At 57.3% G+C, this 57,671-nt stretch carries 47 protein-coding genes, 2 tRNA genes and 1 other RNA gene; 29 read left to right on the top strand and 21 right to left on the bottom strand.

All coding sequences use genetic code 11. The features are described from left to right. The first annotated feature begins 1,383 nt into the window (after window positions 1-1,383). The 5 genes from HPC62_RS11015 to HPC62_RS10995 all read left to right on the top strand — a co-directional run bounded on the left by HPC62_RS11015 (window position 1,384) and on the right by HPC62_RS10995 (window position 9,371). On the top strand, window positions 1,384-4,245 hold the full coding sequence (locus HPC62_RS11015) for an EAL domain-containing protein (protein WP_172355621.1): 2,862 nt from the start codon (window positions 1,384-1,386) through the stop codon (window positions 4,243-4,245). A gap of 197 nt (window positions 4,246-4,442) precedes the next feature. After that, on the top strand, window positions 4,443-5,507 hold the full coding sequence (locus HPC62_RS11010; RefSeq protein ID WP_172355619.1) for a polysaccharide biosynthesis/export family protein: 1,065 nt from the start codon (window positions 4,443-4,445) through the stop codon (window positions 5,505-5,507). Window positions 5,508-5,895: 388 nt separating this feature from the next. Next, on the top strand, window positions 5,896-6,741 hold the full coding sequence (locus HPC62_RS11005) for a DUF2232 domain-containing protein (RefSeq protein WP_225906633.1): 846 nt from the start codon (window positions 5,896-5,898) through the stop codon (window positions 6,739-6,741). Window positions 6,742-7,215: 474 nt separating this feature from the next. Beyond that, window positions 7,216-7,800 (top strand): helix-turn-helix transcriptional regulator, encoded by a 585-nt coding sequence (locus HPC62_RS11000; RefSeq protein WP_172355617.1) that lies wholly within the window; start codon window positions 7,216-7,218, stop codon window positions 7,798-7,800. 1,031 nt (window positions 7,801-8,831) lie between these two features. Further along, a complete protein-coding gene (locus HPC62_RS10995) occupies window positions 8,832-9,371 on the top strand; it encodes a helix-turn-helix transcriptional regulator (RefSeq protein ID WP_172355615.1) in 540 nt (179 codons plus the stop codon). Between the two features lie 101 nt (window positions 9,372-9,472). Here the strand turns inward: HPC62_RS10995 and HPC62_RS10990 are convergent. From HPC62_RS10990 to sufR, 3 genes are all read right to left on the bottom strand, one after another. Beyond that, window positions 9,473-9,545: transfer RNA gene (locus HPC62_RS10990), tRNA-Phe, on the bottom strand. A 144-nt stretch (window positions 9,546-9,689) separates the two neighbouring features. Next, entirely contained in the window at window positions 9,690-10,151 is a 462-nt protein-coding gene (locus HPC62_RS10985; protein ID WP_225906634.1) for a PPC domain-containing protein, read from the bottom strand. A 304-nt stretch (window positions 10,152-10,455) separates the two neighbouring features. Next, the gene (gene sufR, locus HPC62_RS10980; protein ID WP_172355613.1) at window positions 10,456-11,103 is read right to left on the bottom strand and encodes an iron-sulfur cluster biosynthesis transcriptional regulator SufR; all 648 of its coding nucleotides are present in this window, start codon (window positions 11,101-11,103) and stop codon (window positions 10,456-10,458) included. A gap of 139 nt (window positions 11,104-11,242) precedes the next feature. Between sufR and HPC62_RS10975 the strand changes: the two genes are divergently transcribed. The 7 genes from HPC62_RS10975 to HPC62_RS10945 all read left to right on the top strand — a co-directional run bounded on the left by HPC62_RS10975 (window position 11,243) and on the right by HPC62_RS10945 (window position 17,944). Further along, window positions 11,243-11,596 (top strand): ferredoxin-thioredoxin reductase catalytic domain-containing protein, encoded by a 354-nt coding sequence (locus HPC62_RS10975; RefSeq protein WP_172355611.1) that lies wholly within the window; start codon window positions 11,243-11,245, stop codon window positions 11,594-11,596. A gap of 180 nt (window positions 11,597-11,776) precedes the next feature. Continuing rightward, the gene (gene sufB, locus HPC62_RS10970) at window positions 11,777-13,213 is read left to right on the top strand and encodes a Fe-S cluster assembly protein SufB (protein ID WP_172355609.1); all 1,437 of its coding nucleotides are present in this window, start codon (window positions 11,777-11,779) and stop codon (window positions 13,211-13,213) included. A gap of 20 nt (window positions 13,214-13,233) precedes the next feature. Beyond that, on the top strand, window positions 13,234-13,878 hold the full coding sequence (locus HPC62_RS10965; protein WP_172355607.1) for a restriction endonuclease subunit R: 645 nt from the start codon (window positions 13,234-13,236) through the stop codon (window positions 13,876-13,878). A gap of 133 nt (window positions 13,879-14,011) precedes the next feature. Continuing rightward, window positions 14,012-14,791: a Fe-S cluster assembly ATPase SufC gene (gene sufC / locus HPC62_RS10960; protein WP_172355605.1), complete on the top strand. Its 780-nt coding sequence runs from the start codon at window positions 14,012-14,014 to the stop codon at window positions 14,789-14,791. Window positions 14,792-14,805: 14 nt separating this feature from the next. Further along, window positions 14,806-16,161 (top strand): Fe-S cluster assembly protein SufD, encoded by a 1,356-nt coding sequence (gene sufD, locus HPC62_RS10955; RefSeq protein WP_172355603.1) that lies wholly within the window; start codon window positions 14,806-14,808, stop codon window positions 16,159-16,161. 29 nt (window positions 16,162-16,190) lie between these two features. After that, window positions 16,191-17,453, top strand: a complete 1,263-nt coding sequence (locus HPC62_RS10950; RefSeq protein WP_172355601.1) for a SufS family cysteine desulfurase — start codon at window positions 16,191-16,193, stop codon at window positions 17,451-17,453. 53 nt (window positions 17,454-17,506) lie between these two features. Then, entirely contained in the window at window positions 17,507-17,944 is a 438-nt protein-coding gene (locus HPC62_RS10945; RefSeq protein ID WP_172355599.1) for a peroxiredoxin, read from the top strand. A 186-nt stretch (window positions 17,945-18,130) separates the two neighbouring features. Here HPC62_RS10945 and HPC62_RS10940 read toward each other — a convergent pair whose 3' ends face one another. Beyond that, window positions 18,131-18,961, bottom strand: a complete 831-nt coding sequence (locus HPC62_RS10940) for a metallophosphoesterase (RefSeq protein WP_172355597.1) — start codon at window positions 18,959-18,961, stop codon at window positions 18,131-18,133. A gap of 385 nt (window positions 18,962-19,346) precedes the next feature. Between HPC62_RS10940 and cofG the strand changes: the two genes are divergently transcribed. Then, complete coding sequence (gene cofG, locus HPC62_RS10935; protein WP_172358899.1) at window positions 19,347-20,342, top strand: 7,8-didemethyl-8-hydroxy-5-deazariboflavin synthase subunit CofG; 996 nt, start codon at window positions 19,347-19,349, stop codon at window positions 20,340-20,342. Here cofG and ribD read toward each other — a convergent pair. Then, complete coding sequence (ribD, locus tag HPC62_RS10930) at window positions 20,339-21,430, bottom strand: bifunctional diaminohydroxyphosphoribosylaminopyrimidine deaminase/5-amino-6-(5-phosphoribosylamino)uracil reductase RibD (RefSeq protein WP_172355595.1); 1,092 nt, start codon at window positions 21,428-21,430, stop codon at window positions 20,339-20,341. The genes cofG and ribD overlap by 4 nt on opposite strands. A gap of 203 nt (window positions 21,431-21,633) precedes the next feature. After that, window positions 21,634-21,846 carry an FAD-dependent oxidoreductase gene (locus HPC62_RS24160; protein WP_315874814.1) on the bottom strand — a complete coding sequence of 71 codons (213 nt, stop codon included), beginning with the start codon at window positions 21,844-21,846 and terminating at the stop codon, window positions 21,634-21,636. Between the two features lie 224 nt (window positions 21,847-22,070). On the opposite strand from HPC62_RS24160, the gene HPC62_RS10920 reads away from it, so the two are divergent. After that, on the top strand, window positions 22,071-22,376 hold the full coding sequence (locus HPC62_RS10920; RefSeq protein WP_172355593.1) for a hypothetical protein: 306 nt from the start codon (window positions 22,071-22,073) through the stop codon (window positions 22,374-22,376). 132 nt (window positions 22,377-22,508) lie between these two features. After that, window positions 22,509-22,922: a secondary thiamine-phosphate synthase enzyme YjbQ gene (locus tag HPC62_RS10915; protein WP_172355591.1), complete on the top strand. Its 414-nt coding sequence runs from the start codon at window positions 22,509-22,511 to the stop codon at window positions 22,920-22,922. A gap of 50 nt (window positions 22,923-22,972) precedes the next feature. Here HPC62_RS10915 and HPC62_RS10910 read toward each other — a convergent pair whose 3' ends face one another. Next, entirely contained in the window at window positions 22,973-24,265 is a 1,293-nt protein-coding gene (locus HPC62_RS10910; protein ID WP_172355589.1) for a hydroxymethylglutaryl-CoA reductase, read from the bottom strand. A 399-nt stretch (window positions 24,266-24,664) separates the two neighbouring features. Between HPC62_RS10910 and HPC62_RS10905 the strand changes: the two genes are divergently transcribed. Beyond that, window positions 24,665-25,627: a homogentisate phytyltransferase gene (locus tag HPC62_RS10905; protein WP_172355587.1), complete on the top strand. Its 963-nt coding sequence runs from the start codon at window positions 24,665-24,667 to the stop codon at window positions 25,625-25,627. 296 nt (window positions 25,628-25,923) lie between these two features. Here the strand turns inward: HPC62_RS10905 and HPC62_RS10900 are convergent, their stop codons facing one another. Beyond that, window positions 25,924-26,166: a hypothetical protein gene (locus HPC62_RS10900; protein WP_172353193.1), complete on the bottom strand. Its 243-nt coding sequence runs from the start codon at window positions 26,164-26,166 to the stop codon at window positions 25,924-25,926. Window positions 26,167-26,734: 568 nt separating this feature from the next. Here HPC62_RS10900 and ahcY point away from each other — a divergent pair. Both ahcY and HPC62_RS10890 read left to right on the top strand, forming a co-directional pair. Continuing rightward, on the top strand, window positions 26,735-28,009 hold the full coding sequence (gene ahcY, locus HPC62_RS10895) for an adenosylhomocysteinase (protein ID WP_172355585.1): 1,275 nt from the start codon (window positions 26,735-26,737) through the stop codon (window positions 28,007-28,009). Between the two features lie 85 nt (window positions 28,010-28,094). Then, window positions 28,095-28,727 carry an exopolysaccharide biosynthesis protein gene (locus HPC62_RS10890; RefSeq protein WP_172355583.1) on the top strand — a complete coding sequence of 211 codons (633 nt, stop codon included), beginning with the start codon at window positions 28,095-28,097 and terminating at the stop codon, window positions 28,725-28,727. A gap of 241 nt (window positions 28,728-28,968) precedes the next feature. On the opposite strand, the gene ssrA is transcribed toward HPC62_RS10890, so the two are convergent. Together ssrA and HPC62_RS10880 are read right to left on the bottom strand one after the other, a co-directional pair. Beyond that, window positions 28,969-29,360, bottom strand: a transfer-messenger RNA (tmRNA) gene (gene ssrA, locus HPC62_RS10885). 80 nt (window positions 29,361-29,440) lie between these two features. Then, complete coding sequence (locus tag HPC62_RS10880) at window positions 29,441-30,130, bottom strand: alpha/beta fold hydrolase (protein ID WP_172355581.1); 690 nt, start codon at window positions 30,128-30,130, stop codon at window positions 29,441-29,443. Window positions 30,131-30,392: 262 nt separating this feature from the next. Here HPC62_RS10880 and HPC62_RS10875 point away from each other — a divergent pair, with 262 nt between their 5' ends. Further along, entirely contained in the window at window positions 30,393-31,739 is a 1,347-nt protein-coding gene (locus HPC62_RS10875) for an aspartate aminotransferase family protein (RefSeq protein ID WP_172355579.1), read from the top strand. Between the two features lie 107 nt (window positions 31,740-31,846). Here HPC62_RS10875 and rimM read toward each other — a convergent pair whose 3' ends face one another. From rimM to HPC62_RS10860, 3 genes are all read right to left on the bottom strand, one after another. Next, entirely contained in the window at window positions 31,847-32,452 is a 606-nt protein-coding gene (gene rimM, locus HPC62_RS10870) for a ribosome maturation factor RimM (protein ID WP_172355577.1), read from the bottom strand. A gap of 4 nt (window positions 32,453-32,456) precedes the next feature. After that, entirely contained in the window at window positions 32,457-32,915 is a 459-nt protein-coding gene (locus HPC62_RS10865; protein WP_172355575.1) for a hypothetical protein, read from the bottom strand. A 271-nt stretch (window positions 32,916-33,186) separates the two neighbouring features. Then, window positions 33,187-33,789: a peroxiredoxin gene (locus HPC62_RS10860; RefSeq protein ID WP_172355573.1), complete on the bottom strand. Its 603-nt coding sequence runs from the start codon at window positions 33,787-33,789 to the stop codon at window positions 33,187-33,189. 268 nt (window positions 33,790-34,057) lie between these two features. Here HPC62_RS10860 and HPC62_RS10855 point away from each other — a divergent pair, with 268 nt between their 5' ends. Further along, window positions 34,058-36,157 (top strand): amylo-alpha-1,6-glucosidase, encoded by a 2,100-nt coding sequence (locus HPC62_RS10855; RefSeq protein WP_172355571.1) that lies wholly within the window; start codon window positions 34,058-34,060, stop codon window positions 36,155-36,157. An 86-nt stretch (window positions 36,158-36,243) separates the two neighbouring features. Here HPC62_RS10855 and HPC62_RS10850 read toward each other — a convergent pair whose 3' ends face one another. Together HPC62_RS10850 and HPC62_RS10845 are read right to left on the bottom strand one after the other, a co-directional pair. Next, window positions 36,244-37,113: a fructosamine kinase family protein gene (locus HPC62_RS10850; protein ID WP_172355569.1), complete on the bottom strand. Its 870-nt coding sequence runs from the start codon at window positions 37,111-37,113 to the stop codon at window positions 36,244-36,246. 24 nt (window positions 37,114-37,137) lie between these two features. Next, window positions 37,138-38,448: a M16 family metallopeptidase gene (locus tag HPC62_RS10845; protein WP_172355567.1), complete on the bottom strand. Its 1,311-nt coding sequence runs from the start codon at window positions 38,446-38,448 to the stop codon at window positions 37,138-37,140. A gap of 318 nt (window positions 38,449-38,766) precedes the next feature. Between HPC62_RS10845 and HPC62_RS10840 the strand changes: the two genes are divergently transcribed. Then, entirely contained in the window at window positions 38,767-39,498 is a 732-nt protein-coding gene (locus HPC62_RS10840) for a hypothetical protein (RefSeq protein ID WP_172355565.1), read from the top strand. Between the two features lie 19 nt (window positions 39,499-39,517). Here the strand turns inward: HPC62_RS10840 and HPC62_RS10835 are convergent, their stop codons facing one another. Beyond that, window positions 39,518-39,952 carry an SRPBCC domain-containing protein gene (locus HPC62_RS10835; RefSeq protein WP_172355563.1) on the bottom strand — a complete coding sequence of 145 codons (435 nt, stop codon included), beginning with the start codon at window positions 39,950-39,952 and terminating at the stop codon, window positions 39,518-39,520. Window positions 39,953-40,066: 114 nt separating this feature from the next. On the opposite strand from HPC62_RS10835, the gene HPC62_RS10830 reads away from it, so the two are divergent. Together HPC62_RS10830 and HPC62_RS10825 are read left to right on the top strand one after the other, a co-directional pair. Beyond that, entirely contained in the window at window positions 40,067-41,467 is a 1,401-nt protein-coding gene (locus tag HPC62_RS10830) for a glycosyltransferase family 4 protein (RefSeq protein ID WP_205369646.1), read from the top strand. 48 nt (window positions 41,468-41,515) lie between these two features. Next, the gene (locus tag HPC62_RS10825) at window positions 41,516-44,230 is read left to right on the top strand and encodes a hypothetical protein (RefSeq protein ID WP_172355561.1); all 2,715 of its coding nucleotides are present in this window, start codon (window positions 41,516-41,518) and stop codon (window positions 44,228-44,230) included. 71 nt (window positions 44,231-44,301) lie between these two features. Here HPC62_RS10825 and HPC62_RS10820 read toward each other — a convergent pair whose 3' ends face one another. Further along, the gene (locus HPC62_RS10820) at window positions 44,302-44,727 is read right to left on the bottom strand and encodes a hypothetical protein (protein ID WP_172355559.1); all 426 of its coding nucleotides are present in this window, start codon (window positions 44,725-44,727) and stop codon (window positions 44,302-44,304) included. Between the two features lie 320 nt (window positions 44,728-45,047). Then, complete coding sequence (locus tag HPC62_RS10815; protein ID WP_205369652.1) at window positions 45,048-46,271, bottom strand: 5-(carboxyamino)imidazole ribonucleotide synthase; 1,224 nt, start codon at window positions 46,269-46,271, stop codon at window positions 45,048-45,050. 623 nt (window positions 46,272-46,894) lie between these two features. Here HPC62_RS10815 and HPC62_RS10810 point away from each other — a divergent pair. The 5 genes from HPC62_RS10810 (at window position 46,895) to glgA (ending at window position 53,615) form a co-directional block, all read left to right on the top strand. Then, window positions 46,895-48,790 (top strand): N-acetylmuramoyl-L-alanine amidase, encoded by a 1,896-nt coding sequence (locus tag HPC62_RS10810; protein WP_225906636.1) that lies wholly within the window; start codon window positions 46,895-46,897, stop codon window positions 48,788-48,790. A 111-nt stretch (window positions 48,791-48,901) separates the two neighbouring features. Continuing rightward, window positions 48,902-49,783: a glutamate racemase gene (gene murI, locus HPC62_RS10805; protein WP_172355555.1), complete on the top strand. Its 882-nt coding sequence runs from the start codon at window positions 48,902-48,904 to the stop codon at window positions 49,781-49,783. A gap of 198 nt (window positions 49,784-49,981) precedes the next feature. Next, window positions 49,982-50,941: a hydroxymethylbilane synthase gene (gene hemC / locus HPC62_RS10800; protein ID WP_172355553.1), complete on the top strand. Its 960-nt coding sequence runs from the start codon at window positions 49,982-49,984 to the stop codon at window positions 50,939-50,941. A 336-nt stretch (window positions 50,942-51,277) separates the two neighbouring features. Continuing rightward, window positions 51,278-51,961: a CAP domain-containing protein gene (locus HPC62_RS23420; RefSeq protein ID WP_225906637.1), complete on the top strand. Its 684-nt coding sequence runs from the start codon at window positions 51,278-51,280 to the stop codon at window positions 51,959-51,961. A gap of 157 nt (window positions 51,962-52,118) precedes the next feature. After that, complete coding sequence (gene glgA, locus HPC62_RS10790; RefSeq protein WP_172355551.1) at window positions 52,119-53,615, top strand: glycogen synthase GlgA; 1,497 nt, start codon at window positions 52,119-52,121, stop codon at window positions 53,613-53,615. A 76-nt stretch (window positions 53,616-53,691) separates the two neighbouring features. Here the strand turns inward: glgA and HPC62_RS10785 are convergent, their stop codons facing one another. Both HPC62_RS10785 and HPC62_RS10780 read right to left on the bottom strand, forming a co-directional pair. Next, a complete protein-coding gene (locus HPC62_RS10785) occupies window positions 53,692-54,750 on the bottom strand; it encodes a M4 family metallopeptidase (RefSeq protein ID WP_172355549.1) in 1,059 nt (352 codons plus the stop codon). 185 nt (window positions 54,751-54,935) lie between these two features. Continuing rightward, window positions 54,936-56,267, bottom strand: coding sequence for a YcbK family protein (locus HPC62_RS10780; RefSeq protein WP_225906638.1), 1,332 nt, complete (start codon window positions 56,265-56,267; stop codon window positions 54,936-54,938). A gap of 404 nt (window positions 56,268-56,671) precedes the next feature. Between HPC62_RS10780 and HPC62_RS10775 the strand changes: the two genes are divergently transcribed. Next, window positions 56,672-56,743, top strand: a tRNA-Thr gene (locus HPC62_RS10775). Window positions 56,744-56,918: 175 nt separating this feature from the next. On the opposite strand, the gene aat is transcribed toward HPC62_RS10775, so the two are convergent. Then, a complete protein-coding gene (aat, locus tag HPC62_RS10770; RefSeq protein WP_172355547.1) occupies window positions 56,919-57,506 on the bottom strand; it encodes a leucyl/phenylalanyl-tRNA--protein transferase in 588 nt (195 codons plus the stop codon). Window positions 57,507-57,671: the final 165 nt, after the last annotated feature.

The raw sequence follows: 57,671 nt of genomic DNA, 5'->3' as shown, positions 1-57,671 counted from the left end.
TCTGGACAGGCTTTCTCAGCAATTCAGGAAACAGGGATCACCAGAGCCGGGTGAGCATTGATCGGGGTGCTGCTATTGAACGAGCAGGGGTTTGCCTACCCAAAGACCAGACGAGCAGTCAGACGGACAATCATCCAATATTGCTCCCTCTGGAATGGCTCCCTCTGGAATGGCTCCCTCTAGCATCACGGCCCCAAGGCGGCTTCTATCACCAGCGCGATCGCCCCTCATTAAGGCTGAAATTGTTCAGCGTAATGGCTTAAATCGAACGGCGAAATCATAATTGCGTGACCAAAGTGCGTGACCTAAAGTGCGTAATCAAAGTGCGTCATCAACAGTCCCGTTCAAGCGTTGCACTCCATCCTATTTCCCAATTCTGCCATTCCCGACAAGATACCGTGCTGCGTGCAGGCTTTAGAACCCTGCTGGCTTGCACCAGAAGGATGAGCACTAGGAGGGTAAAGACAGGGTGAAAGCCTTCAGGGAAAGTTCACGACCATGCAGTATGATGACCCACTTAGGTAAAGGCACAGGTAAAGGCACAGGGGTTGCTGGCGCGGGGCTAGCGTTAAAACGGCTGGATAGACGAGTCCTGACCAACGTAGGGACAAGTCTAAAACCAGCAGGTGACTGGAGTCTGCAAAGGATGTGGCCAGGGGTGCAGCTCAGGGCGATCGCCCAAAGTGTCACTGCTGGAGATGCGGCTCTCCCCTTTGCGGTTGATGCTATGGTTATCACGGGGATTGCCCTGTAATTCTGACTACATCTTCAGTCCAGCGCGATCTGCCGGATCGCTGAAGTGGGGTTCTGGTTTGTGAAACAATGTCTCCAAGAAACGATGCCTCAAGGTCTTTGCAGCGCCCCACCCTGCCCCCAACGAGGACATCTCGCCAAATTGCTCTGTCGTCTACCTGCATCACCCCTTTCACCCACTTTTCTTCGCCTGCAACCCTGCTGACTCAACTGGCTATTTTGCCCAATTCGTTGCTAGACAGGTGCCACCCAGCGCAATCTACTGCGTTGTTTCACCCGTTTCACAATGTCATCTCACGATGTCAGCAGCCTAACCCCTTTTCGAGTCGTGTTGGAACACGCTCGGCCCAGGCGAACGACTCTCCAGAAGCGAGGCAGTTTGCGCCAGGGCATCTCGCCTTAGCCGTCAGGCGGTAAAGCGTTAAAGGTAAAGCGTTAAAGTTGGCGTAACATTCTCTTGGCAACGTCCTCTTGGCAACGTCTCGAACTGAGAACTCAAACGTTCACCAAAGGAAAAGCTGTCTGAAACGACTTCTAAAACGACTTCCAAAAGCCGCCAGAAAAACCGCCCCAAAATGCTGCTACGAAATTTCCAAGAATGCCTATAGTCGCTGGATACACGCCCCTATCATGCTCCATTGGTTAAAGCCGCCCGCAAAACTGCCGTTCGCGATTCAGCGCTTGCCGCTGGTGAAGACGGTTTGGGATCGGATTTTGCCGGGAGTATTAGCGGGACTGCTGGTGCTGGGGCTGATTCATCTGGGCCTAGTGCAGTCTCTAGAACATTTGGGATACAACGCCCTCTTCTCGCTGCGTGGGCCCATTCCCTGGAGCAGGGATATCGTCGTGGTCGAAATTGATGAAGAAAGCCAGCGGAGCATTGGGCAAGCCGTTTGGACGCGCGATCGCTACGCAGACCTAATTAACCAGCTTAGCCCCGCCCAACCCAGCGTCATCGTCCTCAACCCGCTCTTGTCGGAAAATGACCCCCAGGACATGGCCCTAGTGGCGGCGATGGGAGAATCTGGAAAAGTTGTGTTGGGCCAGTCCTGGACTGATACCGACTCGGCGATCGTGCCCTCTTTGCCCCTACGAGCCGTTGCAGTTGATATCGGACACGTCTTTTCGCGGGAAGACCTGGATGGATTGGTGCGCCAGATTCGCCTGCGACGCTATGGGGTGCCAGCGCTGTCGCTCGTGGCGGCCAATCTCCACCTGCGCCCGCTGGGAGAGCGCATTGTTGTGGAAAATCCCAACCAGGAACTCTGGATCAACTGGCCCGCCGCTGCCCGCGAATTGACTCACTACTCCTACGCAGATGTGGTGCGGGGGCAGGTGCCGCTCCAGTTTTTCCGAGACAAGATTGTGCTGGTGGGCATTACTACCTCCCCCATGAACTCGCTGCAAACGCCGTTTGACCGGACTGTTCCGGTCAGCGATATGTACCTGCAAGCGGCTGCGATTAGCAACCTGCTTCAGCAGAATGACCTGCGACGGCTGGGCAACGGCTGGCAGGGATTGCTGCTGCTGCTCTTGGGCGGGCCGGTGCTGAGCTTTGGGCTGATGGGGTGGTCGTTTGAGCGGCGGCTGATGGCGTGGCTGGGGCTGTGTTTGGGCTGGCTGGGGCTGTCGGTGCTGTTGTTTCATTACCAGTATTGGATTCCGGTAGCGATGCCTGTGCTGCTGGTGACGCTGACGGGGGCGGCGGTGGCGCTGCGGGAACAGTCGCGAACCAACCTGCTGCTGCGCCAGAGTGAGGAACGCTATGCCCTGGCAGTGCAGGGGTCGAACGAGGGTCTGTGGGACTGGAACCTGATGACTAATCAGGTTTACTATTCCCCGCGCTGGAAGGAAATGCTGGGCTGGGAGGAGTCGGAGGTGGGCGATCGCCTTGAGGAATGGTACGAGCGGGTGCATCCCGATGACCTAGATTCGCTCAAGGCCGCCCTCCAAGAGCATCTCGACGGGCACACGGCCCATTTCGAGCATGAGCATCGCATGATTCATCGCGAGGGCAGCTATCGCTGGATGCTGACGCGGGGTGTGGCTATCAAGCATCGGGACGGCACAGCCTATCGGATGGCGGGCTCCCAAAGCGACATCACCCAGCGCAAAGAGGCCGAAGACCAGCTTTGGCACAACGCCTACTACGACGACTTGACTGGGCTGCCCAACCGGGCCTTTTTCTTGGATCGACTGCGGCAGGCGATCGCCTTTTCCCAGGAATATCCGCTCTGTTTTCATGCTGTCTTGCTGATTGACCTGGATCGGTTTCAGGTGGTCAACAACAGCCTGGGGAACAGCGTTGGCGACCAGCTTTTGATTGCCACGGCGCATCGCCTGAAGGGTTTTTTGCCCAGCGAAGCTGTGGTGTCTCGGCTGCCGGGGGATGAGTTTGCTATCCTGCTGCCCAACATTGAAGACGAGCGCGAAGCCACCCGCACTGCCGAGCAGCTTCAGCAAATCTTGGCCCGGCCATTCAACGTTGGCGACCAAGAGGTTTACATTACCATCAGTATCGGCATTGCCATTAGCTCTGCCCGCTATACCCAGGCGGAGCATATGCTGCAAGATGCCGACACAGCGCTGCATCGCGCCAAGGCCAGCGGCAAGGCTCGCCACCAAGTCTTTGACCCGGCCATGCACAACCGCATGTTGGCCCGGCTCAAGCTAGAAAATGATCTGCGGCGGGCGATTGCCCAGGAAGAGCGCTACGCCATGATCGGCGCAGACAACCCAGAACCGGAGCTATTTTTGCACTATCAGCCGCTGGTGCAACTCGACACTCGGCGCATTGTGGGCTTCGAGGCACTGATCCGCTGGTATCACCCCAGCACGGGATTTTTGTCGCCGGGAAAATTCATTCCAATGGCAGAGGAAACCGGGCAGATTATCCCCCTAGGCTGGTGGATTTTGCGCCAGGCCTGCCGCCAGATGAACCGCTGGCAGATGCAGTTTCCCGACCTGCCGCCGCTGACGATCAACGTCAACCTCTCCAGCCGCCAGTTTTCCCTGCCCGACCTGACCCAGCAAATCCAGGGCATCCTCTACGAAACGGGGCTAGATGCCTCCAGCCTGAAGCTGGAAATTACGGAAGGCACGATTATGGAAAACGGTCGAGCCGTCATCGATATGCTCTATCAACTGCGATCGCTCGGCATCCAGCTTGCTATCGACGACTTTGGCACGGGCTATTCCTCCCTCAGCTACCTCTACCGTTTTCCCATCAACACGCTGAAAATCGACCGCTCCTTTATCACCAAGATGCATACCGATAAGGACAGCGCTGCCATCGTCCGCACGATTATCAACCTGGCCCATAGCCTCGGGCTGGATGTTACCGCTGAGGGGGTGGAAGATCCCGAACAGGTGACCCGCCTGAAAGAGATGAACTGCGAATGCGGTCAAGGATTTTTGTTTAGCAAGGCGATCGATGCGGAAGCAGCGGAGGCATTGCTCAGCCAGACGGAGCTAATTCAGGACTTTACGTAATCTTGACTTGGAAACCCGTAAAATTCCGGTCAACCCTCACCGAAACTTTACTGAATGGTCTAGCCAGCATAAGGGCGCGATCGCAATACTAGAGATACCACTGAAAGTCTTGCTGGATTGCCGAACTGGATCTCCTGCACCCTGGCGGGCTGGGGGCGATCGCCAGCTTTTTCGTCCTTTTTATCCTCTATCAACCCATGCTGACCTGGAAAATTGTCAAGCGCATCGGCTACTCGGCTGTCACCTCGGCAGCGATCCTGATCGCCTCGCCCAGCCTTACGCCCGCCCAAACGGTGACCGGGCAGAATGTGTCGAATGTAACCGCCGTCAGCGCTGCCTCTCCGCTGCTGCAACCTGCCTACATTCTCGGCACGGGCGATGAACTGAGCATTGCCGTCTATGGGTATGACGAATACACCCTGACTACTTCGATCCTGCCAGACGGCACCATCACCCTGCCGCTGATTGGGCCAATTCAGGCAGCGGGTAAGACTACAGAGCAATTCAAGCAAGACCTAACCGAGCGGCTGCGGGCAATCTTGGTCAATCCAGCAACCACAGTGACCGTGCTAACTCCGCGCCCGATCGTGGTCAACGTTGCTGGCGAAGTGATGCGTCCTGGGCCGGTGCGAGGAACAGACCTGCAAGGCACGCCCACACTCAGCGCCGCGCTGATCTCGGCAGGTGGCATCACGCGCAATGCCGATATTCGCCAAGTCTATCTGCGTCGCGTTGGCCCCAACGGTGGCAATCAGTCCTACACGATTAACCTGTGGGATGCGATCAGCAGTGACAACGCCTCTGCTGACCTGTTGATTCAAGATGGCGACAGCATTTACATTCCCCCGCTGGGTCAGGGCGAAATTTTGGATCGTCGATTGTTAGCCCGCTCTAGCTTCTCGCCTGCGACGGTGCGGGTGCGCGTGGTGGGCGAAGTGACCAAGCCGGGTGAAGTGCAGGTGCCGCCCGGTAGTTCGGTGTCTAGCGCTGTGGCGATCGCCGGAGGCCCGACAGAAGATGCCCGTCTCAGCCGCGTCGCCTTTATCCGCATGAACGAGCAGGGGGTTATCGAGCGACGAGTGATTGATCTCCGTAATCTCAGCGATGCCAACGAGATTCAAGACGGGGATGTCGTCATCGTCCCCAAGCGACAGGACACGAGCTTTCTACAGATGGTGGGACGTGTGCTGAATCCTCTGGGATCAGTTATCGGTATTTTGGAAGGGCTGGATGGATTGCTACAAAACGACAACAACAACTAGATTGGCATCTTGACATCTGAGTTCTAGGGCTGGACAAGGGCACTGACATACCTGAGACAGCAAACTTACTGCCCTTATCCCCCAGCCCCTTCTCCCAAGTGGGGATAAGGGGAGCTAGATATGGGGTTGAAGTCCCTCTCCCGCTCTGGGAGAGGGCTTAAAAGCCTTCGGCACACCAGAAAAGGGTGAGGGCTGAAATTGCTGTGCGAAGTATATTAGTGCCTGGACAAGGCTCATCATGCTCATAACGTGCTTGTGAATCCCAAGCTTTTGAATACTACGCTTGTGAGTATCACGTATCAGCTTGAACCGATGTGAAGCAAGTGTGGCAAGAACGTCACAAACCTGGCAGGCAAGTATAGTAGAAAAGCTGCGGTTTGAAACTGGGATGAGCCATTTGCAAGATGACGTGCCAGCAGAAGATGATGCCCAGGGGTGGCAGGGAACAGGGCGATCGCCCTCCCGTTCACCCTTTGATCGCCCCTCTTCGTCCAGCGATGCCGAATGGGACGCAGCACTGCGGGCAATGGGCGAGGAACCTGCACGGGCGATCGCCGACGCTTCTGATCCCTCGCCCGTGCAGGTAAACGTAGCTCCGGCTCCGCTTAAGCTGGTGGAAACGGCATTTTTGTCTAGCACGGCGGGGCTGCTGTGGCTGGTGAGCTACTATCTCAGCCTTGTGCCCTGGATGCGGATTGTGTTTCCGCTGCCGATCGCCCTGGTGTATTTGCGCTGGGGAGCGCGGGCCGCCTGGATGTCGCTGCTGGTGACGGGGCTACTGCTATCGGTGCTAATGGGCCCATTTCTCAGCATCTTGTTCATCATTCCCTACGGACTGCTGGGCGTGCAGCTTGGCTTTTTGTGGCGGCGGGGCGCAGGTTGGCCGGTTTCCATTAGCATTGGCGCAGTGCTGGCGACGCTAGGCCTGTTTGCGCGAGTCGCTCTAACGTCTGCCTTCGTGGGCGAAGACCTGTGGGTTTATTTGACGCGGCGCATCGCCGATTTGCTGGAGTGGCTGGTGACGCGGCTGGTGGACTGGGGCGTGTTGGGGGTTGAGGCTCTGGGACAGATTAATCTGTCTGCGGTGCAGGCGCTGACGGTGGGGGCCTTTTTGCTGAGCGATCTGGTGTATGTGTTCACGATTCACCTGGCGGCCTGGCTCTTGCTGGGGCGGCTGGGCAACGCCATTCCGGAACCGCCGCGCTGGGTGCGGATTTTGCTAGAAGAAGAATAGCTGGAGCGCGCCCATTGCAGCGGCATTGCACCAGCTTGATACTAAGAATTGATATTGACAGAGCATCCGGAATAGCCTATCGTGAGAGTGTAATACCCTGTAGTACGATGCTGACTCTGTTTCACCTGGGCGATCGCCCGGATGACTTTGCGCCAACTGGGTCAGTAGGTTGTAGAGCCTATAGAGCGCGTATCGAGTAGCGCGTAGAGTGCAATTTGACGACCTGCGATGCGATCGCCTCTAGCCCCTGAATTCGTCGTTTTCGTTCAATTCGAGTCTCATCTGTTAGCAGTTGAGATCCATCCATTCAGCGCCACCTGTTAAACGCTACAGCACAGACAGTCGGTTCAAAATTGCTTGCATATTTGCAATCAAGGGCTTCCCAGAAAGTTGAGGTGTTGTGCTGTCTGGCGCTATTTCCAGCACCGTGATTTGAAAGTTTTCGGCAGATAGTCATAAATGATGCCCCCTAATATGACCCCCAATATGTTTCCCACCAAGCCTCCCACCAAGCCTCCCACCAAGCCTCCCATTACGCCCCCGATTTCGCTTTTTGAGAGCTTGTTAGACGGTGTTCTCATTGCAACGGAAACCGAGCTGATTGTTGCAAACGATGCCGCCCGACAGATTTGTACGGTGCTGTGGCATCGGGCCCAGTCTGAGCGGCGATCGCCCCTCCAAGTACCGACTGATATCTGGCAAGTGTGCCAGTTAGTCACGACTGGCCACGTTGACAAACTCACGGTTCAAGATGGCGAATATTTCGTGGAACCGCGCCAGCAAATTCGGATGCGATCGCACTGGATGACCCTAGCTGAGGGCGATCGCCCTTATCTGCTGGTGATTCTGGAAGACCAGGACAGCCTGCGCCGCCGAGCCGCCCGCGCCGAAGCCCGTCGCTTTCGTCTCACCCGACGCGAAACAGAAATTTGGGAACTGCACCGCGCTGGCCACAGCCGCCAGGAAATTGCCGACCTCTGCTACATCACGCTGGAAACCGTGAAAAAACACCTGAAAAGCGTCCGCGCCAAAATCGAACCCTGGGAAGCAGCAGGCTGATCTCAATTTTGGATTTTAGATTTTGGTTAGTGTCCTTAGTTTTTCGCCACCTCAATCTGGCAACTGCTGAAACCCTTACAGCATGGTTGTTCTTGATTGGTCATTGTGAGGGTGGCGAATAAATCGGGACACTAACGATTTTGGATTTTGGATTGCCAGTCATGCATCTGCGGGGCTTCTGGCAATTTCTTTCGTACAATTCGGCTCCCCTTCTCCCAAAAAGGGAGAAGGGGCTGGGGGATGAGGGCAAACTTGCACAACTGGGATGCGCCCCTTTCGTAGACCCTCAGAAACACTGATAGGAAAGAGTAAAAAGCCTCTGGCATATCTGGAGCTTTACGCCCTTTTGCAGACCAATCACCCACTGAAGCTTAACCCCAGCCTAACCCCAAAAATCACTGCGTAAAACCTGGAAGCAGAGCCGATAACTGCAATAGCTCTACCCAATCAACTCGGCATTTGGAATGATTTCGCGTCCGGATTGCGTCTTGCTCTATTGTCTGCCTGGATGCCGTTGCGATCGCCCTCAGGATTCTCTCAGGGGGCGCGATGGCGCACCGCTGAGCAAGGTGTTTTCGGCGGTGTGCCATCGCACCTGTACAATCCGCAGTGCTGTGCGCGACACCGCCGAACAGTTCCAGTTTGTTTCAGCAACCAATCTCTCGTGTGGCAACTTAGTTAAGCGCTCAGTTAAACGCTCAACCTATGATTTTCCATCATCCACACGCCCCATCCGGAGCAGCAGTTTGGATAGTGGCACAGTGCCACTTCTGAACACAAGATCGGTGGATTTCAATCGGGGTACAGCATTTTTGAAGCGGTGGGATGCATCAATCGCACTCCGAAGCCCAAACGTAGAGCGATTCAGATAGCGCTCACCTAGCGAGAAAATGCTGCGACCTCAACGAATGACTCTGACGTTTATGCTTTGCCCCAAAGCTCCGCCAGAGCAATCAGCCAGGAACCTATGAATCAGGGAAACTGACTTTTTCATTCGCCGAGGCAAATGCAGTGTATTTTGGAAAGCCCCCATGAACAGCAACTTTTTACTGCAAGCGATTTTCGAGAGCTTTATCGATGGTGTGCTGATTGTGAGCGATCGCGGCGAGGTCATCTACGCCAATCGCTCAGCCCATGAAATTTGCCGAATGTTATCGTCTGATGGGTTGAAAACTATGCGCTTGCCTAACCAGATCTGGCGCATTTGCCAAATGCTGGTGAATAACCGAGCGCTACACCAGGATACGACCGTGATTCTAGAAGACGAAATCCTCACCAGCAACAACAATCCTTTGCGAGTTCGGGTGGAGTGGATCTCGCTGGAATCAGTAGAGCGGCCGTGCCTGCGCGTGACGATCGAGGACCGGATGCAGTCTGCCCGCAAACGGGCGATCGCCGAACGAGAGCGCTATGGACTGACGGAACGTGAGGCAGAGGTCTGGCTGTTGCGCCATCTAAACTGGACCTATAAGGCGATCGCCGCCAATCTGCACATCACCGTAGACACCGTGAAAAAGCATGTCCGCAATATCTACGCCAAGCGCGAAGCCTTCGAGTGGGCGCAAGAATAGCAGCGGACAGAATCCACTTCAGTAATCAAACCTTCCTGATGCGCCGGGTGCCCCTCAAAAGGCACCCGTTTCTTGAAACTAAAAACTTGCAATCTAAAAAATGCCAGGAGGCGGACTTGAACCGCCGACACGAGGATTTTCAGTCCTCTGCTCTACCAACTGAGCTATCCCGGCAGATAAAGCTTTCTAGAGGCTTGGAGCAACCCAAACGCCTTTGGAAAACTTCAGCGCTTAATCAAGCTAACAGACTTTGAGAGATCTTGGCAACCCCTTTTGAGGGGCGATCGCCATTTTCTCTGTCTTTAACCTCCAGCATGGCTAGATGGGGCGTAGCCGAGTCACCTTTAGCGTAAACCGCCCACTGCCCTGGCCGCCGTAGGGACGCACCCGCAGAATGTAATTGCCGTCTTGAGTAATCCGCATAAACAGCAGCGAATTCGTGGTTCCATCGGGGCCGTCATCATTTTCGCCAATGGTGGTGCCATCGGGCGCAATCAGCGTAATGATGGTATCGAATTCGTCGGAGAGCAGATCCATCACCACTTGGTCGCCCTTTTGAAAAGTTACAACGTAATCGCGGGCAAAGCCCCCAAACCCAGTCGGAATATCCTTGTCCGAAAGGGTGTCCGTCACCTCGTTGCTAGAAGGCAGAGGGATGGGGTTATACATCGTCCTGCCTTGTTGGGTGGCGCTCTGGGCGTAGGCTGGTGTTCCCAGTCCGATCAGGAGAGAAGCCACAGACAGGAGCAAGGAGGCATTGAGCGAGCGAAAGTGCATCATGAGTAAGGTGAGTGGTTGAAAGAGGGGAGACGAGTAGGCAATGCAGACCTGGGCAAGACCGAAGGCGAGTGAGATTTTGCCTCGGAAGAGTTTCGTTCATTATGCCCCAACTCTTTACACAAAGCGTCAGGTTTAACAACCCTGCAACAGTCAGGAAAGCACGTCGTGAGGCATACAGGCAGAAGGGCGATCGCCCAGCCAGTTTGCTCTATCAAAACCATTGATGCATTATCACCGATGCATTATCACCACCGATGCATTATCACCGATGCATTGTGGAAAGATGCATTGCGGAAACCGAGCGCTACTGCGCCTGAATCAGGTAGCCGCAGCGATGTTCTCCATTGGCTAACCAGTGCGTTCGCTGAACGCGACAGTCTCCCAGCGCCATCTCAAACATTTCTAGCTCATGACCACACACGCTAGGAAACGACTCAGCAATGTGCGAAATAGCACAGTTATATTCCGTAATAATGAACTGCGGCTCTGCCCCGTCTTCAGGTTCAACAAAGTGCCACTCGGCCATGTAGCCTTCGGCTTTTCGCAGATCAACCAGCCGCATGACTCGCTCTTGCAGCGTGCCCGCACCGACCTGCTTGCGATATTCCAGGGCTTTTTGTTCCCACTGCTTGCGAAGAATGGACCCCATCTGGTCGGGGCCGACGGTTTCCGCCAGAGTCGTCAGCAAGGACACGGCAAACTCGTCGTAGCGCTCAGGCAGGCGATCGCGCCCCTCTCGACTCAGCCTATACAGATAGTTGGGGCGACCCATCCCTACCTGCATAGCCTCGTGTTCCACCAAACCCTCATCCGTCAAATCCTTTAGATGACGGCGTATCGCTTGGGGGCTAATTCCGAAATGCTCTGCCAAAGCCTGAGCGCTCACCTGCCCCTGCTTAGCGAGGTAATGCAGAATGTCTTGCTTGGTGGACGGTTGCTGAGTTGCGGTCATCGTCCCTCAAAAGCGTCAAAACGCCTTAGAATTAACTTTGACAACTGAAGTGTTGCTAAAGTACCCTTACAATAGAACTAAAGCAACTCTCAAGTTGTTTTAATTATAGGCATGAATCGTTCGCGCTGTCGCCCTACTCATGGAAAAACCAACTCAGGCTTCGGAAAAGAATCTGGAACTTATGCGGAGCTTCGCAGAAAGCTACGCAAAGCGCACTGGCACCTACTTTTGCGTTGATCCAGGCGTTACGGCAGTGGTCATCGAAGGCCTCGCCAAGCACAAAGACGACCTAGGCGCGCCCCTCTGCCCCTGCCGCCACTACGAAGATAAAGAAGCCGAAGCGGCCGCAGCCTATTGGAACTGCCCCTGCGTCCCCATGCGCGAACGCAAAGAATGTCACTGTATGCTCTTTCTCACCCCCGACAACGACTTTGCAGGCGACAAGCAGGAAATTAGCATCGACGAAATCCGCGGAGTTACCAGCCAGTATTAGAAGTCAAGTCTAGGGAACCGAACCAGCCATTGCAGAAGCATTTCATCACAGATGCATTTGGCTTATGCGGTTCCCTATTTCAACTGGTTCTTTCCTCCAAGCTGAATCTGAGTCAGTGCCCAATTCCTTCCCTTCGCGCCTAGTCCTCAACTCCAAACCCCCAATCCCTTAACCCTCAAAATGTCTACCTCTGTCAAATCTCTTGTAAATCAGCCCTACAAATACGGCTTTGTCACCGAGATTGAGTCCGACACTATTCCGCGTGGGCTAAGCGAAGACGTGGTGCGGCTCATCTCTGCTAAAAAGAACGAGCCAGAATTCATGCTGGAGTTTCGCATCAAGGCCTATCGCCAGTGGCTCAAAATGGAGGAACCCAACTGGGCTGCGGTGGGATATCCGCCGATCGACTATCAGAGCATCGTCTACTATTCCGCGCCCAAGCAGGCAAAAAAACTCAACAGCCTGGAAGAAGTCGATCCGACGCTGCTGGAAACCTTTGAAAAGCTGGGCATTCCACTTTCGGAGCAGAAGCGACTGTCCAACGTGGCGGTGGATGCCATCTTCGACAGCGTTTCAGTTGCCACGACCTTCCGCGAAAAGCTGGCGAAGGAGGGGGTCATCTTCTGCTCGATCTCGGAAGCGATGCGTGAGTATCCGGATCTGATTCAGAGGTATCTGGGCAGCGTTGTTCCGGTTGCAGACAATTACTTTGCTGCACTCAATTCAGCGGTGTTTTCCGACGGGTCGTTCGTCTACATTCCCAAGGGCGTTCACTGTCCGATGGAGCTTTCGACCTACTTCCGGATTAACAATGGTGAATCCGGACAGTTCGAGCGGACGCTGATTGTCGCAGAAGAAAGCAGCTACGTTAGCTATCTGGAAGGCTGTACCGCGCCGATGTTCGATACGAACCAACTCCATGCCGCTGTGGTGGAATTAGTCGCACTGGACAATGCCGAAATCAAGTATTCCACCGTGCAAAACTGGTACGCCGGAGACGAAAACGGCAAGGGCGGCATCTATAACTTTGTGACGAAGCGCGGCCTGTGTCAGGGCGTGAATTCCAAGATCTCGTGGACGCAAGTCGAAACGGGGTCTGCCATCACCTGGAAATATCCAAGCTGCGTGCTAGTGGGCGATAACTCCGTGGGCGAGTTCTACTCCGTTGCCCTGACCAACAACATGCAGCAAGCCGACACGGGGACCAAGATGGTGCATGTTGGCAAAAACACCCGCAGCACGATTATTTCCAAGGGCATTTCCGCAGGCAAGTCAAAGAACAGCTATCGCGGGCTGGTGAAGATTGGCCCCAAGGCAGACGGCGCACGCAACTATTCCCAGTGTGACTCGATGCTGATTGGCGACACTGCTGGCGCAAACACCTTCCCCTATATCCAAGTGCAAAATAACACGGCACGGGTGGAACACGAAGCGTCTACGTCCAAGATTGGCGAAGACCAATTATTTTACTTGCAGCAGCGCGGCATTTCCGTTGAGGATGCCATCTCCATGATGATCAGCGGCTTCTGCAAGGACGTGTTTAACCAACTGCCGATGGAATTTGCAGTGGAGGCCGATCGCCTCTTGGCGCTAAAGCTCGAAGGCAGCGTTGGGTAGTTTAGGAGCCTGATGGAGTCATGGTGCAAACTCTCCAAGCTAGAGCAACTGACCTGCAAACGCTGACTCACAACTTTGGGTTGTCGTTAGTTGAGGATGAGTCATTTTTCTGGGAATGGAGAGTTGATTTACCAGAAATCACAGAATCTGAGCGGCAATTTCTAGATCGGTTGCGTGCAGGATGTCTGAATCTGCTCGAAAGTCCTCCCTTTTTGGAGAGAGCGGTGCAGATGGCAGTGCTTGGGCCCATGCTCTTTTTGGCTGGCTTTTATCTACCCCCATTCCATATTCGGGCTGAGAAATCTGTAGAGATTTCGGCAGAAGATGACGGCTTAGTCGTGAAGGGACAAATTGATGTCTTACTGCTGAAGGAACAGTTTTGGACGCTGGTCATCGAGTCTAAAGAGTTTTCTTTTGCGCCCGAGGTAGGATTGGCGCAGCTTCTTACCTACATGCTGGCGAGTCTCAATTCCGATAGGTCGTGCTTTGGATTGATTGCGACAGGCGGTGCTTTTTTGTTTGTGAAGCTTGTCCGGCGTGGCGGTATAGATTCTCTTGAAGAAAAACAGACTCAGTATGCGTTGTCTGACCAGTTTGCGACCCGAAACCGAGTCAATGGAATTTATGATGCTTACAAAGTTCTGAAGCGAATTGGACAACTCTGAATCGATATCTGAATCAATAGTCCATAGTCGATATCAGTATTAGATCTGAGTTGATAACTTTGAGTCGATAGCTTTAAGTCAATAGCTTTGAGTCAATAACGGAGAGCGCAGCGTAAGAGAGGAAATCTAATCCATGATTGGTAGTAACGATGTGATTTTATCGGTGAAGGATCTCAGGGCTGAGGTGGACGGCACGGAGATTCTGAAGGGTGTGGATTTGGAAATTCGGGCGGGCGAAATTCACGCCATTATGGGGCTGAATGGCTCTGGAAAAAGCACCTTTTCTAAGGTGGTTGCTGGACATCCGGACTATGAAGTAACGGGTGGCGAGGTGATTTACCTGGGGCAGAATTTGCTGGAGATGGAACCTGAAGCGCGATCGCGCTCTGGTATTTTCCTCGCTTTCCAGTATCCGCTGGAGATTCCCGGTGTGAGCAATCTGGACTTTTTGCGCGTCGCCTACAACGCCAAGCGCAAGCACCAGGGGCTAGAAGAACTGGATGCCTTTGATTTCGACGAACTGGTGCGCGAAAAGCTGGACGTAGTAAAGATGGACGCATCTTTTCTCAGCCGCAGCGTGAACGAGGGCTTTTCGGGTGGCGAGAAGAAGCGCAACGAAATCCTGCAAATGGCCCTGCTGGAGCCGAAGCTGGCGATTTTAGACGAAACGGATTCGGGACTGGACATTGACGCGCTGAAGGTGGTGGCGGATGGCGTAAACCAGCTTGCGAACGCTGAGAACGCCATGCTGGTGATTACGCACTATCAACGCCTGCTGAACTACATCGTGCCCGACTATGTGCATGTGATGGCGAATGGTCGAATTATCCGCACCGGCACGAAGGAACTGGCGCTGGAGCTAGAGGAGCGCGGCTATGAGTGGGTGCTGGAAGACGCGACGGTGAAGGCATAGGGGGCGATCGCACGATGACAGTCCAAGTTTCCCCAGAGGTGAATACACCCATATCACAGGCTGCTGCTCTGCGGGCCGAGTTTCTTCAGCACTTGCGGCAGTTGGCGCAGGCGATTCCGTCTCGGATTGCATCCCTAGAGCCACTGCGGAATCGCGCTCTGGGTCAGCTTCAGGAGCAGGAGTTTCCGACTAACCGCGATGAGGAATGGCGGTTCAACGACTTGTCGGCGCTGCTTAGCCTGAAGCTGACGACGGCTGAGACGAACCCCGTTGTTCAGCTGGATGACCTAGAAGCGTTTTTCATGCCGGAAACCGCCAGCCGCCGCCTAGTCTTCGTCAACGGCGTGTATTCCGAGAGCCTGTCGGCGCTGGGAGACTTGCCATCGGGCGTGACGGTGGCCAACTTGGCAGGGCTGGATGCTGCTTGGACAGAACGACTCCAGCCTTACCTGGCGCAGCAGCCCAACGCCGAGGAGCTATTTACCACGCTGAACACTGCTGGCTTGAGCGATGTGGCGGTTGTGTTTGTGCCCAAGAACGTGGAAGCCGCAGAACCGATTCGGCTGTTGTTTGTCTCCACCGCAGCAGACCCGCCGACCTTCAGCCAGCCCCGCGTGCTGGTGATCGCCGAGGCGAATAGCTCGATCACGCTGCTGGAAGATTATCTGGCGATCGCCGACGGAGCCGACGATTCTTACTTCGTCAACCCTGTTACCGAAATCTGGCTGGGCGACAACGCCTCGGTGAACCACACCCGCCTCCAGCGCGACAGCCGAACCGCGGTTCACATTGGCAAAACCGCCGTCTCCCTGAAGCGCAGCGCCCGATACACCTGCAATGCCCTCAGCCTGGGGGCAGCCCTGTCGCGCCATCACCTAGAGGTGCATCCCACGGGCGACCAGGCCGAGGTGACGCTAAACGGACTGACCGTGGCCACGGGCGACCAGGAAAGCGACCTGCACAGCGCGATCGCCCTCCGCCAGCCCCACTGCACCACGCGCCAGTTGCAGAAAAACATCGTGGGCGATCGCGCTCATGTCATCTTCAACGGCAAAGTCTTCGTGCCGCAAGCCGCGCAGCTTACCGATGCTGGACAATTGAACCGCAACTTGCTGCTGTCGTCCAAAGCGCGGATTGACACCAAGCCCCAGCTTGAAATCGTCGCCGACAACGTAAAATGCACCCACGGCGCAACCGTTAGCCAGCTTGAGGCCGACGAAGTATTTTACCTGCAAAGCCGGGGTATTGATGCCGCCAGCGCCCAGCAGTTGCTGATATACGCCTTTGCCTACGAAATTTTAGAGAAGATTCCCATTGCCTCGCTGCGGGAGTCGCTTGCCTCCTCACCCCTCTTTTGCCCAAACTCCTAGTTCCAGACCCCTAATCCCAAACCCCTGCCATGACCCTCGCCCAAGAACGCACCCTTGCTACCAAAGTCCGCGCCGACTTCCCCATCCTGCAACAGGACATTCACGGGAAGCCGCTGGTTTACTTTGACAACGCCGCCACGTCGCAAAAGCCGCTGGCGGTGCTGAATGCGCTGGAGGACTATTACAAACGCTATAACTCCAACGTGCATCGCGGCGTGCATACCCTCAGCGGGCTGGCCACCGATGCCTACGAGGGGGCGCGAGATAAGGTGCAGCGGTTTGTGAACGCCGCCCAACGCGAAGAAATCATTTACACGCGCAATGCCAGCGAAGCCATCAACCTCGTTGCCTACGCTTGGGGCATGAACACGCTGCAACCGGGGGACGAAATCATCCTGACGGTGATGGAACACCACAGCAACCTGATTCCCTGGCAACTGGTGGCGCAAAAGACCGGGGCAGTGCTGAAGTTTGTGCGGCTGACGGAGACGGAGGAGTTTGACTTCGAGCATTACCAATCGCTGCTGTCGGACAAAACCAGGCTAGTGTCGGTGGTGCATGTGTCTAACACGCTGGGCTGCATCAACCCTGTGACGGACATCACCGCCGCTGCCCATCGGGTCGGCGCGAAGGTGCTGATCGATGCCTGCCAGAGCGTTCCCCACACGCCGATTGACGTGCAGGCGATGGATTGCGACTGGCTGGTGGCTTCGGGCCACAAGATGTGTGCGCCTACGGGCATTGGTTTCCTCTACGGCAAGAAGGAGGTGCTGCGGGCAATGCCGCCGTTTTTGGGGGGCGGCGAGATGATTGCCGATGTGTTCCTCGACCACGCCACCTATGCTGACATTCCCCACAAATTTGAGGCGGGAACGCCGGCCATTGCAGAGGCGATCGCCCTCGGTGCGGCCGTCGATTACCTAAGCGCCATCGGCATGGACAAAATTCACGCCTACGAAGCCGACCTCACCGCCTACCTGTTCCAGCGGCTGGCGGAACTGCCCGAAGTCCGCACCTACGGCCCCCAGCCCGATGTCCGTGGTGAAGGCCACGCTGCCCTGGCCGCCTTTACTACGGGCGCGGTGCATCCCCACGACCTGTCCACCATTCTTGACCAGGCAGGCATCGCCATCCGCGCCGGACACCACTGCACCCAGCCGCTGCACCGTGAGGTCAAAGCCCAATCCACTGCCCGCGCCAGCCTTTACTTTTACAACACCAAGGAAGAAATCGACACCTTCATTGCGTCGCTGAAGGAGGCGATCGAGTTTTTTGGCAGTGTGTTTGGATAAGCCACTTTACCTTTACAATCTGTAACGGAGTGTACGCTTAAAGGATTTTTGGTATGGCTCTTTCTGTTGGCGCTCACGCCCCCGGCTTCACGGTCAAAGATACGAACGGCAACACGGTGTCTCTGGCAGACTATGCAGGCAAGACCGTCGTGCTGTATTTCTACCCCAAGGACGACACCCCCGGCTGCACCAAGGAGGCGTGCAGCTTCCGTGACTCCTATAGCGCCTACCAGGGCAAAGATATCGTGGTGCTTGGCGTGAGCCGCGATGACGAAGCCTCGCACCAGGCCTTTACGCAAAAGTTCAACCTGCCCTTCCCGCTGCTGGCAGACGTGGACGGCATCTTGACCAGCGCCTACGATGTAGACGGCGGCGGCTATTCCAAGCGCGTGACCTATGTGATCGACGGTGAAGGTAAGATTGCCAAGGTGTACGATTCGGTAAAGACCGAAACCCACGCAACGGATATCCTCGCAGATTTGGGACTGTAATCCCGCTGACTTCTCGCTGACATCTCGCTGACATGTCAGTTTTCATGATTAAGGCGATCGCCCAGAGTGCTGCTTGGTGTAGGGTGAGGGATCTCGGAGCTTGCTCTCATCCGTTGCCTCTCGTGAGCAGCACTTTGCGCTTTGGTGGTCTTGTTTTGATTTCAGATTGCTTCGATTCAGCATTCCTCAAAACGGGCGGAGGGTGAGCAGCGTCACCTCTGGCGGGCAGAGAAAGCGACCGGGTAAGTAAGTGCCCAGACCTCGATTCACATAAAGCTGATTGCGTCCGACCGAATGCAATCCCTGGGCCCAGGCCCAATGGCGGACGACGCGGGCACAGGCGCTATTGCCAAAGGGCAGCCAGCGGCGAACAGCGCAGGGCAGCTTGGCGCAGAGGTCAAAATACAACTGCTGGGGCGATTGCACGCCAGGAATCACGATCTGCCCGCCGTGGGTGTGGCCCGAAAGCTGCAAGTCTACGCGATAGTTGGCCAACTCTGCTGCACTGTCGGGATTGTGCGACAGCACCAGGCGCGGCCTGTCGGACGGCAGCGATTCCAGCACCTTGGGTGAAAACGCCTTCGACCAAAAATCCGCCAGCCCCACCAGCGGCAGGGCATCCCCCAGCGGATAGGCAATCTGGTTTCGCAGCACCTCGATGCCGGCCGCAGTGAGCGTGCGAGTAATATAATCCGCCGCGCCGAGCCGATAGGAATCGTGATTTCCCAGCACCGCAAAGCGTCCTAGTCGGCTGTGCAGCACCTTGAGATGTTTGGATAGCGGCTCGATGGGGCTGGGGTCGTGGGTGACAAAATCGCCCGTCAGCGCCACTAGGTCTGGCTGGAGGCGGTTCACAAGGGCGATCGCCTCTTCTAGCAATTCATCCGACAGGCCCAGCCCGTCGTAGTGAAAGTCGGAAAGCTGGGCAATTCGTAGCCCGTCGCAGGAGGGCGGCAGGTCGGCGATGCGAACGGTGACGCTTTCGAGGGTGAGTGGGCCCGTGAGCAGGGGGTGCATTGTGGGAAAAGGGTTTATATCAGGGCAATGGGAGGATTAGGACAGGAGCAGATTCGGTTAATGCTGAAATTAATAATGCTGTTAACGCTGACACTTAAGAGGGTGTTTGAAAAGGTATCGCCTGTAATGTTAAGCACTCAGAGATCCCCCCTCGCCCCCCTTAAAAAGGGGGGAAGCCGCCTTAAAGTCCCCCTTTTTAAGAGGGATTTAGGGGGATCTTGTTTCAGGGGGATTTAGGGGGATCTTGCACGCTTTGTTACAAACAGTAGGACTTTTCAAACATCCTCTAACGCTGACACTTAACGCTGACACTGCCGCACGATGGGTCATGTCCACAGTATTGCAAACTTCATCTGGATCAACCTCCCTGCCAGCGTCCGTCCAAATGCGCCGCGTCACCTATAGCCCGTCCTACACGCTCGTTCCGACCTACGAATGCTTTAATCGCTGCACCTACTGCAACTTTCGCGCCGAGCCGGGAACCGATCGGTGGCTGTCGCTGGAACAGGCAGAATTCAGGCTGCGATCGCTCCCCAGTGGCTCCGTCATCGAAGCGCTGGTGCTGAGCGGCGAGGTGCATCCCAAAAGTCATCGCCGGACTGCCTGGTTTCGGCGAATTTATGACCTGTGCGACCTGGCGCTGCGGCTGGGCTTTTTGCCGCACACCAACGCTGGCCCGCTGAGCTATGAGGAACTGGCGCAGTTGAAGCGGGTGAACGCCTCGATGGGGCTAATGCTGGAGCAGGTCACGCCCGCCCTGATGCAGACCGTCCATCGCCATGCACCCAGCAAGCAGCCAGAAGTCCGCTTGCAACAGCTTGAGTGGGCGGGAGAACTGCGGATTCCCTTTACCACGGGGCTGCTGCTGGGGATTGGCGAAACGGCGGCCGACTGGGTAGACACGTTGACGGCGATCGCCCGCCTCCATCGCCGCTATGGGCATATTCAGGAGGTGATCTTGCAGCCCCACAGCCCCGGTTCCTCGCAGACCGAAATCGGCGAACCCTTTGCGCCGGAACGGTTGACAGAGACCGTGGCGATCGCCCGCCAGATCCTCCCTGCTGACATCGCCCTCCAAATTCCCCCCAATCTTGTGTCGCCCCAAACCCTGCTGGACTGCCTCGCCGCCGGAGCCACCGACCTCGGCGGCATCAGCCCCATTGATGAAGTGAATCCTGACTACGCCCATCCGCAAGCCGATGCATTAGCCGCACAGATTCGGCCCGGAGGCTGGCGACTCGTACCCCGCTTGCCCGTGTATCCGCAATACGACGACTGGCTGTATTCAGCGATTCGAGAACGGGTGCAGGGCTTCAGGGAGTGGATTTCAGAAACCGGGCAGCTTGAGCCGGAATCCGGAGAGCATGACGCTGACCGTTAACGCTGCAAATAGCCCTCGATCAGCAGGTCTGGCCCGATCGCCCGCCACTGGACGCGCTCCAGGGCGATCGCCTCGGTCATCAGGGTCAAACCCAGATCGCCGACGGGAGACGGAGCCGCTGCGCCACCAATGATTTTGGGTGCGATAAAGGCGAGGACTTTTTGGATAGACCCATCGGCGATCGCCCTTGCCGCCAGCGTGCCGCCGCATTCCCACAGCACAGCCATTGCGCCGCGCGTGTAGAGATTTGCCATGACCGCTGCGGGCGTTAACTCCGCTTGCTCTACCACCTCCACGCCAAGTTTTTGCAAGTGCTGCTGAACGTCGGGATTTGCGCCCGTTTCGGTGAAAACGACGGTGGGCGTTTCGTCGGTCTGCCAGAGCTTTGCGTCGGCGGGCAAATCGAGATGGCGGCTCATCACCACCCGCAGCGGATTGTGGCCCTGTCCGTGGCTGGTCAGCAGCGGGTTGTCGCGGCGCACCGTGTTGCCGCCTACGACCACGGCATCGCATCCGGCCCGCAGGTCGTGAACCAACTGGCGCGAGGCGGGCGATGTGACCCACGCGCTATGGCCCGTCGTCGTGGCGATTTTGCCATCCAGCGTCATGGCATATTTCAAAATGCCCAGGGGCTTTTGGTGCGTCATGCGGTAGACAAAGGGTTCGTTGAGCGCCTGACAAGCCGCTTCCTCTACGCCCACCGTGACGGCAATGCCCGCAGCCCGCAGCTTTTCTAGCCCGCGCCCCGCCACCTGCGGATTGGGATCGACCATGCCCACCACCACCCGCGCCACTCCCGCCGCAATCAGCGCATCGGCACAGGGCGGCGTGCGGCCAAAGTGGCTACACGGCTCCAGGTTGACGTAAACCGTTGCACCCGCAGCGCGATCGCCCGCTTCTCGCAGCGCGAATACTTCGGCGTGGGGCTGCCCCGCCTGCGGGTGAAAGCCTTCGCCCACGATTTGCCCGTCTTTGACCACCACCGCGCCCACCATCGGGTTTGGAGCCGTCTGGCCACGGGCCCGCTGGGCTAGCTCCAAACAGCGACGCATCATCGGGCAATCGCCCTCGTCCCGATTCAATGCCATGCTCCAATCAGCGCGTAAGGTCGATTCCCAAAATTCTCTAAAATCGGCTCTAGAAGAGAACCATGTCGCCCTCGATCATCGTCTAATGGGCGGCAGTGTTTACTAGTTCCTCCCGCAGGAAAACGGTGAACGATCGATCCCAGAAGGGGCCTAGGCAAGTTTAGGCGGCGATCGCCTGCTGCGTTTCTAGGCTAGCGCGGCGGCTACACAATTCGCCCAGCGCCAGCGAATCGTAAATCGTAGTAGCGCCGCAGAGTAGCGCCGCAGATCAGTGCTGATTTTACCCATAAATAAGGTCGAGTTGTTCTGCTTCGGTCAGGCTGCCCCACCCGCATTGCGCCCAGTTCCCTGTGCGTACTGTTGTTGAATCTGTAAGTGTAGATTCGCTGGCCGACGCGATCGCTCGCCTCTAGCACTGCCTTAACTCGATGCCCACATTCTGCAAGTTCGTAAGCCGCCAGCCCAGCGATGAATATCAGTCCCGTTCAGTCCTAATTTGTGTCATTACTTGTGTCACTCTTTATGGCACTTGTGTCACTCTTTATGGCACCGCAAAATTTGTGTCACTGCAAACACTGCTCAATCTTTCCACTTTGGGTCAAAATGGTTCGCGTTGCTTCTGACGAATTTTTGACGATTCATGAACGTCGTCCAGTCCACCTTCGCCAAGCCGCTGCCCTGCTCAGACCTGTCTGCTGAGTCGGAGGTGCTGTATCCCCAGCCGTTTTGCCCAGAGGCGATCGCCCCCCATCGCCGCACCCCGTTCGACTGGGTGGTGAACCTGATGGCGATCGCCCTTGTCGCCGCCGTCTTTCTCAGTGCCCTGCTGCAATTCGTCTTCCTGGCGCTGGGTGTGGTCTTGCTCACTGTTGCCTTCTACGCCCTGTGTCGGCTGATCTGGCGGCTCTACGTCTGGCAATCTCGCAAATTCCACGCCGATTCCTGATTCCTAACTCCGCCTCAACATAAATCCGCCTTAACATAAATCCGTCTCAGCATAAATCCGCCTTAACATAAATCCGTCTCAACATAAATCCGCCTCCACAGAACTCCGCCTCCACAGAACTCCGCCTCGACCATGCAGCACCAGCAAATTCTCCGCATCTCCACCCAAGGCAAAACGCTGCAAAAAGTCACGGCTCAGGTGGCGCAGGTCGTCGCCGAGTCGGGCATTCGCACCGGACTATGCAATCTGTTCCTGCGCCACACTTCTGCCAGCCTAATCATTCAGGAAAATGCTGATCCAGACGTGTTGCGGGATCTAGAAACCTTTCTGTCAAAACTGGTTCCCGAAGGCTATCAATACATTCACAGCGCCGAAGGGCCGGACGACATGCCCGCCCACATCCGCACCGTGCTAACCCATACCTCCGAACAAATCCCTGTAGGTAACGGTCGGCTCTTGTTGGGAACCTGGCAGAGCATCTACATCTGGGAACACCGCCGCCACAGTCATACGCGGGAGTTGGTAGTGCATGTCTGGGGAGAGTGAGGGTTGGGTGTTGGCGGAGGAGCGAAGAAAGTAAAAACCACCCCATCCCTTCATGCTCGCTCTCCCTCTCCGCTCCCCTTTCGTCGGGCCCGCCGCTCATGGGCGCGGGTAAACTCACCGGAGGTCAGCGCGCCGATGATCGAAAGTTCGCCCGCCAGCAGCAGTCCGGCGCAAACTTCGGCAAAGGCGCGGGCGTGACCACTACCAGCCAGTCCTAGCAGGGTTAGACACGCCTGCTGGCTAGGCAGTCCCGTGCCGCCGCCGACCGTGCCCACCACGAGATTCGGCAGGGTCACAGCGGCATAGAGGGAACCATCGGGTGTGACTTCAAACCGGGTGACACCCACAGCAGACTCGGCGACGCAGGCGACATCCTGGCCGCAGGCGAGATAGAGGGCGGCGAGGCCGTTGGCGTAGTGCCCCTGCACGCCGATAGTGCCCGTCAGCGTGCCTGCCAGGGCCGACATCCGCCAATAGTCCACCATTTGGGCGGGCGTGGCGTGCAGGCATTTTGCGACCAGATCGGCGGGCAGTGTGGCCTCAGCGGTGACTTTCTTGCCGCGCACCGACAGAAACGACTGGGCGCTGGCTTTCTTGTCGCCCGACAGGTTGGCTTCTACGAAGGCATACTGCGGCTGGATTGGCGCGTGCTGCTGAATGTAGTCACAAATGGCCTGGGTGGCGATGGTGACCATGTTTTGCCCGGAGGCATCGCCCGTGGTGAACTGGAAGTCGAGGTAGACGTGGTTGCCCTCGACGGTTACCCGCAGGTCGATCAGCTTGCCGTGGCGCGTGGTGGCTTCGGCGACTTGGCGGAAGGTGTCTTGCTGGGCGATCGCCCACATGACAAACTTGCCTGCATCGACCAAATTGGCAAAGGCAAAGCCCGGAGCGCGACCCAGACCCTCATTGAGCAGCAGTGTAGTGCAGCCGCCTGCCGCCGTTAGCAGGTGTGCCCCCCGGCTATAGGAGGCAACCAGCGCCGCTTCCGTCGTTGCCAGGGGCACGTAGTAATCGCCCTGGGCAAACAGGCCATTCACCCGCAGCGGCCCGGCAATACCGACAGGAACCTTGACCGTGCCGATGAAGTTCTCAATGTTGTTGCGGTAAGCCTGCATCTGCTCAGCTGTTTGCGGATCGAGCAGGGCAGCTTGCAGATTCTCTGCTGCGCCCAGGGCCTTCCAGCGGCGATCGACGGCAGCAGGCGTAATCCGCGACCCGCCAGGAAACTGGGGCGGCGGCTCCTGGGGCTTGGGCTGGAGGGCTTGCTCAAGCTGAGGAACGGTGCGCGACTGGAGCAGTTGCGCGAGGTGCTGGCCGGCGTGCTGGGCGTAGGTAGACATGGATGGCGGTGAGAGCGCGAGTTGAGAGTAGGAGGGCTGAGGGATTTAGGCTCGGCGGCTTCGAGCGGGTCAGTCCTGACTTGGCTCTGTCTTTGTGAACCCTAACCCCTTGATTCCCAGGTTATGCAGCAAATTTGCAAGTCGGGAAAAAGCGGGTCAGTTTTTCGGACTGGCCACGGGACTTTTGGGCAGGGAACGTGCGATCGCCCAACAGGTGAACTATCCTAAGTCCTGGCAGGATTTCCCGTATTTCCACTGATCCGCTGACCGAGGATCGGCACGGTGGAGGCGGGAGTTCAATGTTTTGCATGATTGCATGATCTGTTGCATCAGATGTTGCACCAGATGTTGCACCGGATCATGCACCAGCTATACCTATACACGCTTAGTGAATTTCTAATGGATGATCGTTCGCCTAAGTCAGCTTCTACTGCATCTACTGCGCTCTACGCTTTTTGGAAATTTTCTCGACCCCATACGATTATCGGGACAACGCTCAGCGTGGCAGGAATTTTTGCGATCGCCCGCTCTCAGGTTGCCCAACCGTTCAGTGCCTCGTGGGAAGCCGTGGCGATTCGCGAAGCGATCCCTATAGGAATTGCCCTCTTCGCCTGTCTCTGCGGTAATGTCTACATCGTCGGGCTAAACCAGCTTGAGGATGTGGATATTGACCGGGTCAACAAGCCACACCTGCCGCTGGCATCGGGCGAGTTTTCGCGGCAGCAGGGCTGGGCAATCGTGGCAATTTGTGGGCTGCTGGCGTTGATGCTGGCGGCAGGGGGTGGGCCCTGGCTGCTGGCGACGGTCGGACTCAGCCTGCTGATTGGCACAGCCTACTCATTGCCGCCCATCCGTCTGAAGCGGTTTCCTGTGTGGGCCTCGCTGTGTATCTTCACGGTGCGCGGCGCAATTGTAAACCTGGGGCTGTTTCTGCACTTTAGCAGCGTGCTGGGGCTGCCCAGCGGCATCCCGGCAGAAGTTTGGGCACTGACGCTGTTCATTCTGGGCTTCACGGGGGCGATCGCCCTCTGCAAAGACATTCCCGACCTAGAGGGCGATCGCCGCTACCACATCCGCACCTTTGCCCTCAGTCTGGGCAAGCGCCCCGTGTTTCGCATCGTGCTGGGACTGATCAGCGCTTGCTATGGGGGCATCATTGTGGCTGCACCTGCTCTGTCTCGCGCCTCTACGGGCTGGCTGATAGCGACGCACGGACTGGCGCTGGCGGCCCTCTGGTGGCAACAGCGACAGGTCAATCTAGACGACCGCAGGGCGATCGCCCAGTTCTATCAGTTCATCTGGAAGCTGTTTTTCCTGGAGTATCTGATCTTTCCCATAGCCCTCTGGCTCAGCAAGCCCTAGAGCGCGGCATTAATTCCGATACGTTAACTTCAGAAGCCTTGAGGAATCAGCCGTATCGCGCCCGTCCAAACAAATCAGGCTAGGGGCTGAACCTTCCAAGTAACCAGATGTTGAGTAGACATGCTAGGTAGACCATTGATGACAGCCCCTAGCCTCTGCGCCTGACGAGTGCTTTACAAGTGCTTCATTTAGGACTTATGCAGCTCGATGATTTCTCGCGGGCTGCGCCCGCGAGAAATCGCCCAAAACCCAGCAAACTTATTGCAAGAGCGTAAGTCCTGTCATTATTTGGGTCATTATTTGGGCTGTAGGGGATGGTGGCGATTCCAAATGGATGACTCGGTAACTGTCGGTACGGTGACCGTCGGTGCTTGGATGGTTCGAGTCGGCAGCGACGATGGCGGAATCGGGGTTGAAAAATAGGCGATCGCTGCCACAGGAACAACCAGCGTCAACACGGCGATGAAAGTGCCTGCAATCTCAGCAGCGCGGTAAAGCGGGGTTTCAGGAGAGGTGTCGTTTCGACTACCAGGTTCCATAAATTGATGATTTAGAACTCGACAAACAGCCTAAAACCCTCAGTAGACCTAGAGTTCAAGCTTTGAAGCTACAGAACTCGAGTCCAGGTTTGGGCTGGCGCTGGGAAACGGAGAAGCCCCCAGATTTCCTGCAACTCCAGGAAAACCAGAGCGCTGACCTGACGCTTACCCAGCTTAATGGGAAAGAGCGATTGAACACGCTGCCCTTAAGTATCATCATATCCGAAACTTTCATAAGAGAAAGTTATTGAAGCTACTTAAACCAATTAATGCTGCTAGTATTTGCAGTCATCCTCCAGACTAAGCTGCCCGAAGACGGCAGTAAAACGTAAACCAAAGCTAGCAGCCTGTCTGCACTTGCCCATCTATTTTCACCATGCTGCATAGCGTATCTACTTAATACAACGACGGAAATACGGATTCCCGATAGTAGTTTTTAAGGCTTCTCTACCCGCGCAAGCCTCTTCTGCTCCAACTTCCGCGCCAACTTTTTAGGTGTTCGGGGTCAAGAGCGTTAAGATCGTCCTGGCATAAATTTCTACATGCAAACCCTCAACCTCGAACCTCAATGACCACGACAACTCAGGTAAAACACGAAGTCAAAGATCTGTCCCTGGCAAGCCTGGGGAAACAGCGCATTGAGTGGGCCGGACGGGAAATGCCCGTGCTGCGCCAGATTCAAGACCGCTTTGTTGCTGAAAAGCCGCTGGCAGGAATTCGTCTCGTCGCCTGCTGCCACGTCACCACGGAAACAGCTCATCTGGCGATCGCCCTCAAAAATGCCGGAGCCGATGCCCTGCTCATTGCCAGCAACCCCCTGTCTACGCAGGACGACGTGGCCGCTAGCCTGGTAGCCGACTACGGCATCCCCGTCTTTGCCATCAAGGGCGAAGACAACGCCACCTACCATCGCCATGTGCAGACCGCGCTGGATCACCGCCCTAACCTGATCATCGACGATGGCAGCGATGTAGTGGCCACGCTGATTCAGGAGCGTCAGGATCAAATCGCTGACCTGATCGGCACCACGGAAGAAACCACAACGGGCATCGTCCGCCTGCAAGCGATGCTGCGGGATGGCGTGCTGACCTTCCCTGCGATGAACGTCAACGATGCCGACACCAAGCATTTCTTTGATAACCGCTACGGCACAGGCCAATCCACGCTGGATGGCATCATCCGCGCCACAAACATCCTGCTGGCAGGCAAAACGGTCGTTGTGGCAGGCTACGGCTGGTGCGGCAAGGGCACGGCGCTGCGGGCACGGGGCATGGGCGCAAACGTGATCGTCACCGAAATTGACCCCATTAAGGCGCTAGAGGCCGTGATGGATGGCTTCCGGGTGGTGCCAATGGCGATCGCCGCTCCCCAGGGTGATCTATTCATCACCGTCACGGGCAACAAGCACGTCATTCGTGGAGAACACTTCGACCGCATGAAGGACGGGGCGATCGTCTGCAACTCTGGTCACTTCGACATTGAGATTGATCTAGTCGCCCTGAAGGAACGCGCCGCCGAAGTGAAAACTGTCCGCCCCTTCACCGAAGAATACAAGCTTGCCAGCGGTAAATCGGTCGTCGTACTGGGCGAAGGTCGCCTGGTCAACCTGGCCGCTGCCGAAGGTCACCCCAGCGCCGTGATGGATATGAGCTTTGCCAACCAGGCCCTCGCCTGCGAATACCTGGTGAAAAACAAGGGCAAGCTTTCGCCCGGATTGCACTCGATTCCTCAGGAAATTGATGCAGAGATCGCCCGCCTGAAGCTGCAAGCAATGGGCATTGCCATCGACGCGCTCACCCCTGAGCAGATTGAGTACATTAACTCCTGGACCTCCGGCACTTAGGCCTTAAAGACCTAAGTTTAGTTCCTGTTTCGGGTGCATCCCATCCGAAACAGGAAACCCCTACCCCTCATCTCTTCCCCCAAACGTGGCTCGACTCTCAACCGAACTGCAACGCTATTTTTTTGACGAAAACCCGCCCGAAAAAGTCACACTTGCCGATATTTTGAACCTAGCGGGTGAGCGAATTTTTGGTTTTTTGTTTGTGCTGCTGGCGCTGCCGTCGGCGCTGCCAATTCCGGCTCCGGGCTATTCTGTCCCCTTCGGGATTCTGCTGTTTTTGCTGGCAGTACAGTTGATTGCGGGGCGAGAAACGCCCTGGTTTCCCGAAAAGTTTAAGCAGCACGCGCTCGATTTGAAGCAGGTGCAGGGCGTGCTAAATGCTGGGCTACCCTGGCTGCGGCGAATTGAAGCGCTGTCTCGTCCCCGACTCACGCCCGTTTGCACGAGCTTGTCGGGGCGCGTGGTGATTGGCGTGGCGATCGCCCTCATGGCCATTTCCATGATGATCCCCATCCCCCTGACCAACACGCTGCCCGCAATGGGCATTTTCGTCACCGGGTTCGGCCTGCTAGACGACGATGGCGCAATCAGCCTGGGTGGACTGGTGCTGTGCGTCATGGGGGCAACGCTGACCACGGCGGTACTCACCTTCGGCTATACCGCCGTCCGCGCCGCGATCGACCTGTTCAAGGAGACCGTGCTTAACCTTGGCGGGTAACCGGAGAGGTTGGTGGGTAAACGGAGAGGGCGATCGCTCTTAGTCCTTCTATTTCCACAACAAATACAACCTATTCCTAAAACGAATAAGTAGGTGGACATTAATAAATACAAAACCAAAGACCCTGCGCCGCCCGCTGCGCGGGCGGCGCAGGGTTCAGGATCTGTTTTTTAATCTGGTCTATCTACTTACAACAAAGCCCCAAAGTTTTTAAGCTTCGGGGCTTTGCGCCTTTTGCGAGAAGTGGAGCTGAGGAGAGTCGAACTCCTGTCCGTCCTGGGTATTGGTACCTCACTCATTCACAGGCTTAGCCCTGGTGACCCTCAGGGCGGGGACTGTCACTTATCCCGGACAGTGGGATGCTCTGGTAGGGTCTTAGCCGGAGATTGACCAGAGGCAATCATCCGGAGCATCCGTTGGGGGTTGGTCTGCAATCCTTAACGGAGTCAAATCGCAGACGCTCGAACCGTAAGGAGGTTGTTAGGCGGCAGCAACAGCTACGCGCTTACGAGCAAAAGGTACGATGTTGTTCGCATGTACGTTGGTTTGAGCCATTGATTAACGAGAGGTAGCCCGCTCTCGGCCTGCATCACAAGGTAGTGTTCGCCAAAACGTCGAAACCGTGACAGCCCCATGAGGGCATCTGTATGCCTCATCACATTATAGCAAGGGGATGAAGAAATGGTGCGACCCCATGCCAGGTTTGCTCATTCTCAACAATTTGTCGCCGCCTTCCTAATTACATTCAAAACATCTTGCGGATACGAAATCATCGGGAAATGGCTTGACTTTACGACAGTCGTTTCTGCACCCATTCGTTGAGATAATTCATGCTGCAAATTTGGGGGAACTGCTTTATCTTCCGCTGCTAAAACATACCAGCTTGCCTTTTGTTTCCATGCCGCAGAACTTGCTTTGGCTGCCATCAGAGAAACGGAGGGCGGAGTTTGGGCTGCATATAGTAATGCCTGATCTACTTCCGAAAGATCGTGCACCAAAACTTCTTCAACGCCTTTTCTGGAAATCCAAACGAAGCCATTCTGCTCTTGAAAATGGGGCGATGGAGCGCCGTACTTACTCATCAAATCCATCATGGATTCACCAGTATCAGGCACAAGTGCAGCAAGATATACCAAGCCTAAAACCCGTTCGTCATTGCCAATTTCGGTAATGACAAAACCACCCCATGAATGGCCCACCAAAAGACAGTTCCCCTCGATCCGATCCAAAGCACGTTTCGTAGCTGCAATGTCGTCTACTAGAGAAGTCAATGGGTTTTGAACGGCAACAACTTCATAGCCTTCTGCCAAAAGCGTCGGGATGATTTCACGGTAGCAAGAGCCGTCCGCCCAAAAACCATGCACCAAGACGATGGCTTTGATTTTGTTTTCAACTTTGCTCATTAATCTATTTGTCAGCATTTAAGAAATACAAATCTACCCATTTTTGGAGAATGGGATTTAGGGCAAGCTAGACAAAGGTTCAAGTTATTCTACTTTTCTGCAATCCTAATTTCTGAAACCCTATCTGTATTACGCCGTGTTAACGGATGGTCATAATTAGGGATAGGTGGTCGGGCTGGCGCTAGAATGGCTGAATCGTAAGTATTTCAGGCGTTTGACGGCTATTTAACTGAAGCCATTTGGCGAGGAGCGACCCAGCATTATGGTGCAAGAATTAACCTACCCCAATTCCCCTTGCGGCAGCGCTACAGACATGGAAGCGTTCTGGATGCCGTTTACTGCTAATCGACAGTTTAAGGCAAATCCTCGACTGTTTGTCGCCGCAAAGGATATGCACTACACGACCGCCGATGGGCGGCAGGTACTGGATGGCACGGCGGGACTGTGGTGCGTCAATGCCGGACATTGCCGCGTCAAAATTGCCGAAGCCGTCAGCCGCCAGGTCAACACGATGGACTATGCTCCAGCGTTTCAGATGGGGCATCCGGGCGCGTTTCAACTGGCGGATCGGCTGGCGAAGATGCTGCCGGGGGATCTCGACCATGTGTTTTTCGCCAACTCTGGGTCTGAGGCGGTGGAATCGGCGCTGAAAATTGCGATCGCCTATCATCGGGCTAAGGGCGACGGCACTCGCCAGCGGCTGATCGGGCGCGAGCGCGGCTATCACGGGGTCAACTTTGGCGGCATCTCCGTCGGCGGCATTCCCACGGTTCGCAAATTCTTCGGCGGGCTGCTGACGGGCGTAGACCACCTGCCCCACACCCACAGCCTGGAACACAATGCCTTCAGCAAAGGACAGCCCGCCTGGGGCGCACACCTGGCCGATGACCTAGAGCGGATTGTGGCGCTACACGATGCGTCAAACATTGCCGCTGTGATTGTGGAACCTGTGGCGGGTTCGACGGGCGTGCTGATTCCCCCCGTCGGCTACTTGCAGCGTCTGCGAGAAATTTGCGACAAGTATGGCATTCTGCTGATTTTTGACGAGGTGATTACGGGCTTTGGGCGGCTGGGTGCGCCCTTTGCGGCAGACTATTTTGGCGTGCTGCCAGACATGATCACCGTCGCCAAGGGCATTACCAACGGCACCGTGCCAATGGGAGCAGTTTTCGTCCGCAAGCATATCTACGATGCCTTTATGCACGGGCCCGAAAACGCCATCGAGCTATTCCACGGCTACACGTATTCTGGACATCCGGTGGCCTGCGCGGCGGCCCTAGCGACGCTGGATGTCTACGAAGAAGACGGCCTATTCCAGCGGGCAAACGACCTGTCGGGCTATTGGCAAGACGCGCTGCATTCGCTGAAGGGGCTGCCCCATGTTATCGACGTTCGCAATCTGGGTCTGGTGGGTGGCATCGAGCTAGAGTCGATTCCGGGGAGGCCGACTGCCCGCGCCTTTGATGTGTTTGTGCGGGCCTATGAGCAGGGTCTGTTAATCCGCACCACGGGCGACATTATTGCCCTATCGCCGCCGCTGATGATCGAGAAGCGCCATATTGACCAGATGGTGTCGATGCTGACTGACCTGCTGAAGGCAACGGCTTAGGGGCTGGTTTGAGTCTTGGTGAGGCGATCGCCCTTAAATCCCCTCAATCCTTAAATCCCCCTTAAGTAAGAGAAAGTAGGAGGAGACTTCCGAAACTTCTCTCCTCTTCAAGGCAGGAGTCCATCGGGTGGGGTGATTTCGAGGCGACGACTGGGCAAATCGACCACGGGCACGATCGCCCTCACAAAGGGAATCAGCACAGTGGTCGTTTTGCCCTGCGGCGCTAACAGTTTCACTTCTAGCAGATCATTGCCTGCGGCGATCAGGTCAGTGACCGTGCCCACTTGGGTTTGCGTGACCTGGTGCCAGACTTCCAGCCCGATCAGGTCGCGGACGTGGAACTCGTCTTCTTCTAGGGGCAGGCGATCGCCCGCCGGAACCAGCATCACCGCGCCGCGCAGCGCCTCTGCCTGAGTGCGATCGCCCACCTCGGCAAACTTCACGACGTACAGATTCTTGCCTGCCAGCAAGCGCCCTGCGACCAGCTTGACCGACCGGGGCGTGGCTTCTCCTGGCCCTTGCAGCCAGCGCGTCCCCGGTTCCAAAAACCGCTCTGGAAAATCGGAATCGGGATAAACGCGCACTTCGCCTTTGAGGCCCTGCGCCCCGACGATGCGCCCAACCTCCATCCACTCCGTGTCTGGGTCTGTAGCGTTTGTAGATTGAGCGTCTGTAGATTGAGCGTCTGTGGATTTAGCAGGTTCCGATGCCATACGCTCAGTCCTCTAGAATCCTGTCTGAATACAGATCTGCCGGGCCCGGCACGAACTCCAAGCTGCCAACCGCGTTGGTCTGGTTGAGATAATCCCGCCGGGAGGTGAGACACTCTTGCATGAATAGATTGACCCCTGGAGGCACGTTTTCGACCCGCATATAGGCGACTAGTTCGTGGGGTGGACCGATCAAGAGCGATCGCACGTCGGGCTGCACCAGTACTTGGTTCATTCGGTGAATGCTATAAATACCCAGGCGATCGGGACTACGGTTAATCGATGCCGTGACAATGGTTCCCAGCGCAAAAAACTGCACACAGAGGCGATTGTTCAGCGCTGCTACGCGGACGCTGCGATTTTCCGCCTGATACGCCCCCACCTGAAGCGGCAGATTTGCCCCTGCTGTGCCCACGCCGCCCAGCGTCACCAGTGCCGCCGCCGAAAGCCCATACAAAATCCTCACGGTTCACTCCTGTTGCTTAAAAACGTTCAGTACTTAGGCACTTCGATAGGTTTTCTAGGTTTTGGACAATTTCTCGCGGGCGCAGCCTGCGAGAAATCGTCCAACTGCGTAAGTCCTAACGTTGATGGTTTGATGCTATGGATTTTAGTTCAGCGAGAAACGGCCTCTGTGCTTTTTTCAAAAAAAAGAGGGTGCATTGCACCCCCAGTTTTGCAATTACAGAGCTTTCATTGCTGAACGCTCACCGAGACAGCCAAATCTGATGCCAAACCTACACAGCGGCGAAGAAATCCTTCGACTTCACAGGGTCGGGATTCATCGTGGCATCGCCGGGCTTCCAGTTGGCAGGGCACACTTCATCGGGGTGAGACTGCACATACTGGATCGCTTGCAGCACGCGGAGGGTTTCATCCACGTTGCGACCAAAGGCGAGGTTGTTGATGGTGGCGTGCTGAATAATGCCGTCTTTGTCGATGATGAACAGACCGCGCAGCGCAACGCCTGCTTCGGGGTCTAGCACGTTGTAGGCAGCGCTCACTTCTTTCTTGATGTCTGCCACCAGCGGATAGTTTAGGTCGCCCACGCCGCCGCTCTTGCGGTCGGTCTGAATCCAGGCGAGGTGAGAGAACACGCTGTCTACTGATACGCCCAGGATTTCGGTGTTGATGGCTTTGAAATCGGCATGGCGATCGCTAAAAGCGGTGATTTCCGTCGGGCAGACAAAGGTGAAGTCCAGAGGATAGAAGAACAGAACGACATATTTGCCGCGATAGTCAGACAGCTTGATGGTCTTAAATTCTTGATCGACCACCGCTTCGGCAGTAAAGTCAGGTGCTGCTTGACCAACGCGAAGACATTCGGTGCTGTGAGTCATGAAATGTACTCTCCTTAGAACTTCCTAATGCGTCTATAGTTTCCTTAGATAATCTGGCGGGAAATGGTCGGCATTGCCTTGCCACAATTCCCAGATTGCGAACTGTTACGACTATATCATAGTCATAACGATTTTGAGTAAAGTTTGTCGCTAAGTTTTCAGCTCAGTTCCAAAACTTTAATTCCCCGCCCCTATTTCCTTAGACAGTCTTAATTCTTCGCCCCTTGAGCCTGTAGTAGACTGGCGGTTCACTGAGCCTTAGACCCCTATGGATTTTCTCGACACTCGCGAATGGCTCCTGACCAACGGCCTGGGCAGCTTTGCCAGCGGCACGGTTGCCGACGCGCACACCCGTACCTATCACGGATGGCTGTTTGCGGCAGTGTCGCCACCGGGCCAGCGGACGCTACTGCTGTCGCGGGTGGAAGCCTACCTGGATGTGGCAGGCAAGGGCTACCCGCTGGGCACAAACTACTGGGGCAGTGGGTCGGTGTCGCCAGTAGGCTACAAGCTGCTGCAATCTTTTTCGATTGACCCCGTGCCGACGTGGGTGTGGGGCACGTCAAACTGGACGCTGACCCGCGAAATTTTGATGACGCACGGGCTGTTGCCCAATCCCGACGGCAAGCCCGAACCCCGATTGCGACATCAAGTTTACATTCGCTATCGCTATGCCGGCCGGGAGCCTGCCTGGGTTAACCTGCGACCGCTGGTGGGCGATCGCAACTTTCACCATCAGCAGCACCACAGCCCAGAGTCCGGACCCGGCCTGCAATTCTCGCAACTGGTGGAACCCAACCGCGTGTCGATCCAGGCGACGCGGGGCAACTGGGTGGGCACGTCCTGGCAACTGAGTTGGAGCCAGGGCGACTATTATCCCGACGGGACGTGGTATTGGGATTATCGCTATCCCGAAGAGACGCGGCGCGGTCTGGGCGATCGCGAGGATTTGTACAGTCCGGGGCATCTGGCAATACTGCTCCATCCGGGGCAAAGTCTGGTGCTGGAGGCCCGCGTCCGCATCATCAACCCACTGCGGCCCTTCGTGCCGCCCAGCAATGAGACGTTTGAAACCGCGTTCCAGGCAGAGCAGGCGCGACTCAGACAAGTCTTTGCGCCGATGCTGAAGCCGATCGACCGGGGGCGATCGCCCACCGTTACCTTCGCCGCGCCCCATCTCAGCCCCACAGAATCCATGCTGGCAGCCCTGCTCCGCGCCAGCGATCAGTTCATCGCCCATCGCGCCTCCATCTGCGGCCCGACGGTAATCGCGGGCTACCACTGGTTTAGCGACTGGGGCCGCGACACGCTGATCGCCTTGCCGGGGCTATGTCTAACAACGCAGCGATTTGACCTGGCGCGGGGGCTGCTGGAATCCTTTGGTAAATACTGCCAGGGCGGTCTGATTCCCAATACCTTCCCAGACAACGGCGCACACCCAATTTACAACAGCATCGACGCGGCGCTGTGGTGGGTCGAGGTTTTGGGCCTCTACCTGGAAGCCAGCCAAGACTGGGACTTTTTGGTGCAGCAATATCCTGTCGTCCGGCAAATTCACAAGTCCTTCGCCACGGGCACGTCCTACAATATCCGCATCGACGCGATGGACGGGCTAGTGACCTGGGAGCATCCCGGTTTTGCGCTGACCTGGATGGATGCGGTGGTGAATGGTGAACCCGCCACGCCGCGCCAGGGCAAATGCGTGGAAATCAACGCGCTGTGGTATTCGGCGCTGTGCTGGGCGGAGCGCTGGGCCACCTGGCTGGCGGAAAAAGGCATCAACGGCGAGGAACCCGCCAACTATGCCAACCACGCCCGCCGCTATGGGCAGCAGGCCGAACAGGTAAAGGCATCGCTGCAAAAGTTTTGGAACGGGCGACTGGCCTACCTCTATGACCTGATCGACCCCGGCGACAGTCCCAATACGCAAATTCGCCCCAACGCGGTGATTGCCCTCTCGCTCACCCACTGTGGCTTTTCTGATCTGCAAGGCAAAAAGGCGCTGGTCACCGCCCGCGATCGCCTCTTGACCCCCTACGGACTGCGATCGCTCGACCCTGGCGACCCCCACTACGTCGGCCGCTACATCGGCGACCCCGTGCATCGCGACCACGCCTATCACCAGGGGACGGTTTGGAGCTGGCTGATCGGCCCCTTCATCCGGGCGTGGCAGCGGTTTTATCCCGGTGAAGCGCTGCCCTGGGATGCCCAGCCTCTGCTCGACCACTTTGCAAACCAGGCCTGCCTCGGCTCCATTTCTGAGATCTTTGACGGCGACCCGCCGCACGATCCGCAAGGGGCGATCGCCCAGGCCTGGTCTGTTGCCGAACTGGTCAGGCATTGGAATGACCTGGGAGTGGGACGTTAGGGCTTCACTCCTCCTGCCTTCTCGACCCAACCTGCAAACGCTGGACGAGTACCCCAAAATCCAAAATCGCAAATCCAAAATCGAGATTAAGCCAACCTCAGCAGCCCCTCCATCATCCGCCGCGCCTGGCCCTCATAGCCGCTGCCGAAGAGGTTGAAATGATTCAGGATGTGGTAAAGGTTGTAGAGCGTTTTGCGCTGGGCATAGCCCGGTTCCAGGGGAAAGGCTTCGTTGTAGGCGCGGTAGAAATCATTGGGGAAGCTGCCGAAGAGTTCCGTCATGGCCAGATCGACTTCGCGATCGCCAAAGTAGGTCGCTGGGTCAAAAATCACGGGTTCCTCTAGCTGGGTAACGGCCGCATTGCCCGACCACAAATCGCCGTGTACCAAGGAGGGCTGGGGATCGTGCCCTTGCAGCAGTTTGGGAATTGCGTCTAGCAGGCGATCGCCCTCTGGAAAGTGACCCCCGCGCTTTTTTGCCAGATGAAGCTGGTAGCCGATGCGATGCTCTGCCCAAAAATCGACCCAGCTTGCGGTCCAGGGGTTGGGCTGGGGCGTAGAGCCGATGGTATTGTCCAGATCCCAGCCAAAGCCGCGATCGCTCGTGACCCGGTGCATCGCCGCCAGATTTCGCCCCATCTCCGCCCAACTGCGGTGCGTGCCATAGCCAAAATCTAGCCACTCCAGCACCAGATATGCCGAGCCGTCCGCCGTGCCCCAACAGAGCGGCTGCGGCACGCGAATCGTGTGGGTGGCTGCCATCTGGCGCAGGCCCAGAGCTTCTGCCTCAAACATCGCCACGCGAGCCGCCTGGTTCAGCTTGACGAAATAGGCGTGGCGCTCATCTGTCAGCGCATAGCCCTGGTTGATGCTGCCGCCGCCGACGGGACGCTGGCGCAGGCTGCCCAGTGGCGCTCCGGTGACTTGGCGGATATGGTCGGCGATCGCATTCCACATGCAGGAGGAGTCAAAAGTTAGGGATCAGGCTTCGGGCTTGAGGATGACTACGCTGTAGGCATCGGCAGAGAGGTATTGCTGAGCCGCAGCCATCAGGTCGGCAGCCTCGACGGACTGAATGTGCGTGGGATAGAGCAGGGCGGGCTGCAAATCGCCCACGACAGAATGATAGTAGCCATAGAGTCCGGCGCGATCGCCCGGTGTTTCGTTGCCAAAGATAAAGCGGTTGGCGACCAGTGTGCGGATGCGCTGAATCTCGAAGTCGGTGACGGGTTCGCTTTGCAGGCGACGAATATGCTGGGCGATCGCTGCTTCCACGTCGTCTAGATTCTCAGCGGGCAACTGGGCAGAAATGTAAAATACGCCCTGATGGGTGTAGGTCATGTTGCTGGCAGAAATGCCCGACACCAGCCGCCGATCTTCCCGCAGATCGCGCACTAGCCGCGAGGTTCGTCCCTGCGACAGCACCGATGCCAGCACGTCTAGCGCGTAGGTCTGGGGCAGGCTGTCCATCCCTGGCACGCGCCAGGTCATCACCAGTCGGGCTTGCTGGAGAGTGGGGTCGGTCTGCTCGTAGCGATGGATGGACTGGAACGGCGGCTCCGGCTCGGTGTGCAGTGGTTCTTGCAGCGTTGAGGGGGCCGGCTGGGCCCGATGCGCCTGGGTCTGCGCGAAGCCCTCCGCGACGATCTCCACCAATTGCTCGACGGGCAAATTGCCGACTGCTACGGCAGTCATGGATTGCGGCTGATACCAGGTCTGGTGAAAATCGCGCATCTGCTGCGCCGTGAGCGCCTCAATCACAGACGCAGGGCCAAGAACCGGGCGGCGATAGGGCGATCGCCCAAAGGTCATTTCCATCGCCCGGTAGAACGTGCGCCGCTGGGGATTGTCGTTTGCCCGGCGAATTTCTTCCAAAATCACATGGCGCTCTCGCTCAAAGGCTTCATCGGGAATCGCAGCGTTTAGCACCACCTCGATTTGGTGCGGGGCCAGCGCTGCAAAATCCTGCGGAGCCGTGGTGATGTAGTAATGGGTGTAGTCCTGGCTGGTGGCGGCATTGGTGACTGCACCGCGCTGTTCGATCAGCCGCTCAAATTCGCCACTCTGGAGCCGGGCCGTGCCCTTAAACACCATATGCTCCAGAAAATGCGCCACGCCGTTGATGGCATCTGTTTCAACCGCAGACCCCACCCCCAGCCACAGGCTCAGGTTCACGGCCTCTACGGGAATTTGTTCGGCAACAATGGTTAACCCATCGGGGAGTCGGTGAACCGTTGGCGCATTGAGACGAGGCGGTTTGCTCGCCTCTAGCACAGTCGGAATTGGAGTCATTGGGTAACAGACAAACAGTTCTTAATCTATCTTAATCGTCTGAACCATTGAAAACAGCATTGCCGCTCTAGTTTTCCTAGTTTCATCCTACCCATCCCCATCTCAATTACCCTCAATCGCTGACCTCAATCCATGAGCAGACTTCACTTTCCGGAGCGCTCCAGGGAATCCTGGTAGGAAAGAATGATTGGGATGATTGGCGCTGGGTTTGGGAATGGCAGACAGGGCAGGGGGCTGAAGGTCTGGGGTTTCGGGCGGTCAGGGCGACGCAGTTGAGAAAGGTCTGACAGACTTTGCCCGCGATCCAGCGAGATGCAGATGTTTAGGAAAGTTTTGGAGGCAGGAATGCGGCAGATGACGGATACGTCTGGCAATCGGGCAATGCTTGGGGCGATGCTGGGAATGGCGCTGGGGGCAATCGCCCTGGGGGCTTGCTCATCCAGTGTTTCCCGCGTTCCCATAGAACCGTCCCCCATTGCGAAGGGACAGGCTCCAGAAGCCTCTCTCGCATCCGCCACAACCGTTTCCGGCGCAGCAGCTCTCGAATCCACCACCGCAGAAATCTCGGCAGACGATCGGGCCGCGATTCGGCAGTTGGGCGTGCCGCTGGTGGTGCCTACGGTTCTGCCGCCGGAGACGTATTTATCCGATGTGGTGGTCACGTCTGATCCAGACTGGGGCAAGGAATATACGCTCTACTACCGCTCGTTTTCAGCCGATCGTGCGATCGCCACCTGTTTTCAGATTGAATACGCTGACGGCGGCTTTGGTGGCCCAGTGCCGCCCAATAGCCGGCCCATCGAAACGCCTGCGATCGCCCGCTCCAACGGCCCCTACTTCATCTATTGGGCAGACAACGAGCCATCCAGCGATGATTCCCCCTTTCCAGCCAATGCTGTGTTTTCTGACTGGATTGAGGTTCCGGGCGTACCCGGCGGCTATCGACTCAGCAGCGGCCTGATCGATTCGGAACTGGTGCGGGCCTGCAACTTCCTCGACCCAGACTCCGCCGTGGCGATTGCTTCGTCGCTAAACCGTCTGGAGCCGTGATTCTTCAAACCCTTGCTTTCTACCCTTGCTCGGCGTAGCGCTTTAGCTCCTGCGCCATGCGTCGCAGCCCGTGCTGTTCGTCCCGACGGATAAACGGCAGCAGCAGGGTGGTCAGCGTGCCAGAGAGGGTTTCGCGGTGGAGATATTGCGTGCGATCGCCCCCTAGGTCTTGCAGTTCAAACCAGTGTTCGCTGCGAAATCCGGGCGCGGTGTAGCGCAGGCTCAGACAAACCGACGGCTGCACCAGCGTGACCAGCGGCTCGATCTGGGTTTCTTCTTCGCCCATGACGCGCTTAATGGACAAGCGCACGGTTTTGCCCTGGCGAAAGGGGCGATCGGGCGACAGGTCGTAGAAAAAGGTGTTCCAGCGAAACCACTGGTGTTTGTCCATCAGCACTTGCCAGACGTGCGATCGCGGCGCGTTGATTTCCGTTTTGGCATAGAGCGTGGGCATTGTTAGGGATTGCTGATTGGGGGGTGCAGGGGTTTTTAATAAAAGGCTATAGGATTTACGCATTTTATTGGTGCATTATTGGCGCTTTATTGGCGCATTTTCAAAAGTTGGGCCGTGTCTTTTGAATTCCCTAAACCCCTGCCCCAAGTCCCCTGGCATCCCATGCGGATCGTGATGCTGTCTTCAACCTTTCCCTATCCGCCGACTCGCGGCGGGACAGAGGTGCGAACCTTCCACCTGCTGCGATGGCTGGCGCAACGGCACGAGGTGACCCTGCTGACGCAGCGGGTGAATGCGACCGGTTTGGAAGTGTTGGCTGAAGGTGCGGAACCCCCGATGAGCGTGGATGCTGATCTGGCGGCACTGGCAGCAACGGGCGCAAGGGTGGTGTGTTTTCCCCTGGGACGACTCGCGGAGCAATCCCTAAGGGAATCGCCTCAGGACGATTTTCCGGGCGACTCATTTCGCAATTCCCTGGGCAAGCTGATGCGACTGGGGCGATCGCACCTCTGGGGCATTCCGCCGAACGTGGCCTTTCGCCATAGCCCCGCGCTGCAAGCCTGGGTGGATGACGCAGTGCAGCAGCGCCGATTTGACGTGCTGACCTGCGAGCATGGCGCAAATGCGGTGTACGTGCGGCCGGAGTTTCAGCGGCGGGTGCGGACGGTGCTAAATGCCCACAGCTTTGCCGTCGGCTGGACGCGGGCCGAACTGGTGCTGGGCGTGTCGGCCAATCCCTGGCGCGATCGCCTTTACTTGCCGACAATCGAGCGCTACGAGCGACGGTTTCGGCAACAGTTTTCCCGCGTGGTGGTGACGACGGCGGAAGATCGGCAGCAGTTTTTGGATTTTTTGTTGGGGCCCGATTCTGCCGCTGCCAATGCCGACCCCGACTGGGTACAGGTGGTGCCAAATGGGATTGATTTGGCAGCCTTTTTGCCTCGCGCGGCCGATCCGGGGGGATATCGGCTGGTGTTCGCAGGGGCGATGGATGCGCCGCATAATATCGACGCAGTGTGTTTTTTTGCTGAAGCGGTATTACCATTAGTGCGATCGCGCTATTCTGAAGTCACTTTTTGCATTGCGGGGGCGCGTCCGGCAGCCGCAGTGCGGGCGCTGGGGCAGCATCCTGGCGTGCAGGTGATGGGCGCGGTTGCAGAGATGGGTGCAGTGTTGCGGGAAGCAACGGTGTGTGTGCTGCCGCTGCGGCTGGGGTTTGGCATTAAAAACAAAACCCTGGAAGCGATGGCGGTGGGTGTTCCTATTGTGGGGAGCGATCGCGCTCTGGAGGGGTTGCCCATCGAGGGGGCGGAGTCGCTGGCGCTGCGGGCCAACACGCCGACGGAATATGCAGGGGCGATCGCCCGTCTGTTTGATAGCCCTACGCTGCGGCATCAGTTGTCTCAGCGGGCCCGTGCCCTAGTGGAGACCGACTACACCTGGGAAACGGTCGGTCAGCAGTACGAGCGGGCGCTGATGGAGCCGTCGCCCGTTGCGAAACCCTGGCATCCTTGAGCGCCGCCCCGCTCGCAAACGTCATCTGGGAAGAGTGATGCAGCGGTGATGAAAAAACCGGCCCGTCGAACCCGTCCAGCCCAAAAGCAGAGCGCGTCTTCGTCGTCTATGGCGGCCCGTCACCTCCGCTTCACGCCGCCTAGGGTCAAGGTTTTTGTGTCGCCAGAACCGCCCTCTCCGAAAACGACGGTGGCTCCTCGCCCCAAGGTCAATGTGTGGGTGGGGCGATTTGCAAAGCAGCCTGCTCCGGAGTCGCGCTCGGTCGATCTGTCGCTAGAAGACTCGCTGGAGGACTGGGAAGAAGCGTTTCTAAACGAAAATCCCCCGGTCGAATCCAACGGTGTGAAGCTGCTGGTGTCGCCGCCGCCGCCCAAGCAGCGCCCCTGGCTGGGGAGCCTGCTGGCGACGCTCCTCTGGCTGGGCAGCGGTAGTTTCGTGGCGATGGCGGGCTGCACGGCTTTTTGGCTGATTGTGAATCCGGGGCGGGTCAGTTGGCTGGGCTGGGCGCTGCCGGAGTGGAACCGGGAAGCCTTTATCCGCGACGATACGCCGCGAAGCTGGGGCGCAATTCAGGCAGAAGCCGCCCAGCAAAACCGGACGCTGGGCACGCCGCTGATGCGGCCGATCGGTCGGGGAGCATCGGCTGGAAAGGCAACCGTGGTGCTGGTGCCTGTGCTGGCTGTCCAGCCCCGCTGCGCCGACCCTGCCGAGGCTTGCCTGCACCTGGTCGAACTGCGGGCTTATCACCTGGAAACGCCGCTGGACAGCGCCGGACGGCTGAGCAGCGACACCCGGCTGCAACTAGGCGATCGCCTGCCGGTGGCGGGCCCCAGGGAATTTGGCGTGGTGTCGCTGCTGCCGGGGGGCGCTCCGGCGGGGCAGGGTTCGACCCGTCGCCTGCCCCTGCAACAGATCGAGCCGATTGAAGGGGATGCGCCCAAACCCGACGGCTGGTTTTCCCTCAGCGGACAGCAGCGGCGCGGCAGTCAGGCGATCGCCTATGGGCAAATCGGCTATTACGATGCGGCTCAGCGACGGCTGCGGCTGCTGATTTCCTGGAGTAGCCTGGTTCGCCGCCCGCGCTGGCAGGCGGTCACAGGCGATGACCCGCCAGAACTGGTGGTTGATCAGACCGTGGGGCTGGAGCCTCAATTTACGGTTTATCAGGTGAAACCGGCCGAGGGTGGTATCATGCGGCTGGAGGCGATCGCCCTAGAACAGCCCCCCTTCGCCAGTCAGAGCTTGGAAAATGCGCTGTTTCTCGCCCGCAACGGCCTGTGGAGCCACGCCCGCGCCTGGATGGAGGGCTATAAAAAACGCAATCCCAAAACCTGGACTGCGGCTGCCCAGGCCCAGCTTGACCTGATTGCGCTGCACGCCGCCGCCACCCGCGCCCAGGCCGAGCGCGATCGCGCCAGCCCCAGCCAGCGCCTAGCCACGCTGATTATCGACAGCCGATGGGAGGCGGCGATCGCCCTGCTGCAAACCGCCCTGCGCGACAGGGCCGATTTGCGGACGCTGATTGGCGGCGATGCAAACCGCTGGCGGCAGCGGGCCGAGGCGATGTTGCGGGTGGATGCCGACCACACCGATGCCCAGTTTATCGGCGGGCTGGTGGTGATGCTGCGGCAGGGACGCGACGAGGCGATCGCCTGGCTTCAGACCCAGAACCGCGCCCCGATTCCCAAAACGCCAGCCTCGCCGCTGCACCCGCGCACCCAAGCCGTTCTGCGCCGCCTCGACCAGTTGCCCCTGCACGGTCAGTCCCTCTACCCCAGCCGCCTGATTGGCACTGCCACGCCCCTGCCCAGCCCCCGTCCTGGCGACTGGGACACGCCCGATGGCTCTGCCCTGCCAACGCTGCCCGATGGTGAGGTGTGGTATCGCATCTCCCTGACCCGCTATCACGACGGCACGACCTGGCAGCACGCCCCATTTTCTCAGTTGTCCAGCCGCCTGACTCCGGGTTTTCTGTGGAACCAACTCGGACTGGGCGATTCGCAAAGCGCTGCCTACGGGAATCGCCCCACGCTCCAGTACACCACCTGGAACCCGCAGGCCCAGATGCAGTCCCATCCGCTCACCGTGCGAGCGCTGCGGCTCCAAGGCAGTGCTATTCAACTGCTGGCCAGCGGCCAGCCCCTGGGAGACTCCCTAGCCAATCGCCCCCATCTCGTCCTGTCGGATGCCGCGCTCAACTGGGAACTGCCCACCGACAGCACCTCCCTGGCCGCCCTCCATCTGCAACAGCCACAGCAGGGCAGCGCCATACTGCGAACCCTTGCCACCGAGCTACGCCGCGCCCGACCGAACCTGCCGCTGCCGCCTGCCGACGACCCAGAGGCGCTGGCCCAAGCCTTCGGCTCTTGGAGCGTGCAGCTTGCCGACCTGACGGGCGATTCCCGCAGGGATCACTCGAATCGCCAGCCGGAGGTGATTCTGGTGCTGCATCCCGACCTGCTCGATCCGCCCCCTGCCGAACCCGCGCAAGAGTCAGACAATCTGGAATTGCTTGGCGCATCGCCCAGCCCCCCTGTCCCATCCAGTGCCCCATCCAGTGCCCCACCGGATGCCCCGCTCCGCACGCTGATCTTTTCTGCCAGCGGCAGCCTGGTCTACAACGAACTGACGACGAATACGCAACTGGTGGCGATCGCCCGCCTGGAAGGGGAGACAGCGCCCGTCCTAGTAATCACGCAGGGCGATCGCGTTACGCTGCGGCGGTGGCTTGCGTCTCCACAGCGCTTCGAGCCAATCGACTAAGCAGAGGTGATTTGACAAGCCATGCAAAGATCACCAATCCAAAATCCAAAATCCAAAATCCAAAATCAACACTACCGAGCGTCTTCGTTGATCGGCGCGATATATTGCCGATTAGCACGGACATAGCACGTTCCCAGGGTTTGTCCCGGCTGGGCAAAGGTGAGCGCATCCGTACCGCGCACCCGCAGCCAGGGAGCGCCATTCTGGAAGACGATTGCTTCATTTCGCACAAACTCGGCCGTCAAGATTGCCCCAGGCGCAATGCGCGATCGCACGACTCCATTGGGACTGAGGCGACAGTTTAGATAGGTCGGGTCTGGATCGACCACCAGCCAGCGACGGTTATAGTAATTGCCCCGGTTTCCCTGCATGATGGCAGTCGTGTAATCGCCGCTGCGATTTGGCGTGGGAACTTCGGCCATTTGGGCGATCGCAGGCATAGACAGACCCATTACCAGTCCTGTTCCCAAGGCTAGTCGCAATCCATTCAGTTTCATGTTTATCATAGCGTTCAAAATTTGACTCAAAGTGACTCAAAGTGACTCAACAGGATATGTGCAAACTATTCAGCAGCGCGTCAGCAACAAGTTAGCAACACGTCAGCAACACATCAGCAACACGTCAGCAGTGAGTGTTAAGCGCGTGTACTGTGGTCTGCACTTCGAGTAGCTTCATTCTCGGTCGAAAAGATTCCTGAGAGTCGGGCGATCGCTGTGCCAGAACCCAGATCGGCTGGCGTTGGGGGATGGCGCTACAGCATTTGCTTGCGAAGTTAGGCATGGGCTAACGACAAAAGGGGAGGGCTTTTGTCTTACTCTCATGCCTCACTAGCTTCAAAAACGCTGTAGTCTGACCTGCCATACCAAATGGCTTCTACCTGGCGGGCGATTCGCGAAGCGATCCCTACGGGAATCGCCTCTGCCTCTGCTCGCCCCTGCCCTGGCTGCAAGCACACGGTGACATGGCCCAGCTTGCGCCCCGGCCGCGATTCGGATTTGCCATACCAATACACCTGAGCCTGGGGAATTGCAGCAAGCCGCTGGCGCAGAGCAGCATAGTCAGACTCAGGAGTTTCAACGCCCAGCAGATTGACCATCACCGCGCCCGCGCAGGTGAGCGCCGTAGACCCCAGCGGCAGCCCCGCCACAGCCCGCAGATGTTGTTCAAATTGTGAGGTGGCGCAGGCATCGAGGGTGTAGTGCCCGGAATTGTGGACGCGGGGCGCAATTTCGTTGACCAACACACGCCCGTCGGTCGTCAGAAATAGCTCAATGCCCAGCACGCCGACATAATCCAGGGCAGTGAGAATCTGGCGGGCGATCGCCCCCACCTGCTCCGTCACACTCTCAGAAAACTCGTTCAGCGCATACACCCGGCGGCAGACCTGTTGTTCCTGCTGCGACTCCACCACCGGATACAGCGCGATTTCGTGGGATTCATGAAGCGACCCCTGGGGGAATCGCCCCCGCGCCGCTATCACCGCCAGTTCTCGCTCAAACGGCACAAACTCTTCTACAAGCCACGACTGTCCCGGTTTTTGCAGTAGCGCTTCCAGCTCTACCAAGGTTTTGCAAACAAACGTACCGTAACCGTCATAGCCATGTCGCCGCGCCTTTAGCACTACCGGAAACCCAAAGCTCGCATCCAACTCGGACGCATGGGTGATTGCCTGAAAGCGGGGCGTAGGAACGTGGATGGACTGATAAAAGGAACGCTGATCGAATTTGTCGAGGATAGGAGCGATCGCCCCCAAAGAAGGCAAAAACTCTACACCCTGCGAGGCGATCGCCCCCAGTCCCGCCAAATCCACAAACTCATTCTCAAATGTAATCACATCACACTGCTGGGCCAGATGCGCCGTTGCCGATGCATCTTCCACCTGCGCCAACACCACCTCCTCTGCAACACCCACGGCCGGATCGTCCTGATTCGGCGTTTGCACGATGAGATGCAGCCCCAGTTTCTTGGCCGCCGCACCCATCATCCAGGCAAGCTGCCCGCCGCCAATTACCCCAACCCGCTTCACATCGCTCCCTGTCATTCCTGTCTATCGCCACCACAGCATTCTGTCTGCATCAGTATAGCGACATAGCGACTGCCCAAAACCCTCGAAAAACCAAAGCACGATTCCCGAAAAGAAAGTGCGCTGCACCGCTTGCGCGAACGCTTCGCAAATCACCCCTGCCGCCTCTGCAATGCGAAGCGACCTCTCAGGACAAACCAGAAAGTCCTTAGGAGGGGGCGTGGGGGACGCTTCGTCCCCCGCAAAGGGGGTTTGGGGGATATCCCCCAAGGCTTGCTGGTTCGGAGATCAAATTCCTCAAAACTGTCCTGAACAGCATCAACCCCAGGCGTAGGCCTCTGACGGGGCTAGTACTTCACCTGCGCTTTTGGAATTTCCGCAAACCTAGAAACCTATGTGAAGCTCGGTACGTCCGATAGACAAGTTTCGTCGATGCTGCCCTGAACCCTCCAGAGATCGGTATGATGGATGGTTTCTTCAGGAGGCGATTCGATTCTCAATTCTTTGAGATTTTTCCAGTTAAATCTGATCGCAATTGCGCCAAACCTGATTAATATCGGTTTTGGTCGATTGCGATGGAGGTTTGTGCGACTCAGCTGCATCTGCCCCAACTCCCCAATCGGTGTTTTAAGAGGTTGATTGTGAGATTTTCTTGGTTATTGTCTGGTGTGCTGGGCGTTGCAGGGTCTCTCCTGATTGCCGTTTCTGCTGAAGCGGGCACGCTGCAATCCTGGCGGTTTAACTCGGCGGAAAACCGACTGGTCTTTACTACTGATGACGGCGTGCAACCTAGGGCCCAACTCATTTCCGACCCTGTTCGCTTGGTCATTGACCTGCCAGGAATTACCCTCGGCCGCTCGACAACCCGCCAGAGTGGAACCGGCGGCATTCGGGAAATTCGCCTGGGGCAGGTAGACGCTCAGACCACGCGCATCGTAATCGAGCTAATGCCCGGTTATACCCTCGACCCGCAGCGGGTGCTGGTGCGCGGGGCCACGCCAACCGAGTGGTCTGTGCAAATTCCCACGCCGCAGTTTGTCGGCGGGCCCGTTGCAGGCAGCCCTTCCCCCACCCCCGGAACGCCGCTGCCTGCACCCAACCCTCCCGCGCCTGCACCTGCGCCCCCAGCGGCGGGCCCCGCCCAGATTGACGAGGTGCAAATTACCCAAGACGGCTTTTTCATCCGCACCAGCGGGGGTGTGCCTCGGCTGACGCTGCGCCGCAACAGCGATCCGCGAGATGTGCAGTTCGACATTGCCAATGCCCAGGTTTCGCCCCAGTTGACCAATCGCGATTTGCGGCCCAACCATCGCGGGGTGGAGCGGCTGCGGCTGGAACCCCAGCGGAATGGCGTTGTGCGGCTATCGCTGCGCTTGGAGGGTCGCCGAAACGACCGCAACCGTCGCGGCTGGCAGGCCAGTGTCAGTGATTTTGGGGGGATTGTGCTGCTGCCCAGCCTGAGTGCCAACAGCGGCGTGGTGGTGACCCGTCCATCCCAGCCCGCGCCGACCCCGCTCCCCCCAACAACTCCGCCTATCACCCCTCCCACCTCGCCCAGCCCGCCGCCGCGCCCTAGTCAACCGCCCGTCAGCGGTCTTTCGACAGTGCAATCGGTGGAGTTGTCGAGTAATGGTCAGCAGTTGCTCATCCGGGCAGATCAGCCGATTACCTACACCAGCGATTGGGATCGGGGGCGGATTTTTTATCGAATTACGATTCCTGATGCTCGACTGGCGGAACGGGTGATTGGCCCGCAAATCACGGCAAACAGCTCAATTCAGCAGGTGCGCCTGTTGCAAGAGGACGAGCGGACGGTGGCGATTTTGGTGCAGCCTGCTGCTGGCGTGGTGATTCGAGATGTGATCCAGCCGAGCGATCGCCTCTTGGCCCTGGAACTGCGCGGCGCTGCCCAGCCTCCCACCACGCCCACGCCCACCACCCCGCCCCCAATCGTGACACCCCCCACCACGACACTGCCCCGCGTCCCCACCGGCCGCGTCGTGGTCGTGCTAGATGCGGGACATGGCGGTCGAGATCCCGGCGCAGTGGGCATTGGCGGGATACGCGAGAAAGATATTGTCTTGTCCATTACAACTCAGGTGGCTCGTTTGCTAGAACAGCAGGGCGTGCAGGTCGTCATGACTCGCACAGACGATCGAGAAATTGACCTAGAGCCGCGCGTGCAAATTGCTGAACGGGCGCGGGCAAATATTTTCGTCAGTATTCACGCCAACGCCATCAGCATGGATCGCCCCGATGTCAACGGCATTGAAACCTACTACGCCTCGGAAGCGGGGGCACGGCTGGGCCGCGTGATTCACGACAGCATGGTTCGCAATACGGGCTTGAACGATCGCGGCTTGCGGAGTGCCCGATTCTACGTGATTCGCAACACCTCAATGCCCGCCGTATTGCTGGAAACGGGGTTTGTAACTGGAGCGCAGGATGCAGCGTTTTTGAGCAGCGCTCAGGGACAACAACGCATGGCATTTGCGATCGCACAGGGTATCTTGCAATATATTCAGCAAAACTTCTAAACATTTCGTTTGCAGCCTGTGTCTAACTCTGCCTCGTTCTCAGAATCGGTTAATCGTGCCTCAGACCCCCTTTCTCCTGAAACAAACGGGACATTTTGCGAATCCGTCCTCTTGAAAACAGGCGATGCCCAGGCCCCCATCGGGGTGTTTGATAGCGGCGTGGGCGGGCTGACGGTGCTGCGGGAAATCCAGCGCCAGCTTCCGAATGAATCGGTGCTGTATTTTGGCGACACGGCGCGGCTGCCCTATGGAACCCGCTTGGAGGAGGAACTGCTGCAATTTGTGCGGGAGATCTTGACCTGGATGACGCAGCAGCGGGTGAAGATGGTGGTAGTAGCCTGCAACACCAGTTCTGCCAAGGCGCTGGACGTGGTGCGGGCCGAGTTTCCGATGCCGATTTTGGGCGTAATTTTGCCGGGGGCACGGGCGGCCGTGCAGCGGGGGCGGCGAATTGGGGTGATTGCCACGCCCTTTACGGCGGCTAGCGATGCCTATCGACAGGCGATTCATGAAATTGACGAGGCGATCGCCGTTTGGCAGGTAGGCTGTCCGGAGTTTGTGCCGCTGATTGAGCAAAACCGGGTTCACGACCCCTACACCCGACAAGTGGCTCAGCGCTATCTGGAGCCGCTGATTCAGGCGCAGATTGATACGCTGGTCTTTGGCTGTACGCACTATCCGCATTTGAAACCCGTGCTGCGATCCCTCTTGCCGCCGACGGTGCAGTTTGTCGATCCGGCGGTGCATGTGGTGCGGGCGGCGGCGCGAGAGCTAGATCTGCTGGGGCTGCGAAATCTCTATGCTAATCGCACGGCTCGGTTTTGCGTCAGCGGCTGCCCAGAGAGCTTTGCTCAACTTTCGCAGCAGTGGCTCGGCTATTTGCCCATCACCGAGCGGGTGGACTTAACCGCTGTGACCCCTGCAATCTCGACGGTAAGGGCGATTTCTGAAGGAATCGCTTCACGAATCGCCCCGCTGGAAACCTCGGAGTGAATGCAAAGCTAGGACTAGGGTGGGGCGATCGCCCTTGGAATTCTCCGCGCTTGGAATTCTCCGGCCAATTCCTCAGTGAATTCCCCTGCATTCACCCTTGGGGTGGGCCACCCTACGGTAAGCTGGTAGTTGGCTCAAAATGCCTCAAATCTAAGGCTTGCTTAACATTCCGCTGTTTTTGTACACACTTCTTTGCACATGATCGCCAGTCCTCCCCGCACCGTTCGCATCGGTTCTCGTAAAAGTCAACTTGCCCTAGTGCAAACCCACTGGGTGCAGTCCGAGCTACAAAAAGCCTTTCCGGGGCACACCTTTGAGGTTCACACCATGAGTACCCAAGGTGACAAAATTCTGGACGTGGCGCTGGCCAAGATTGGCGACAAGGGGCTGTTTACCAAAGAGCTAGAGGTGGGGATGCTGAACGGCGACATCGACTTTGCCGTGCATTCGCTCAAGGACTTGCCGACGCGCCTGCCGGAGGGGCTGATGCTGGGCTGCGTGACTGAGCGCGAAGACCCTGCCGATGCGCTGGTGGTGCATGAAAAGCATCAAGACAAGCAGCTTGACACCCTGCCAGAGGGCGCGGTGATTGGCACGTCGTCGCTGCGGCGGCTGGCGCAACTGCGACACCACTACCCGCACCTGGCCTTCAAAGACGTGCGGGGCAACCTGAACACGCGGCTGGCCAAGCTGGATGCGGGCGAATATGATGCGCTGATCCTGGCGGTGGCGGGGCTGAAGCGGCTGGGCATGGGCGATCGCATTCACCAAAACATTCCCAGCGATGTGTCGCTTCATGCGGTGGGGCAGGGCGCTCTGGGCATCGAATGCCGCACCGAAGACCCGGAAATCCTCAGTGTGCTAAAGGTGCTGGAGCATACCCCCACTGCCCAGCGCTGCTATGCCGAACGCGCTTTTCTGCGAGAGCTAGAGGGCGGCTGTCAGGTTCCCATCGGGGTTCACACCGTTATTGAGGGCGACACGCTGACGCTGACCGGACTGGTGGCCAGCCTGGATGGACAAACGCTCATTAAAGATACGGTTTCGGGCGCACCCGACACTGCCGAGCAGTTGGGCATTGACCTGGCCCATCGGCTCAAGGAGCAGGGCGCACAGGCCGTGCTGGATGAAATCTTTGCCACGATTCAGCGGGGTTAGAGGTTGAGTGACCGCATCGGTTAAGTGACCACATTGGTTAAGTGACCGCATCGTCTGAACTCTCGCTCCAATAGGACTTACGCAGTTGGAGGATTTCTCGCGGGCTGCGCCCGCGAGAAATCCTCCAAAGCCCAGAAAACTTATCGCAAATGCGTAAGTCCTGTCCAAATCAGGAACTTCTCCAATTGGCGATGCATCTTCAGAAGTAGTGCGATCGCCCGGTTGTTCATGCCTGTTGTTGTTCATGCCTGTTTCTGTGCGTCAACTGGTGCGTCAACTGAGGGGCGATCGCCCGATCTTCCTAAAACGAGTCTAGAAACAATCCCAGAGGCCATTATGGATAAAGGGCTGAGAACGGGTTTCGCTGGGTTGGGCGGTCTGCTGCTGCTGGGCATGGGCTGGCTCCACCAACAGGCGATCGCCACAGAGCAGGCCTTGACCTGGTTTGAGCGATTATCCGAGCAATCGTTTGAGTCATCATTTGAGTCATCTGAGCCATCTGAGTCTTCTCTGGAATGGCATCCTTTAGGGCGACGGGCATCGGGATGGCGCGAAGCCCCTCAGCGGCGAGCCGACCGCTCGGACGAAGCCTTTGTGGACACTATGCTGGCTTCTCACAATCGCTATCGCACCGAGCTAAACCTGCCGCCGCTGCGATGGTCAGACCAACTGGCGCAAAATGCCCAAGGCTGGGCAAACGAACTGGCCGCACGGGGCGGCCGTCGATTGGTTCACAGCCAGGGCACGGGCGAGGGCGAAAATCTGTGGATGGGCACGTCGGGCTACTTTTCCTACGACGACATGGTGGCGGGCTGGGGCGACGAAAAGCGGCATTTTCGTCCGGGCACCTTCCCTAACGTCAGCACGACTGGCAACTGGGCCGATGTAGGGCACTATACCCAAATCATCTGGCGCGACACCACCCACGTCGGCTGTGCCCTCTCCACCGCAGGCGGCAACGATATCCTAGTTTGTCGCTATAGCCCGCCCGGAAATTACTACGGTCGCCGCGTTTATTAGTCCCTCAGCTACCCCCCCCTGCGAACTCCCCGCCGACGGGATCAGTCCTAAAATAATTACGAAAACGTTACCGAAACTTGCTAGGGTTTAGGTGTTGTGCGTTGCGCTAGAGGATGAACGCACAACCGAGACGTTCGGGAGACTCAGGGGGGTCACGATGCGAATTTTGTTTGTGGCGGCCGAAGCGGCCCCGGTGGCAAAAGCAGGCGGCATGGGCGATGTGGTGGGCGCACTGCCCAAGGTGCTGCGGCAGATGGGGCACGATGTTCGCATCTTTATGCCCTACTACGGCTTTTTGCCAGACAAGATGGAAATTCCCAAAAAGCCCGTCTGGTCTGGCACGGCAATGTTTCAGAATTTCAAAATTTTTGAAAGCAAGCTGCCCAGAACCGATGTCCCGGTTTATCTGTTTGGGCATCCCTCCTTTATGCCCCGCCGCATCTACTACGGGGAAGACGAAGACTGGCGGTTCACGCTGTTTGCCAATGCAGCTTCCGAGTTTGCCTGGAACTATTGGCGACCGGACGTGATTCACTGTCATGACTGGCACGCGGGCATGATTCCCGTGTGGATGCACGAAACCGAAGACATCAAGACCGTTTTCACGATTCACAACCTGGCCTATCAGGGGCCGTGGCGCTGGCGACTGGAGCAGATGACCTGGTGCCCGTGGTATATGCAGGGGCACAACACGATGGCGGCGGCGGTGCAGTTTGCGGATATGGTGACGACGGTTTCGCCGACCTATGCCGAGCAAATCAAAACGCCGGAGTATGGCGAACAGCTAGAAGGGCTGCTGTCCTACATTAGCGGCAAGCTCGTGGGGATTCTCAACGGCATTGACCAAGGGCTGTTTGACCCAGAGCGCGATCGCCAGATTCCGCAAAACTTTACTGCCGATACTTTGGAAAACCGCCGCGAAAACAAAATTGCGCTGCAAGAAGAACTGGGGCTAGAGGTGAATTCCAAGGCCTTTTTGCTGGGCATGGTGACGCGCCTGGTGGAACAGAAGGGTCTGGATCTAGTGATCCAAATGCTGGATCGATTCATCTCCTATACGGATGGTCAGGTGGTGGTGCTGGGCACGGGCGATCGCTATTATGAAACCGAGCTATGGCATATTGCCTCGCGCCACCCTGGCCGCGTTGCCGTGTACTTACTGCACAATGACACCCTAGCCCGTCGCATCTATGCAGGCACCGATGCCTTCTTGATGCCGTCGCGATTTGAACCCTGTGGCATCAGCCAGATGATTGCCATGCGCTATGGCTCGATTCCCATCGTGCGGCGCACGGGTGGCCTAGTGGACACGGTGCAGCACCACGTCCCCTCAGAAAATGAAGGCACGGGCTACTGCTTTGACCGCTACGAGCCGCTGGATCTGTATACCTGCATGATCCGCGCCTGGGAAGGCTTCCAGTACAAAGACCAGTGGCGATCGCTCCAGCAGCGGGCTATGCGTCAGGATTTTGCCTGGGATCACTCAGCCCGCGAGTACGAGAAGATCTACCGCCGCATCAAGGGGTTGCCAGAGTCGGATGATGAGCCGCAGGCCGAAGCCGATGAAGCCGCTGCGACTTCGGAGCATCCAACTCCCGACGCAGCAACTCCAGATGCAACTGCCGAAGCCGCTGCCAAGGAAAAGGTCGCCTAGCCGAATCATGGGGATCTGTCTCATTCTCCCTGGAGCTATGCAGCCAGATCCCCAAACCCTCGTCCACTCGCGTCCTCTATAGACCTGCTCCGACTGGCAGCCCAACTGCCTTAAACGCCGAGCGCACCACCTGCGTTGATCCCAAAGGAACCTTGCCATCGCGAGTCAATTCGCGGGCAGCCGTCACAATCACTGCCACTGCATCGTCGAACTGAGCCGTGGGCCAAAGCTTTTGCAGCGCACTAAACCAAATGTAGGCTGCATTCTCGGTGCCAATTTCCATCGCGGTCAGGTAAAACGCCTTGTTGGGAATGCCGCTGTTGATATGCACACCAAAGTTATCTTCGGGGCCGCTGAAATAGTCGCGCATGTGCCCAGGCTGTGGATCTTTGCCCAGCAGGTCGTTATCGTAAGCTGTTCCTGGCTCCTTCATCGACCGCAGCGCCTCGCCATACAGCGTCGGCCCCATAATCTCATCGCCAATCAGCCAGTCGGCGGTGCTGGCGGTTTGCCCTTCGGCATATTGCGTAATGGCAGTGCCAAACACATCAGCGAAGTGTTCGTTTAGCGCCCCCGATTGCCCCTTGTATTCCAGATTGGCGGTGAACTGAATTACGCCGTGGGTTAGCTCGTGGGCCACCACATCCAGAGAGTTGGCGAAGCTGTTGAAGATTTTGCCATCGCCATCGCCAAAGGTCATTTCGTCCCCGTCCCAAAAGGCGTTGAGATAGCGCACGCCGAAGTGGACATTCAGGATCAAATCCATGCCCAGGTTGTCAATCGAGTTGCGCCCCATGACGGTTTGGAAATAGTCGCGGACGACACCTGCGTAGTTGTGAATAGTCGTCACGTCGGCATCGCCCGTTTCTGGATCAGACTCGCCGCGCACCAGCTTGAGCCGCTGCTGCCAGGTTTGTTCGCAGTCGTAAACGAGGCGATCGCTCTTGCCCACAGGAGCCGCCCCGGTAAAGGTCGCCATGCTGACAGCGGCGGCGGTCGCTTTCCGTTTTTCTCGCATCTTGCGGCTCTGCTGATAGCTGACGCGGGCATCGTCAACCCCTTTGCGGGCAAGATGCTCTGCAATCACCGGGGGAATAAAAGAACACCGACAGCCTGGACGACAAAGGTAACGCATAAAGACTCGCTCCTAAAAAATGAGCAGGACTGACACGAGAGACGTTGAAACAGTGCTGAAGCAACGACAGCAAAACGGGGGTCTAGGTTGCTACAGCTTATCTTTTTGGACTAGAGACGCGCCTGCGTCAGCCCTGAGCAATCGTGTGACGGGACGCTCGCCCTCGGTGGGAGATGGCTGCGTCCCTAAAACCCCCAGGTGCGCTTCGGCCCGATATCCAGGTGGATCACGTTCGGCATGTTGCTGTAGATGCCAATGCCGCCATTCCAGGACAGCATCACTGCATTCGCCACCTGGCGACCGCTCAGGCCCTGCACCTGCACATCGACCGCCTTGCCGTAGAGGTGCTGGCTGTTGGTTGCTCCGCCCACTGCCGAGTTGACATCTGGCGGACGATACCAGGAATTGACCTGGAAGGGGCGGCCAATCTGGTTTCGCACCCGTTGCAGCTCCCGCGCCAGGGCCAGGATATTGTCGGCGATCGCCTTGGTGGCAGGAATGCGCGTCGCGTTCTTGGTTGCCTCGCCCCAGGTAAAGTTGCCGTTGGGAATAATCGGCTGGTCGGTATAAAACGTGGAGGAATAGCCCGGCAGGCGAAACGGCCGACCCGTGTACTGGGGTGGCGGGGGCGGTGGGGGTGGCGGCGGGGGCGGCGGGGGCGGCGGCGGAGTCGGTTGGGGTCTGGGATAAACGACTCTGCCTGCCTGCTCGACTCGCGCATGTTGGTCAAATACATACCAGGTGTTAAACCCGTAGATATTGTCTTTGACGTACTTGAGGGCAAACTTGATGTGTGAGTTGAACGATCCTTGGGCATCGGCAAAGGCATAGTTGTCAATCACCAGCAGCGTCCCCGGAACAGCAGGAGCCTGTTCGTTGGGCGCAAGCTGCGACGACTGCACCGGGCGACGTTTGAACAGCGTGTTTTGCGTAATTCTCAAGATAAACGCATTGGGGTCTTCGGGGGGATACACCACGTCTCCATCAAAGGTGACGAAAGCGTGCTGATTGAACACGAACCAGGTGCTTAGCCCGTTGATAAAATCAATGCGATCGCGGATGGCAAACTTAATATGGTTGTTAAATTCGCCCTGCGCGTCGGCGAAGGCGTAGGAATGCAGGTTGATCATGCAACCCCGCTGGATCGAGACTCGTTCTGACGGGGACAACACAGATGAATCGACTGGGCGGCGCTTCAGGATCGTATTTTGATTAATCCAGAGGATCGGTATGCTCTCTTGATCTTCGTGCGGGTAGACCACCACCCCGTTGGCTTCGACTTGAGCATCCAGACTCGACACAAACCAAGTGTTGAATCCGTTGATGGTTCGGTTTTGCAATGCAAACTTTATATGTCCGTTGAAGGAGCCATTGATATTGGCGTAGGCGTAGGAATGCAGCGGGTAGGTGTTGCCAGAGGCGATCGCCACCATTTCATTGGGCTGCAACAGAGAAGTCGGCTCGGGCCGCAGCTTAAACACGGTTGCTGTATTCACACGCAGAATCAGTTGTACCATCGGCAACACCCAAATCTAGTTCGCTCAAAGCGCTCCAAAGCAAGCGCTGAAAATAGACCTACTCATGATAGGTGCTTTTGTAGCTTTTGCAGCTTTGGGCATCGCCCCGCTGTTTCATAGCAACTGGCTATGACTACAGGGCAACCCGGAGCAATCCCAGATAGACTGGTCTGAATCGATCAGGACTTACGCATTTGCGATAAGGTCTTTGGGTTTTGGACAATTTCTCATGGGCTGCACCCACGAGAAATTGTCCAACTGCGTAAGTCCTATCGATTTTTGGAAGCGTAGAAGACCCGCGCAGCCCAACTCTGGGCGCAGAAACCCATTTCATAAATTAGTCAGGGCTGCTATAATTCATGATTGTCTGTAAAAATTGACTTTGCAGCGCTCGATGCAGCCTTGCCGGTGTAGCTCAGTGGTAGAGCACTCGATTCGTAATCGAGCGGCCGTGAGTTCAAATCTCATCACCGGCTTTTATCCCGAAACCATTAAGGTTCAGTAACTCTAGGGTGCCTACTTCCCCAAGTTCCAAAAGACGGCTTCTGGAAGCCTAAACCCGTTCTACAGGGCAAGACCAGTTCTAGAGAGAAAACTCCAGTTCTCGATATGGGCGGGGTTTATCTGCTGTGTTTATCTGCCGTTCGTCCCCTAAAGCAGCGAGGGACGGATCTCAGCGGCCCGCTGCAACAGCTTGCGATACTCGCGGTTGCTGACGATGTAGGCTCCAAAGCGGGCCAGGTGGGGGTTCATCATTTGCGCGTCGAAGAGGACAAACTGGCGATCGCGCAATCGCTCCACCAGCTTCACCATCGCTACCTTCGACCCGTCGGGAATTCGATAAAACATCGACTCGCCAATAAACGCACCGCCGACAATAATCCCCAAAATGCCGCCCGCCAACTCATCGCCCTGCCAGGTTTCAAAGCTGTGGGCATAGCCCGCGCGATGGAGTTCCTGATAAATCACCTTCAGTTCGCTGGAGATCCAGGTGGTGTCGCGGTCGGCGCAGCCGTCCACAACCTCTGAAAAGGCACGATCGATCGCCACCGAAAAGCGGTTTTGGTTCAGCACCCGCTGGAGCGATCGCGGATACCGAAACCGATCATCCAGCGGGATCAGCGTCCGCTGCTGGCTGGAATACCAACCCAGCGAGTCGCCTGTGTCTTCTGCCATCAAGAAATATCCCTGGGCATAGCGCTGGACGATCGCCTCAATGTCATACTGATACCAGGTCATACCCTCATCCTACGGAACAGACTGCGAAATCGCTGAGTCAGGCGCGAAGTTGTTGCAAACGCGACTTTCAAACGCGAATCTCAAACACGAATTTCAAACGCGACGTTATTTCAAGCTTGTCTCAAATTCGTCTCAAATTCGTCTCAAATTCGTCTCAAAAATTTG

This window comes from Thermoleptolyngbya sichuanensis A183 (genome assembly GCF_013177315.1).
GTDB classification, from domain to species: domain Bacteria; phylum Cyanobacteriota; class Cyanobacteriia; order Elainellales; family Elainellaceae; genus Thermoleptolyngbya; species Thermoleptolyngbya sichuanensis.
The sequence above is the reverse complement of the archived record's forward strand: the minus strand, read 5'-3'. Positions and strand labels throughout refer to the sequence as shown.

Excerpts from the sequence above, each read along its gene's own strand:
- HPC62_RS10820 (WP_172355559.1), bottom strand. The coding sequence starts at position 44,727 with ATGAAACTGAATGGATTGCGACTAGCCTTGGGAACAGGACTGGTAATG.
- HPC62_RS10815 (WP_205369652.1), bottom strand. The coding sequence starts at position 46,271 with ATGACAGGGAGCGATGTGAAGCGGGTTGGGGTAATTGGCGGCGGGCAG.
- HPC62_RS11015 (WP_172355621.1), top strand. The coding sequence starts at position 1,384 with ATGCTCCATTGGTTAAAGCCGCCCGCAAAACTGCCGTTCGCGATTCAG.
- sufC (WP_172355605.1), top strand. The coding sequence starts at position 14,012 with ATGATTGGTAGTAACGATGTGATTTTATCGGTGAAGGATCTCAGGGCT.
- HPC62_RS10965 (WP_172355607.1), top strand. The coding sequence starts at position 13,234 with ATGGTGCAAACTCTCCAAGCTAGAGCAACTGACCTGCAAACGCTGACT.
- HPC62_RS10785 (WP_172355549.1), bottom strand. The coding sequence starts at position 54,750 with ATGCGTTACCTTTGTCGTCCAGGCTGTCGGTGTTCTTTTATTCCCCCG.
- cofG (WP_172358899.1), top strand. The coding sequence starts at position 19,347 with ATGCGCCGCGTCACCTATAGCCCGTCCTACACGCTCGTTCCGACCTAC.
- HPC62_RS10860 (WP_172355573.1), bottom strand. The coding sequence starts at position 33,789 with ATGACTCACAGCACCGAATGTCTTCGCGTTGGTCAAGCAGCACCTGAC.
- HPC62_RS10920 (WP_172355593.1), top strand. The coding sequence starts at position 22,071 with ATGAACGTCGTCCAGTCCACCTTCGCCAAGCCGCTGCCCTGCTCAGAC.
- HPC62_RS11005 (WP_225906633.1), top strand. The coding sequence starts at position 5,896 with ATGAGCCATTTGCAAGATGACGTGCCAGCAGAAGATGATGCCCAGGGG.
- HPC62_RS10845 (WP_172355567.1), bottom strand. The coding sequence starts at position 38,448 with ATGACTCCAATTCCGACTGTGCTAGAGGCGAGCAAACCGCCTCGTCTC.
- HPC62_RS10875 (WP_172355579.1), top strand. The coding sequence starts at position 30,393 with ATGGTGCAAGAATTAACCTACCCCAATTCCCCTTGCGGCAGCGCTACA.
- HPC62_RS10825 (WP_172355561.1), top strand. The coding sequence starts at position 41,516 with ATGAAAAAACCGGCCCGTCGAACCCGTCCAGCCCAAAAGCAGAGCGCG.
- HPC62_RS10780 (WP_225906638.1), bottom strand. The coding sequence starts at position 56,267 with ATGGTACAACTGATTCTGCGTGTGAATACAGCAACCGTGTTTAAGCTG.
- glgA (WP_172355551.1), top strand. The coding sequence starts at position 52,119 with ATGCGAATTTTGTTTGTGGCGGCCGAAGCGGCCCCGGTGGCAAAAGCA.
- HPC62_RS23420 (WP_225906637.1), top strand. The coding sequence starts at position 51,278 with ATGGATAAAGGGCTGAGAACGGGTTTCGCTGGGTTGGGCGGTCTGCTG.
- HPC62_RS10880 (WP_172355581.1), bottom strand. The coding sequence starts at position 30,130 with ATGAGCAAAGTTGAAAACAAAATCAAAGCCATCGTCTTGGTGCATGGT.
- rimM (WP_172355577.1), bottom strand. The coding sequence starts at position 32,452 with ATGGCATCGGAACCTGCTAAATCCACAGACGCTCAATCTACAGACGCT.
- HPC62_RS10850 (WP_172355569.1), bottom strand. The coding sequence starts at position 37,113 with ATGTGGAATGCGATCGCCGACCATATCCGCCAAGTCACCGGAGCGCCA.
- HPC62_RS11010 (WP_172355619.1), top strand. The coding sequence starts at position 4,443 with ATGCTGACCTGGAAAATTGTCAAGCGCATCGGCTACTCGGCTGTCACC.
- HPC62_RS10905 (WP_172355587.1), top strand. The coding sequence starts at position 24,665 with ATGGATGATCGTTCGCCTAAGTCAGCTTCTACTGCATCTACTGCGCTC.
- sufD (WP_172355603.1), top strand. The coding sequence starts at position 14,806 with ATGACAGTCCAAGTTTCCCCAGAGGTGAATACACCCATATCACAGGCT.
- HPC62_RS10900 (WP_172353193.1), bottom strand. The coding sequence starts at position 26,166 with ATGGAACCTGGTAGTCGAAACGACACCTCTCCTGAAACCCCGCTTTAC.
- HPC62_RS10855 (WP_172355571.1), top strand. The coding sequence starts at position 34,058 with ATGGATTTTCTCGACACTCGCGAATGGCTCCTGACCAACGGCCTGGGC.
- hemC (WP_172355553.1), top strand. The coding sequence starts at position 49,982 with ATGATCGCCAGTCCTCCCCGCACCGTTCGCATCGGTTCTCGTAAAAGT.
- sufR (WP_172355613.1), bottom strand. The coding sequence starts at position 11,103 with ATGACCGCAACTCAGCAACCGTCCACCAAGCAAGACATTCTGCATTAC.
- HPC62_RS11000 (WP_172355617.1), top strand. The coding sequence starts at position 7,216 with ATGACCCCCAATATGTTTCCCACCAAGCCTCCCACCAAGCCTCCCACC.
- HPC62_RS10835 (WP_172355563.1), bottom strand. The coding sequence starts at position 39,952 with ATGCCCACGCTCTATGCCAAAACGGAAATCAACGCGCCGCGATCGCAC.
- HPC62_RS10945 (WP_172355599.1), top strand. The coding sequence starts at position 17,507 with ATGGCTCTTTCTGTTGGCGCTCACGCCCCCGGCTTCACGGTCAAAGAT.
- aat (WP_172355547.1), bottom strand. The coding sequence starts at position 57,506 with ATGACCTGGTATCAGTATGACATTGAGGCGATCGTCCAGCGCTATGCC.
- HPC62_RS10985 (WP_225906634.1), bottom strand. The coding sequence starts at position 10,151 with ATGATGCACTTTCGCTCGCTCAATGCCTCCTTGCTCCTGTCTGTGGCT.
- HPC62_RS10915 (WP_172355591.1), top strand. The coding sequence starts at position 22,509 with ATGCAGCACCAGCAAATTCTCCGCATCTCCACCCAAGGCAAAACGCTG.
- ribD (WP_172355595.1), bottom strand. The coding sequence starts at position 21,430 with ATGGCATTGAATCGGGACGAGGGCGATTGCCCGATGATGCGTCGCTGT.
- HPC62_RS10995 (WP_172355615.1), top strand. The coding sequence starts at position 8,832 with ATGAACAGCAACTTTTTACTGCAAGCGATTTTCGAGAGCTTTATCGAT.
- HPC62_RS10975 (WP_172355611.1), top strand. The coding sequence starts at position 11,243 with ATGGAAAAACCAACTCAGGCTTCGGAAAAGAATCTGGAACTTATGCGG.
- HPC62_RS10940 (WP_172355597.1), bottom strand. The coding sequence starts at position 18,961 with ATGCACCCCCTGCTCACGGGCCCACTCACCCTCGAAAGCGTCACCGTT.
- sufB (WP_172355609.1), top strand. The coding sequence starts at position 11,777 with ATGTCTACCTCTGTCAAATCTCTTGTAAATCAGCCCTACAAATACGGC.
- HPC62_RS10910 (WP_172355589.1), bottom strand. The coding sequence starts at position 24,265 with ATGTCTACCTACGCCCAGCACGCCGGCCAGCACCTCGCGCAACTGCTC.
- HPC62_RS10950 (WP_172355601.1), top strand. The coding sequence starts at position 16,191 with ATGACCCTCGCCCAAGAACGCACCCTTGCTACCAAAGTCCGCGCCGAC.
- HPC62_RS10840 (WP_172355565.1), top strand. The coding sequence starts at position 38,767 with ATGTTTAGGAAAGTTTTGGAGGCAGGAATGCGGCAGATGACGGATACG.
- ahcY (WP_172355585.1), top strand. The coding sequence starts at position 26,735 with ATGACCACGACAACTCAGGTAAAACACGAAGTCAAAGATCTGTCCCTG.